Consider the following 57,671-nt stretch of genomic DNA (forward strand, 5'->3'; position numbering starts at 1 on the left):
AACTTATATGTTCATTAGTATTTTTTTTATTTATTATATTAAAATTAAATCTATTTTAAACAGCAACTTTTTATTTAAGTTGTTTATTATATATATAAATTTAATAGTGTTTGTAAACTTATGTTTTATTTAATATTAAATAATTCTATACTTCTATCTAATATACCTGTTAAATAGGAAATTAGTATACCATAGTTGGTAATAGGTACATTTTTTTCTTTGCATAATTTAAGTTTTGAATCCATAGATTTTTTATTTACCATACAAGCACCGCAATGAATTATTAAATCGTATTTATCCACATCCTGTGGAAAATCTCCACCCATTTTAAATTCATAGTTTAATTTTTTATCCACATGTGAATTAATCATGTTTGGTATTTTAATTCTGCCTATATCTTCATGAGAATAATTATGTGTACAGCTTTCTGATATAAGTATTTTAGAATCTTCATTTAAAGCATTTATAGCCTTAGTTCCTTCTACAAAAGTTCTCAAATCACCTTTATAATTAGCAAACAAAATAGAAAAGCTTGTTAGGCCTATACTTTTAGGAACAATCTTATCTACTTTTTTAAAAGCTTGTGAATCTGTTACAACTAAATCTATATTTTTTATATCATCTAATGCAGATTTTAATTCTGTATCCCTAACTACATAGCTTTTTATACCATGATCTAAACAATCTCTTATTAATTGTACCTGTGGTAATATTAGTCTACCCTTTGGAGCTTCAGAATCTATAGGTACTACCATAACTACTTTGCTATTGTAGGGAAGTAAAGTGCCCATGATAGTATCATCTTCTTTAGCCTTGCTTAAATTGTTTATTATTGAATCTTTTAAATTAAGGATACTATTGATATCATTTGAGGAAACAAATATAGGATTTTCTATTATTTTTTTTAGTCCATTTATTGTATTTTTATCCACAGTATCTATTTTGTTTACAACGGTTATATAAGGTATATTTTGCTGTTTAAATCTATTTATACTTTTTTCATATAGATTTATATCAATATCTTCAGCAGACATAACATATACAGCAAAATCTGTTTTTAAAAGAGTATTCAAAGTTTTTTCAATTCTTATTTTACCAAGTCCAGTGTTATCTTCTAATCCAGCAGTATCTGTAAATAAAACTGGACCTAAAGGTATAAGTTCCATAGCCTTACTTACAGGATCAGTAGTGGTTCCTTCTATAGAGGATACAATAGATATATCTTGACCTATTATTGCATTCATTAAAGAAGACTTTCCAGAATTAGTTTTACCTATAAAAGTTATATGAATTCTATTGGCATTAGGTGTAGTATTCATAAATCCTCCTAAAAAAATAAGTCTCGTTCACCATTTTTAATTTTTTCTATATTTTTAATAACTGTATTTTTAATATCTTCTCTTTCTATTTTATTTATTTCTTCTTTTATTAGTTTTTCACCTTTTTCCTTTAGTTCATCATCACCATAATCTAATAGAAATTCCATTAAAGTCATTATAGCATTAGGTTGACATACATATTGAATATTTCCAGATTTAGCAAGGCTCATAAATCTATCGCCAGTTCTACCTTTTCTATAACAACCTGTGCAATAACTTGGAATATGACCGTCATCAATTAATTCTTTTAAAACATCTAAATGACTTCTATGATCTGCAATGATAAATTGGTTAGTATTTTTTCCCTCTTCTCTTTCTTTGTAGCCACCAACTCCAGCACAAGAACCAGCGCTTACTTGAGAAACACCATATTCAATTACTTCTTTTCTCATTTCTGCGCTTTCTCTTGTAGATAATATTATACCAGTGAAAGGCACAGCTATTCTTAGTATAGCTACTATTTGTTTAAAAGTTTCATCGTCTACTAGATGGGGAAACATATTAAGGTCCATTCCTTCAGCTTTTTTTAGTCTAGGGACTGATATAGTGTGGAAGCCTACGCCATATTTTTCTTCTAGATGTTGATTATGAAGCATTAATCCTAAAACTTCAAATTTATAATTAGATAAACCAAAAAGAACTCCAGCACCTACATCATCTATACCACCTTCCATGGCTCTATCAAATGCAGTTAGATGATATTCATAGCTATCTTTTAAGCAATTAGGATGCATTTTTTCATAGGTAGGTTTATGATAAGTTTCTTGAAATAATATATAAGTTCCTATATTAGCAGCTTTTAATTTTTTATAATTTTCAATAGTCGTAGCTGCAATATTAACGTTTATTCTTCTTATATTTCCATTTTCATTTTGAGTATCATATATAGTTTTTATACTTTCTAGTATATAATTTATATCACAGTTTACAGGATCTTCCCCAGCTTCTAAAGCTAATCTTTTATGTCCCATTTTTTCAAGGATCTTAACTTCAGTTCTAATTTCTTCTTGAGTTAATTTTCTTCTTTCAAAGCTATTACAGCTTTTATAACCACAATATACACAATTATTGACGCAGTAGTCACTAATATATAGAGGAGCAAATAAAACAATTCTATTACCATATATAGATTTTTTTATGTTTCCAGCGATTTTAAACATTTTAGATAATAATTTTTTGTCTTTTATTTGGAGAAGTATAGCTATATCTTTATGAGTTAACTTCTCATTACTACAGGCTTTATCTAAAACCTTTTCTATATCTTCATTTGTAGCACTTTCAGCTTCTTTTAATAAATTTTCTATATAATCATGATTTATAAACATTTATATTCGCCTCCATAAAATATTATCTCCTCTAGTTAAATCTAGAGAAAAACCAGCATTATTAATTCTATTTTCTATGCACTTCCTGCACTCTGCAGCCTCATCACCAGTACAAATTTTATTATCATATAGCATATATTTATCTCTAACATTAGTAGGAGAAAGATTTGGCATAACTACATTAGCACCTGCTTTTAAGCCTTCTTCACGGCCCATGGGATTTATTGTACCTAGAGCTGTAGTTGCTGGTAGTAAAACATCAGGTAAGAGTAATCGTATAAGGGCTAATAATGTAGTAGTATCTTCTAATGTACCAGCAGGTTGATCTTTAAGTACGGTATCCTTATGAGGAATAAAGGGACCTATACCAACCATATGAGATTTTAACTTTTTTAAAAACACTAAATCATTTACATAATCTTCATTTGTTTGATTAGGAAGTCCTATCATAAAACCAGCACCAATTTGATAGCCTATTTCTTTCAAATTTTTTAAACATCTACGTCTATTTTCAAAACTCATATCAGGGTGAAGTTCTTCGTATAAACTTTTAGATGCTGTTTCATGTCTTAATAAGTATCTATCAGCTCCTGCCTCATAAAATTTTTTATATGTGCTATAGTCTTTTTCTCCCATAGATAATGTTATAGCACAGTCTGGAAATAAGTTTTTTATAGATTTTATAATGTTGATAATTTTATCATCTGTATAGTAAGGATCCTCTCCACCTTGAAGTACAAAGGTTTTATAACCTAAAGAATATCCTTTCCTGCAACAATTCAAAATTTCTTCTTTAGACAGTCTATATCTTTCAGCATTATTATTTCTACAGGATATACCACAATATAGACAACTGTTTTTACAATAGTTTGTAAATTCTATTAGTCCTCTTAAAAAAACTTTGTTATCATAGTATTTTAATCTAGTTTCATGAGATTTAGATATTAGATATTTTTTACTATCTTTATCAATATTGTTTAGCAAATATAAAAGTTTATCATTTGAGGTATTATTTTTTTCATATAGTTCATCAATAATTTTTTTTAGTAGTTTTTTCATATTTATATCTCTTTCTTTGATATAGATGTTTTTACAGATACATTTTCTATATTCCCTAGTTTACCTGTGAGACTATTAATTTGATCTAGAGTTCCAGTTACAGTAATGGAGATTACAGATACACCTTCTTCTTCAAAGGGTATACCCATTCTTCCTTTTACAATACCTTTAAAATCAGCTATTATTTCATTAAATTTTTGTTGACAGTTTTTCGGATCTTCCAGTATAGCACTAATAACAGCTATTTTTTTCATAATATACCTCCTATTGCAAATAATAAATTTCATAATTATTTTATTGAGAATAGTTAGTAATAAAAGTAGATATTAAATATAAACGTTTATTAGAGATTAGTTTTACAAGATAAAAAAACTTTCCCAAAGGGAAAGTTAAAGTACCAAAATAAAAGGTATTAAATACCTCAATTTAAATTATATAACTTTCCTTTCAGATCAGATCAATCTTCACTGTTAGGTAACGTATATTTTTAAGAACAAATAATTAAAGAAGTAAAAAACCTCTCTAATTATTTGAACTAAATTTGATTTAATTCTACTTTAGCAAAGAATGTTTGTCAATAAATTTATGCTATGTAAGGTTATAATATTATTATATCTTTACAACCATTTTTTAATGCTATGTTTTTAAGATTTTCCATGTATTTATCTGTTGGAGTTTTTGGATCTATTTTTTCTTTTCTAACTCCTATAGGTCTATATTTTATAAGTTTATATCTTATATTAGGGTTTAAAGAAGCTATAATTTTGCTTATTTCAAATACGTTATTTTCATTATCTAGAAGATCAGGAACTATAACAGTTCTTATCTCGTACAGTTTATCTATGCTAGCTAAATATCTAACATTTTTAAGTACTATATCATTATCTCTTTTAGTGAGCATTTTATGCTCTTCATTGTCAAAGGATTTTACATCAACCATAGCCATATCCATTAATTCTGTAAGCTTAGGATTTTTAGAAAAATCTAAAGAGCCATTAGTATCTACAAAAATAGTAAGACCCAAAAGTTTAACTTTTTCGAATAGGTCTATTAAAAAATCTTTTTGGAGAGTACATTCTCCCCCAGATACAGTGATACCGGATATAAAAGGTTTTGTTCTTAATATTTCTTTTATAATTTCTCCAACACTCATATATTTATTTCTAGGGCCACAATTATTTTTACATTTTTCTAGACATAGACCACAGTTTTTACACTTATTTTCATCCCATTTTACAGAATCACCTAAAAATTCTACAGCACCATAAGGACATACAAAGGCACAGGTTCCACAAGCTTTACAGGTATTTATAGTTTCGGGATTATGGCAATATTTACAATCAAAATTACATCCCTGAAAAAATATAGCGGTCCTGTTTCCAGGACCATCTACAGAACTAAAAGGTATTATTTTGTTAACTAATCCTCTAAGCATCATCTCTTACCTTTCTTTCCAGTATTCTAGAATTTTTAACTGCCCCTAAACCTAAAGCTACTGTGTCTTGGAGAACTTGCTCACCTTTATCTAATTTTTTAATATCAGATAATTTAACAAGATAACCTGTTATTCTGATTACATCGCTATCAGAGGCGTAAAGAGAGAAGTATCTCATTCCTTCATTAAAAGCTCCATTTATTATATCTAATATAGATTCAGGATTTTTCTTTGCAGTAGATTCAAATGGGAATATATCACCTATACCAGATGGAAAGTATTTATGAAATTTAGCACTTTGGAGTAGATGAATAGGTAAATCTGGTTCTTCGCCAATAGGTATTCTACAACCTGGACTTGTTCCTTTGTCTGTTTCTATACCTACTTGCGCATGTAATAAAAAGTGCCCATCTGTAGCTGAGCAATGTTTATTTACGTTGCTATTTACTATATTGTACATTTTTTCTATTATTTTTATACCTAGTTCGTTAGCTTTCTCACTATGACCAAATTTATCTTTTAACTCACTAGCTTTTAATAAATGATTAACGCATTCAGCTAATCCAAACATACCAAACATAGCTGTAAATCTATCCTTATATATTAAATTTTCACGTACTAAAAAGCTACTTTCAAAAAAATTACTTTCTTCTACTATAAAATTTACTCTTTTATCTATATAGCTACTCATTTTTGTCATAACATCAGGTAAAACATTATCCAAGAAATCTTCTGCAGATGAAGCTTTTCTAGCAGCACCATAAAGGTTAAGTCTTACAAGAGTAAAGCTACCACCACATATATACAAACCATTATAGCAACTAGCGATTCCATAGTTATAGGAAGGGAAATCCTTTGAAAAGATTTCATGATTTGCAAAACTAGGTTTAGCTGTAACTAAAGCTGTATTTATAGAATCTATAGCAAATTCTTTTGAAGTTTCTTTTCCATATTTTAAAGTTATGTTTGGTATAGCAGTTTGAAGTTCTCTTTGTGCCTTTAATATAAGTCTTCCAGCTTTAGTCTCATTAGGACCTATATTAGCATGGCAAAAAGAATCTGTTATAGTTCTATCTATATGAAGTAAAAATAATTTTATTGCTTTATAAGCTTCTAATTCATCTTCTATAAAAGGGTCTAAAAGAGTATCGATATTTCCTATATAAACAGGCATAGAAGTTATAGAAGGAACATGTTTATATAAAATAAGTAAATTATTTGTAGCTTCCCAAATATCTTTTGGAGGATTTAATTTAAGAAATTCACTTCCTTGTTTCATAAATTTCTCGTAATCAGGACAAATATATCTAGGCCTATAAGGTGCATCACCTTCATTTAAATCACATATAATACCTTCATTTCTTAGATTTTGTATATCTGAAGGAAGGTTAAGTACATCTAATGAATTTTCAGCTTCACGAGCAAGAGATAAAACCTTTTGTTCATAAGTTAAAGTTTTATTTTTTATTATATTTAAAGTGTTATTCAAAACTCTCATCTCCTAATATAAATTTATAATATATTATATTAATCATTTTATATTTAAATAATTTTTTGTGCAAACATTTTCTTTTCAATCCAGATAATAAATGATAAATATTTAACGATAAATGAGAATTGATTTTTAATTTTAAATTAATAAGATAATAAAAAAATTAAAAAATAAGAGTGGAGAAATCTCCTATAACATATAATGATAGCAATAAACTTAGTATATAAGCTAATTTTATGAATAATTAAAATTTTTAAAAAGTTAACAGGTGTGTCAAAAAATGAAATATACTTTGTTAACCATTATACACCAATTGGTACAAAAAAGGATATAAACTATATATTGGTAAAATTGTGTTGGATTTTTAACATATTAATTTTGTCTTTTATTATATATTTGGGTAAAATATAGGAATCTACAGAATTATATATGTTGGCATAAGTATTGCTTATACATATATTGAGCAAAAGATTATATAAATTATTAAATTATAAATATTAAGAGCTAATTATAATCTATAAATATTTAATTAATCTGTAGAAATAAGGGGGTGCATATTTTGCAAAAATTATATTCTATTTTATTAAAACAACATATAGGGAAAATTAATAAACCTGTTGTTAAACTAGGGGATAGAATAGAAAAAGGTACTTTGATAGCTATTCCAGAAGGTATGGGAGCCAATATACATGCTAGTGTAAGTGGAATAATTAAAAATATTGATGAAAATGAAATAATTATAGAAGCAGATGAAGTACAAAAAGATGAGTTTAAACCTTTAGAAAGTAGCAATAATATATTGGATTTAATTCAGGAGGCTGGAATAGTAGGAATGGGGGGAGCAGGATTTTCTACTCACATTAAAATGGATGTTGATTTAAATGGCGGAGTAGTTATTGCTAATGCTGTAGAGTGTGAACCTTTATTGGCTCATAATATAAATCAAATTGTTAATGAACCAGAACTTATTTATAAGGGTTTATGCTATGCTATGGAAGCAGTAAATGCTAGTAAAGGGATTTTTGCAATAAAATCTAAAAATGTTGAAGCTATTTCTTCACTTAAAAATATAATAAAAGATAGCAATATTAAAATAGTGGAACTACCTGATATGTATCCTATGGGTGAGGAAAGAGCAATAATTAGAGAAGTTCTTGGAAAATTACTTGAACCAAGTCAATTACCATTAGAAGCTAATGCTGTTGTTTCTAATGTAGAGACTTTGGCTAAGATTGCTGAAGCAGTAGAATTAAAAAAGCCAGTTATAAGTAAAAATATTACTGTAGTAGGGAAATTAAAAAATGGATTAAAATCTCGAGTATTTATGAATGTACCTATAGGCACAACTGTAAGAGAAATTATAGAAGCCGCAGGTGGTATAGATGGTGAATATGGAGAGATAATTCTTGGAGGACCTTTTACAGGACGTAGTGCTCAAATAGATGAGCCTATTACAAAAACAAGTGGTGGAATAATAGTAACTATACCATTTTTAAAAGAAACTAGAAATATGGGACTATTGGTATGTGCCTGTGGAGGTAATGAAAATAGATTAAGGGAAATAGCTACAAATATGGGGGCTAATGTAGTAGGAGTAGAGAAGTGTAAACAAGCTGTAGAGATTAAAGGAAACTTGAAATGTGAAGATCCTGGGAATTGTCCAGGGCAAGCTGAGAAAATTCTTAAACTAAAAAAGAGTGGTGCAGAGGTTGTTTTAATAAGTAATTGCAGTGATTGTACTAATACAGTTATGTGTGTTGCACCTAAATTAAAGATGCCTGTTTATCATCTTACAGATCATGTAATGCGTACTGTAAATCATCCATTAATTCGCAGATTAAAATAATATAAATTTTTATGAATTATTTAATTGTGGTTTGTTCAAAGTTTAATGCTTTGTTCAATATATAATCTCGATTTGTCGAGAAAAATAGTAGTATAACAGGAGGAGGAAGTATATGTCTATTACAAATGAAACAGTTAACCAACACAAAAAAGATCCAGCAATTGTTTGTTGCCGTACTACAAAGGGAACAATAATTGGTCCAGGAGAACTTGAAGATCCAAATATATTACCAGACCTAGAGGATTCTGGATTAGTAGAAATACCATCAAATGTATTAAAAATTGGACAAGTAATAGGAGCAAAGTTACTTAAAGATATTGATGGTCTTACTCCTCTTACAGCTGACCTTTTAGAGGGAATAGTTGAAGAGGTAAAAGAGGGAAATAATAAGGTTCAAAATGGAGGAGATAAAGTGGAAAACATATCTGCCAATAAGCTAACCCAATGCAGTGGAGGCATTGTTCGTTTAACGGTTGACCAAATGAATGGTGTAAATCTTGAGTTCCCAGTGGGAGCATTTAATGGTGGAAATATAAATTCATCAGAAGGTATAACTGAAAAAATAGAAGATGAAATTGTTAGTACATTAAAGAAAAGAGAATTTGCTGTTAAAAAGGTAGAGCTTGGTAAAGAAACTTCTTTTAAAGATGGTGTATTAACTATAAGAGAAGAACTTTGCAAAGAAGCTCTTAAGGCAGACCCTCTTGTTAAGAAATTGGAAATGGATATAATTACGCCTAACAATAGACATGTGTATTCTAATACAATAATGGATGTCATTCCAGTAGCTACAAAGGTAGAAGGACAGTTAGGTGAAGGAATTACTCATATATTAAATGGCATGGTATTTATACTTACAGGAGTAGATGAGGCAGGAATTCAAGTACATGAATTTGGTTCTTGCGAAGGCTATCTTGATGAAAAAATAATTTATGGAAAACCAGGTTGTCCAGATCAAGATGATATTATAGTAAGAGTTCATGCTATTATTCAAGATAAAACAGGAATGGAAAGAAGAGGACCTTATGCAGCACATAAAGCTTGCGATGTAATAATTCAAGAAATAAGAAAAGTATTAAAAGAAACTCCAGCAGGAGAAGCAGAAAAAGAAGAAACATTTAATCAAGTAAAGAGACATGGAAGACCACGTGTACTTCTTGTTAAAGAAATAATGGGACAAGGAGCAATGCATGATAATGTAATGTTGCCTACAGAGCCAGCAGGAGTACATGGCGGAAGACAAAATGTTGACCTTGGAAATGTACCTGTTGTACTATCTGTAAATGAAGTAAGAGATGGTGGAATACATGCACTTACTTGCATAGGACCAGCATCAAAAGAAGATACAAGACATTATTTTAGAGAGCCAGTTTTAGAAGCACTTGCAGCAGATGAAGAATTAGATATTGTAGGTGTTGCATTTATAGGAAGTCCTCAAGTAAATGATGAAAAAGCATTTGTATCTAAGAGATTAGGTGCGATGACAGATACTATGAAGTTAGATGGAGCCATAGTAACTACAGAAGGATTTGGAAATAATCATATTGATTTTTCATACAATATAGAGGAAATTGGAAAACGTGGAATTAATGTTGTAGGTGTAACTTATGCAGCTTACCAAGGACAACTAGTTGTTGGTAATAAGTATATGGATGCAATGATAGAAGTAAATAAAGACGAGGGTGGATTTGAATCAGAACTTCTAGGTGAAAATACAATAACAATGGATGATGCAAAACGTGCTGTTCTTATGCTTAAAAATAAAATAGCAGGAGTTGAAATAGAGCCAGCAGATCGTAAATGGAGTCAAGAAGTAATAGATGAAAATCAAAAAATAGCAGATGGAGTAATGAAATAATTATGGAAGTAGAGATAACACCTAAATTAGTTACCGGAAGAATTGTACAAATAACAGAGATGAGTGCAAAAATAGAGCTAAAAGGCAAAATGGGTATTATCCATTTACCTTTAAGATCTGTTTTTACAGACAAGAAGTTAGAAATTGATGATCAGGTAGAAATATATATCAGCTATGCTAAGGTACTAAAATAAATATATAAACAGGAGGAGATTATAAGATGAATTTAACAACTGCAAAAGGAATGAAATCTGAAGTTTATGCACCGGTTACACCACCACCAGTTTGGACACCACTTACAAAAGCATTAAAAGATTGTAAGGTTGGATTTGCAACAGCTGGAGGAATTCATATAAAAACACAAGAACCTTTTAAGACAGCTGGAGATTTCACATATAGAATAATACCTAGTGATACACCATCTTCAGAATTAATGGTTACACATGGTGGATTTGATAATAGTGATATCAATAAAGATGTAAATGCAATGCTTCCTATAGATAGATTACATGAATTAGCTAAGGAAGGATTTATAGGAAGCGTATCCCCTGTATTAATTGGATTCATGGGCGGCGGCGGAAATGTTCAAAAATTCAAAGAAGAAACTGGACCAGCTATTGCTAAAATATTTAAAGATGAAGGTGTAGATATAGTTCTTTTAACAGGAGGTTGTGGAACTTGTCATAGATCTGCAACAATAGTTCAAAGAGCAATAGAATTTGTAGGAATATCTACAATTATAGTTGCTGCATTACCACCAATCGCAAAACAACAAGGTGCGCCACGTATAGCAGCAGCTCATGTGCCAATAGGATCTAATGCCGGAGAACCAAATAATATAGAAATGCAAACAGCTATATTAAAAGATTCACTAAATGCAATGACAAAGATGAAAGAATTTGGAGAATTAATCATGTTACCATATGAGTACAGACATAACGTTTAAAATATAAAAAGCAAAATTAATAATTTTAGAAAGCACTAGATTTTTAAGTCTAGTGCTTTTTAAAAAGATAAGTTCTTTATTTGTTACTTAGTATTGTTGTTAATTATAGAAATCTAATAAATGTGAAAGTTATGATTGCTATTTTAAATAAATATAACACTATAAGGAGGAGAGATCATATGGGAATTGGTCCATCTACTGAAGAAACTACTCTTCATCATTTTAGAGATCCTTTATTAAGTGTAGTATCAAAGGATGAAGAAGTAGATCTTTTAGGTATTATAGTGGAAGGAACCCCAGAAGTAGTTTCAGACAAGATATTTGTTGCTGAAAGAGGAGCGGACTTAGCAGAGGCTATGAGAGCTGATGGTGTCATAGTTTCTATAGACAGCTGGGGAAATAGTCATGTAGATTTTGCTACAGTTATTGAAGAAATAGGAAAAAAAGAAATTCCAGTAGTGGGGATGAGTTTTGTAGGGAATCAAGCTTCATTTGTTGTTACAAATAAATATATGGATACTATAATTGATTTTAATAAAACTGCAGAGGGGATAGAAACAGAAGTTGTAGGTGAAAATAGTGTGGTAGAAATTGATGCTATAAAAGCTTTAGCTCTTCTGAAACTACAGATGAAGAGAAATAATAAATAGAAATTAAAGATAGCTAAAAGTATAGAATAATTTTACCTGAAACAAATTTAATATTTAAAGTTGAGGTGAAATATATGAAAGATAAAAAAAGATTAAAAAGTCTCATCATTAAAAGCTTTCATATAAATAAGGTTTTATTTGGGGAAAATACTAAAATAGAGGAGGGAATTTTATATTTAAGAAATAATATAGAACTTAATGATTTAGAAAAAGAAAATATAATTAAGGATTTAAAAATTAATATAATATATCCCAATAATCATAATATGTTTATAAATTCTGTCTTAGATATTTTTCCTATAGCCACTAAGGTAGAAGGGAAGATAGGAGAGGGAATAACTCATGTATTAACAGGTGTAGTTGTTATGATAACAGGAGTAGAGGTTGGTGGATTTCAAGCAGCTAATATTGGATCTTCAGAGGGCATATTAAAAGATCAGATTAAGTTTAATAAAAATGGAACTCCTGCCGAAGCTGATATAATAATACATGTAGATGTAACTTTAAAAAATAGTGGGGCTAGAAGTAGAGAAGGAATTATGGCATCACATAGGGCTTGCGATAAAATAATTCAAGAGATAAGAGAATATTTAAAAAATATAAGCGGTATATTATGTGATGAAACTCATGAATACGTCGATGAGATAAATTCAGGAAGAAAAAAAATTGTAATAATAAAACAAGTATCTGGATTAGGCTGTATGTATGATACAGGAGTATTCCCAAAGGAACCAGCAGGGTTTATAGGATGCAAATCTATAATGGATTTAGGTAATATGCCTATGGTTTTAACCCCTAATCAATATAGAGATGGAGCTATAAGAGCTATGTCCTAATTATTTAAGTTTAATTAGTTTTTAAATTATAAGGTTATTTAGTTATATAAACTATGTTATGTAGCTAAATAGCCTCTTATAGTATTATATTAGTTAAGGAGTATATTAATTTTCACTTATAATTTATAATTATGATTTGAATGTGATTTCTTTAAGATTTGGTAGTACCTCATTCTTATTAATTCAATAGTATATTTTTAGATACTATAATACAAATAAGTGCGTACTTGTAATGGGAATACTCGTATTTTAGAATAAGATTATATGTTAAAACAATATAAACAGAACAAGGAGGTTGATAAAGGTATGCTTGAAGAAATGAGATCAAGAAAAAGTATACGAAAATATATGGATAAGCCAGTTGAAGATGAAAAAATAATTGAGATTATTGAGAGCGCTAGGATTGCTCCATCTGGTTCTAACACACAGCCTGGGCATTTTATTGTAGTAAAATCTGATTTTACTAGAGAAAGGCTAGCTAAAATATCCCATAATCAAGAATGGATGATGGCTGCTCCAGTTTTTATTGTATGTGTTGCAGATATACGTTCTAGGATTAAAGAAGATATAGAGCTATCACTGAATGAAAGTAGCCCACAACAAGAACTTAAACAAATAATAAGAGATACATCCATAGCTATAGAACATTTAGTACTTTCTGCTGAGAACTTAGGATTGGGTACTTGTTGGGTTGCATGGTTTACTCAAGAAGAAATTAGACCAATTTTAAATATACCTTCTGATAAATATGTTGTTAGTATTATTACAATTGGATATCCAAATGAATCACCTAAAGCTAGGCCAAGGAAGAAATTACAAGATATAATACATTATGAACAATGGTAAAGAATATTTTTATATTAAATTTAATGCTGCGATTAAAAACTATAGTGATTTAATTGCAGCATTAAAATTTATATAATGAAGTTAGTATGCCAATATTTCGTAACCGTCATTTGTTACTAATATCATTATTTCCCATTGAGCTGAAGGTTTACCATCAGTTGTATAATAAGTCCATCCATTTTTCTTATCCAAGAATATTTCATCAGTACCCATATTAATCATTGGTTCTATTGTAAATATCATTCCTGGCACCATTAGCATACCTGTATTTTCTTTTGATGTATAACCTACCCAAGGTTCTTCATGAAATTCTAGCCCAATACCATGACCACCAATTTCCTTTACTACAGAGTATCCATTTTTTAAAGCATGATCATGGATTGCTTGCCCTATATCTCCGAGAAATCCCCATGGCTTTACTTGTTTTATTCCTAAATTTACACATTCCTTCACCACATTAACTAAGTTTTTCTTATCTTCATCTACATGGCCAATGCAGAACATTCTAGAAGAATCAGAAAAATATCCTTCATAAATAGTTGAAACGTCAACATTTATTATATCTCCATCATTTAAGACTATGTTTTTTGATGGGATTCCATGACATACCTGGTCATTAATGGAAGTGCATACGCTCTTGGGGAATCCTTCATATCCAAGTTGTGCTGGTACACCACCAAATTCTATTGTTTTTTTATAAATAAGTTGGTTAATATCCTCTGTTGTTATACCAGCTTGGATATGGTCTGCAATATAGTCTAAAACTGCGGTATTAATTTTCCCACTTTTACGTATTCCAACTATCTGTTCTGGTTTTTTTATAATTTCCCTAGGAGGAACTATGTGACCATGTGTTTTATAAAGTTCAATTCTTTTATCAAATGCAGAATGGCATTTTTTATATTTTTTTTGACTACCACACCAACATAAATCATTTCTACCTAATTTATTAATCATTTCACTCTCCTTCTATTATTGAATAATATTATTAATCACTAAGAGTTTCATTTTGGGGTACTGGAAATACATTAGGTTTCATATATAATTGAATATTAGTTAATCTTTTTCTATATTGATTGGGTGTACACCCATAAGTGGCTACAAAAGCTCTCGTAAAGGCTTCTTGAGATGAAAATCCATATTTTAATGCTATATCTAAAAATCTAACTTTAGTATCCTTTACTTTTATCGCAGCAAGACTTAATCTACGTTTTGATATATACTGTTTAAAAGTAACTCCAACGTTTTCATGAAACTTTGATGAACAATAGAATGGAGAGTACCCAACATAATTAGACATTTCAGTTAGTGTTGGATTCCTCATTATATTATCTTCAATCCAGTTAACCATATTTTCTATAGTTTTTACAGACAATTAGATCACCCCTATAAGGTATTATATCATTCTCTACGAATAAAAACTTGATGTGACTTGCAATGATAATCTCACTAATCTACATATTCATTTATTTAAAGATATAAAAATTTATTATACGATTTAAATTATATCTATATTATAAACACAAATTATTGAAAATATTTGAAGTTCTTCTATCCACTCATAAGTAGAATCAATTTTCTTCCTGTTAATATTTTATTAAGTTATCATTAATATTAACTTTTATTTTATACCTTTAAATGCATAATTTATTAGATCCTTTATAAAAGCCTCGTCTACTATATCCCCCGTTATTAATAATCTATAGAATAATGGGCCAAAAATTAAATCTATAACTAACTCTATATCCAAATCTTCCTTTAGTTCTCCTCTTGAAATTCCACGTTCTAAAATATATCGTGAATCAAGTCTGCGAGGTTTAAAATATATTGCGCGGTAGGCTTCAGCTAGCTTTTCATTAAATTGGCCTTCTGCTATTATCTCATTAATTACCTTTCCTTCTCGACTAATTAAAAATTTTGCTAAATTATTTACTTGAATTATCATATCATTAATAGTTGATCCTGTATCAGGTATTGGAAGTCTCACAACAGCAGCATCAAAAAAAGCATCCATAACAACAGCAGCTTTGTTGGGCCACCATTTGTAAATAGTAGCTTTACTAACTCCAGCTCTTTCAGCAATCTTCTCAACTGTAACAGATCCAAAACCATTTTCAAGCAATAACTCATATGCAGCGGAAAGAATGGCCTGCTTAGTTTTTTCGCTACGGGGACGTCCCAATTTTTTCTCCATTATAATTACCTCCATTGTATTTAATTTATAATAATATACTTAATAAACTATACGTATATTATACTATATATTTTTTTGTTTTAAAGATAAAAAACTATTTACAAAACTGAACGTTTAGTATATTATATATTTATAAACTGAACGTTTAGTTTATAAACTTGCTTAATCAATTAGTGAAAAGCTTAAATTACTGAGATACCTAATTGGTGCAAGAACTACCCCCAATTAAATCAATGCCTACTATATTAGTAAAGTGTGTAAATATTATTAAATATATAAGGAGGAAAAATTAATGAAAGTTGTAGTTTTTAACGGAAGTCCCAATAAGGAGGGTAATACTTATCATGGAATAAAAATAGTTGTTGACGAACTAGAAAAGGAAGGAATAGAAACAGAAATAATTCACGTCGGGAATAAATCTATTAGAGGATGTATTGCTTGTGGATATTGTACAAAAAATAAGAATGGAAAATGTGCTATTACTACTGATCCAGTTAATGATTGGATTGAAAAGATGAAAGATGCCGACGGAATAATCTTAGGATCACCAGTACATTATTCAGCAATCGCTGGAACAATGAAATCATTTTTAGATAGAGCTTTTCATGTGGCAGATGCCAATGATAGTATGCTAAGACATAAAGTTGGAGTTGCAGTAGTAGCAGTAAGACGTGCAGGTGGAATTCCAACCTTCAATCAGTTGAATAATTACATTAATCATTCTGAAATGCTCATTCCTACTTCAAACTATTGGAATATTATTAATGGAAGATTACCAGGTGAGGCAATGCAAGACGAAGAAGGAATACAAATAATGAGGATATTAGGTAAGAATATGGCTTGGCTTATGAAACTTGTTGAAAATGAACAAGGAGTTATCAAAAAGCCAGAAAGAGAAGAAAAGATTTTTACTAATTTTATTCGATGAAATGTATTATCATAATCTAAGGAAGTGATTTATAAATGTATCAATCAAATAACAAGGTTATAAAAACAAATTCATCAATAAATAATCTTGAAGCTAAACCCATATTGACTAATTTATTAATTTTAGTTATGTCCATGGCTTGTGGACTTACTGTAGCAAATTTATATTATATCCAGCCCCTCTTAGCTGATATAGCAAAAACCTTTCATGTTAACCAATTAAGCATAGGCTTTGCAGCTATGCTTACACAAATAGGTTATGCAATTGGAATGATATTTATATTGCCTTTGGGAGATATAAAAGAAAAGAGAAAGTTAATAGTAATAATGCTTTTATGCTCAATAATCTCACTTATGAGTATGGTCTTCTCTTCAAACATATATATTCTTACAATTTCTTCCTTTGCTGTTGGATTTACTTCTATTATTCCTCAACTTATTATCCCTTTAGCAGCACAACTATCAACTCCACAGCGAAGAGGGCAAACTATTGGTACAATAATGAGCGGCTTGTTAATTGGAATATTACTTTCTCGTACAATCAGCGGCATCTTAGGCGGCTACTTTGGCTGGAGAGCAGTTTATCTTATTGCAGCGATTATGATGCTTGCTCTCATGCTTATTCTTAGGAAGTTGATACCCTTATGCGAACCTATCTCTGACATTAAATATACTCAACTGTTAAAATCAATGATACACTTAATAAAAACTGAACCAATTTTAAGGGAAGCCTCTATTAATGGTGCTTTAATGTTTTCAGCTTTTAGTGCCTTTTGGACATCACTCATATTTTTACTTGAAAGTTCTCATTACAATATGGGAGCTGAAGCAGCAGGTTTACTTGGATTAGTTGGTATTAGTGGTGCTCTTGCTGCTCCAATAGTTGGAAAAGTAGCTGACAAAAGAGGTTCAAGATTTGCTAGTGGTATATGTATAATCGTAGTTATAATTGCATATTTATTCTTCTTTCTATTTGGCTTTAAAATTTGGGGACTTATTTTAGGAATTATTCTTCTAGATTTAGGAGTACAATCCTGTAATGTTTCTAATCAGGCAAGAGTACATTCCTTAAACGAAAAAACACGTAATAGACTTAATACTATTTATATGGTCAGCTTTTTTCTCGGAGGAGCATTAGGTTCCTTTTTAGGTTCCTATAGCTATTCCCGTTTTGGATGGTATGGAGTTTGCACTTTTGGAATGGCAACTCAAATCATAGCAATTATTCTATACAAGGTTAGGAAAAATGCATAAAATGTATTAATTTTAGGAAAAAATGGCCCTGAAGGAGTTTCGCCCAAAAACTGTATTGTCTATGGTCATTGTATAGTTATCTGCCCAAGAGAAAAATTAATCGACCTTGTTGATATTGCTTACTTCGCTTCTATTGGAAGTAATCTACAAGGAATATCTTATATAATTGTAGATTACAAAAATTTACTGAACAAGGCTATTAAGCTTACTATTGAAGAACTGGTTGGCAATTCCTTCATTATGATAAGATTCCATCACTATATTCAATCTTATCATAATAAAGGAATTGACACTGTTTTACGAGGATCACCTTGTCTTATTTTAGCAACTGCTGATGTAAATTTAATTTATTTCATGAAACCTTTCTTCTGATATTTTCTCTGAAAACTTTTCTTACATAAATTATTTCCCTATCTTCCGCTTTTTGTCCTTTATTTGTGGTACGGTTCTCTGCATAATATTCTAAAAGCTCTATAGACTTGTTCTAGAAGCATTACTCTAAAAAGTTGATGAGGAAAGGTCATCTTTGAGAAAGATAGCTTATAATTAGCTCTAGACAAAACCTGCTCGGATAGTCCTAGGGATCCACCTATGACAAAGGTAATAGCACTATTACCTGTTAATCTACAATTTTCTATAAGATTTGAGAATTCTTCTGAAGTTATAGATTTACCTTTTAAATCTAAAGCTATAACAAAACTATTATCTTTTATATGTTTTAATATTAAATTACCTTCTTTTTCTTTTATTATATTTTCTTCTTTAAGAGAGGCATTATCTGGAGTTTTTTCATCGGTCACTTCTATTATATTTAGCTTACAGTATTTGCTTAATCGTTTAGAGTACTCATCTATTGCGGCTTTTAAAAATTTTTCTTTTATTTTTCCTACTGAAATTATAGATATATTCATTTTATCCTCCTAGTTTAAAGCAATTTAAGATACTTTTATTAATAATTTTAAGTTTTTAGAAAAGCTCTAAAAGGCCTATCATTAAATCAATTTTATTTAATGATAAACCTCTTGATTCTATATTTATTAAACATAGGTATTTATAAATTATCTAGATAATTTTATTAAAAGTTTTTTGTTTTAAGCTTTTTTTGCGCAACAATTTTTATATTTTTTACCGCTTCCACAAGGACAAGGTTCATTTCTACCAATTTTATTAGTTTTAACTATAGTTTTTGAAGAAACCCACTCTTTGTGTATTTCTTTTCTTTTCTCTTTTGAAAGTATAGCTTCCCATTGAGGAAGATTATATAAGTAATCTGCTTTAGCTTCTAACATATTGAAGTATAATTTTTCAAAATCTATCTTAAGAGAAATGTTAGAGCTTTCTTCTATCTTGTCCAAATCTAAAGTATTAGTTAAACTGTCATTTATTCCATCTAAGAATCCCATGAAGAACACTACAGGGGTATTAAATTTTTCTGCCAAATCTTTTACAGTACCCTCTATAATCCTGCTATGCTCACCTAATATTTGGGTATAAACATTCTCTTCGATTGAGCCGTATTCTTTCCAAAATGCAGCTTCTCCTTTAGTTTTTACATAATCGATAACCATGTCTGTCCATTGTTTATACAAACTCATGATACATTCTCCTTTTATTTATTTTTATTATTTTTTTTATTTATCTTTGTTATATCATCTCTTCCTATAGGATCATCAAATTTAAAATTTTTGCTAAGGGAAGACATATCCTTATTTTCAATAAATAACTTAACCTTTTTTATTGAAGGAAGTTCTGTTAAAGACCAAATGATACTTTTTAGATAAGCCTCTTCCTTATCTGCAGTCATAGAGTAATAAGCTTCACTGCTTAAATTAACATAAGCTATATTGTTTTTTATAGAAAAACTTAATAGTCTTGTTTCTTTTGGGAAGATTGGCTTTAATGAATTATTTACAGAAGGACCTTTTATTAATTCTCCAATTATAAATTGACCAAGAAGTTCATCCTTTTTAATAATTCTTTCTTCTTTAGTTATTTCAGCATTATTTGAGCTATTAGTAGAATCAAAATATAAGTTTAAATCTACTAAATTATTTTTTTCATTATGAAGTGTTATATTTTTAATTTTATCTTTATTATTTATACTTATGCTATCTTTTTTTTCACAGGATATAAAAAATACCGAAGAAATTATTAAAGATGAGCAAAAAGCTAATTTAATAGATTTTTTCAAATTTAATCACCTTACCCTAAAATTCTATATAGTTACTTGGAGTATCTCTTTTAGCAACGGATAAAGAAAGTTCTTTACCTACTCTAATATCAGAAGAGTTTAATGCATTTAAAACAGTTTGATAAGCAAGCTCAGGAAAATTATTAGTTTTGCTAAGATGCCCTAATATTATATTTTTATACTTATTGTTAGTAATGTTTATTATAGCTCTACCACAATCTTCATTAGATAAATGGCCTATATTGCTTAAAATTCTTCTTTTTAAAGTATAAGGGTACGGACCAAATTTCAGCATTTCTGTATCGTGATTACTTTCAAGCAATACTACATCACAATCTTCTAAAATGTTTTGTATATCTTTTGAAAAGACACCTAAATCTGTAGCAATACTTGCCTTTTTATTTTTAGAACATATAGTATATCCAAAGGGGGAGGCAGCATCATGAGATATGGGAAAAGGGTTTATTTCCATATCATTTAGAACTACAGATTTCCCATCTAAAATTTCTATATTATGTTCTTTTATTTTACCAATATTTTTTTTCATAGCATGCCAAGTTTTAGCATTAGCGTATATAGGTATATCATATTTTCGAGATAGAACACCTACGCCTTTTATGTGGTCTATATGTTCATGGGTAACAAATATTCCATCTATAGATGAAGGAGATTCTTTTATACGACTTAAAGCTAATTCTATGCTTTTACCAGAAAGCCCAGCATCCACCAGTATTTTTGATTTTTCAGAGGATATAAATATGGAATTACCACTACTACCACTATAAAGAGAACAAAAAATCATAATAAAATTTTAAACCATAACTTAACTATAGTCTAACTATAGTAGCGCCTAAAGATCTAAATTTATTTTCAATATTTGGGTATCCTCTATCTATATGCTCTACACCAAGGATTTCGGTATCACCTTCAGCTAATAATCCAGCAATTACCATAGCAGCCCCAGCTCTCAAGTCTGTAGCTTTTACTATAGCACCTGTAAGTTTAGGGACACCATCTATAATGGCTGTTCTACCTTCTACTTTAATATTTGCTCCCATTTTCTTTAATTCGTCTACATGTTTAAATCTACTTTCCCAAATGCTTTCATTTACAATACTTCTTCCTTTTGCAATAGTTAGAAGTGTGCTCATTGGTTGCTGTACATCTGTTGGAAATCCTGGGTAAGGTTGAGTTTTTATATTAGCACCTTTAAAATTACCTTTAGATTTTACTGTAACAGAATCTCCATTTTCTATAACATCTACGCCCATTTCTATAAGTTTCGCTGTTATAGATTCTAAGTGTTTAGGTATTACGTTATTTATTGTAACTTCTCCACCGCAGGCAGCTGTTGCTATCATATATGTACCAGCTTCAATTTGATCAGGTATTACACTATAAGTACAGCCTTTTAATTCTTTAACACCAGTAACTCTTATAACATCTGTCCCAGCACCTTTAATATTAGCTCCCATACTATTTAAAAAATTAGCTACATCTACTACGTGAGGTTCTTTTGCTACATTTTCTAGCACAGTATTGCCTTCAGCAAGTGTGGCAGCTAACATTACATTTATAGTGGCACCTACACTTACAACGTCAAAAAATATATTAGTCCCTATTAATCTGTCTGCTTTAACAATTACAGCACCATGTTCTATTTCAACATGAGCGCCTAAAGCTTCAAAACCTTTAATGTGTTGATCTATAGGTCTAACACCTATAGGACATCCACCAGGTAATTCTACTCTAGCTTTTTTAAACCTTCCTAATAAAGCTCCGATAAGATAATAAGAAGCTCTCATTTTTCTTACATCTTCAGTATTAGCATCTGTTTTTGTTATATTAGTACTATCTATTTGCAAAATAGAATTGCTTTGCCTTTTAATTTCACAACCTAATCCATTTAAAATTCTTTCAATACAATGTACGTCTTCAATATTTGGAGTGTTCTCTATAGTACAAACTCCTTTGCTAGCCATAATAGTAGCTGGTAATATAGCTACTGCTGCATTTTTTGCTCCACTAATTTCAACTTTTCCAAAGAGGGGGTTACCTCCTGTTATTTTTAATTTACTCATCCCCGCATCCATCCTTACTTTAGAATTTATATATTTAAACTAATCGTTAATTTCAAACCTATGTAACAAAATATATTATATCATAACTATTTATTATTTTAACACCAAATTTTAAAATGTTAAGGGTTATTTTAAGAAAAATATCTTAAAAAAATGGAAATAAATTCAATGTACCCTAAATTTTAATAATATCTATAGAATAATACAATTTTTATTAAATTATAACCTTAAATTTTAAATATATTCCATAGATGAAATAATTATTATTACTTTTCTTAATTATACATGATAATTGTATGATTTTTATTAAATTAGTATAATTTATTGACATTTTAAAACATAATATATTATGGTATAATACTATAAAATAGATGTACGGGGGATTAAAATTAATCATGAAGTATTATTTAGTAGCGTTATTTGATAAAGAAGATTACTATAAAATAGAAAAGATACAGAGGGATATATCTAAAAAGTACAAAATATATAGAAATTTACCCATGTTACATATAACTCTTGAGGTAATAGAAGACCCTAATATTAATAAATTAGAGGAAGTAATAGAAAAGATAATAAAACCATATAAAAAATTTAAGGTAGAAATAAATGGAGCTATCTGTTTTGATCCACCTTATAAATCAGTTAATTTAAAGATAGAAAACAAAGGTTATATAATGAGGCTAGCAAGGATAATGAATGATACTTTAAAATTGCACGGTTTTAAAGTGAGAGAAAATATAGAAAATTGGGATTTACATGTGTCTTTAGCAAATACTAATTTTGCATCTAGAGAATGGTCGGCTAAAGAGTACATATCTGCTTGTAGCAATTTAAAGGGAGTAGGTATGCATGAAATGGCTAAAATTGATAGGATAGAAATTTGGAAGCCTATAAATAACAAGAAGGAAATGGTAATAAGATCTTTCCCATTAAGAGAATTTTAATATTATAATAATGAAAGCACACCTGATACTGGGTGTGCTTTTTGTTTATATATCTAAAAGATTTTTTTTGTAATCAGAATAAAGTTTTCTAAGTAATTTCATTTTTTTATCTATTTCTAATTGTAAATTAGAAATAGTTTTATAATCATTATTTTCTTTAGCTTCTCTTATCTGTCCAAATAAAGATTTATCAGAGTAAGTATCTTTCATTAAACATTGTCTAAGTTCATTGATTTTGGACCAGTTATGGATATCTAAATCAGAGGCTTTGTTTACTTCGTGCAATTGAGAAAAGCTTCTGATTTCTTCTACATAATTTGGAATTATCCTATTTGTTATTTCAACTAACCATCTTTCAAGAGCAGCTAGTTTGTAGCTATTAACAATTTTAGATGTAAATACATCGCCAGATTTCAATACTTCTATTTTGTCTCTATATTTATCTAAGGAACATATATTTTCATATACAGTAGAAGGGGCTGTACCAAAGATTTTACTTCTTTCCTCTTCAGTATAGTATTCAAATACATCTTCTTCACTTCTATATTGTCTTCCTTTCTGAAGATAGCTAGTATCTTCTTCAGCAGTTTTTGAAAGTTCTTTTAAAAGAGCATCTTCACCTTTATTATTTTCTGTAGCATATTTTATTCCATCAATCATAGACATACATAAAGAAGCTACTGTTAGATAAGTATTACTACGAGGGTTTGGTGATCTTAACTCAAATCTTGTAGCTAAAGGATTGTCTAAGTCTCTTATAACTCCAACTAAAACTGTTCTATTTCTTGATGGTAATTGTGCAGTATGACCTAAAGATGTTACTATACATACAGGGGCTTCAAAGCCTGGTTTTAGTCTTCTTAAAGAATCATTAGTTGATGAAACAAAAGGATTTATCACTTCATAATTTTTTAGTATACCCATTATAGATGCATAGCCAAAAGAACTTAAGTAGTGATTCTCATCTGTAGAGAAAAGATTAATTCTTTTTCCATTTTTTAATTTAAGCGCAACCCCTAAATGAACATGTTTTCCGCTACCTGCAACTTCATCTATAGGTTTTGCAAAAAATGTAACATCTAATTTATTATTTCTAAAGGTTTCTTTTATTATACTTTTTACTAATAATTCATTATCTGCTGCTTGGAGTCCAGTTGAATATTTCCAATCAACTTCTAACTGTTCCATTATGTGAGTAAATCCACCGGAACTAGTTAATTTAGCTTTTACTCCACCAACTTCTTTATGACCCATTTCAGGTTCTAATCCGTGATATTCCATAAGTAGTAAAGACTCTTCTAAAGCAGTCCTAACACTTCCTTTAGTTCTATTCCAATACTGCTCATGAAGAACTTGAGAGGTGGATAATTCATCTACTTCTGCATCGTCATTTGGAGTTTTTACCCAAAATTCTAGTTCTGTAGCACAAGTTACATCTACTTTTTCTATATCTTCATATTTTATATTAAAGGAAGATATAGATTCAGGATGAGCCTTTATTAAATTTAATAAAGTTGTTTTAAAATATTCTATTGACTTTTTTAATATATATCTGGAATCGACAGGTTTATTTTCATGATAAAGAAAACAAGGGATTCTAAGAGTACCGATCGGTTTTTTGGTTTTAGAGTCTATAAGTTCATAGTTATAATCTACAAACCAGTTAACATCCATATCCACAATCATATCAACTTTAGCATTATTAAGAGTTGCAATACCTGGAAGGACAACGGAAGATCCGTCTGTTTGAACACAGCCTTTTATAAATTTATTCATGTCCTCTAAAAACAATTTTATAGGAATTTTTTCGTCAGTGTCATTACCGGCCAAATCGATACAAACTAAAGACACAAATTTTATTTCAGGATGGGAAACTAAAAATTCTTTAAGTTGCTCTTCGGAATGCATTTCTTTAGGAATAACATATACTAAATCATCTAACATAATTTACCTCCCCAAATTTTTAAATACAATCAATTTAACATTATATAATTTTATTGTATATAATATATGCAATATATTATAATTAAAATTTTTATATGTCAATAGAAATTTTATTCATACATTTATATAATATATATTATTGATAATATATTATAGAGTGAGAAATGATATTTATATGATGAGGTGATAAAATTGAGTATAAATGATAAGCCTATAGGTTTTTTTGATTCTGGAGTAGGCGGAATAAGTGTGTTAAAAGAAGCATTTAAGTTATTACCAAAGGAGGATTTTTTGTATTATGGAGATTCAAAAAATGCACCCTATGGAACTAAAAAAGTAGAAGAAGTTAAGGCGTTAACCTTTAATGCAACAGACTTTTTGATGAATAAGGGAATAAAAGCTTTAGTAGTGGCCTGTAATACAGCTACTAGCGTAACTATAAATGACTTAAGGGAAAATTATGATATCCCTATTATAGGCATTGAACCTGCTTTAAAACCTGCAGTGGAATTAAAGAAAGGTGGAAAGATAATAATAATGGCAACGCCTATGACCTTAGCTGAAAAGAAATTTGCTAATTTAATGGATTTGTATAAAGAAACAGAGGATATAGAGCCTTTGCCTTGTCCTGGGCTACCAGAACTAATAGAACAGGGAATAGTTTCTGGAGATGTAATTTATAATTATTTGAAGGATAAATTTTCAAAATATGACAATGAAAAAATATCATCTATTGTTCTAGGATGCACTCATTATCCTTTTGTAGAAGAGACTTTAAAAGAGGTTACCCATAATAAAGCTTGTATAATAGATGGTAGTTTGGGTACATCCAAAGAATTAAAAAGACAACTAGAAGATAGGAATATGTTAAGAAAAGAAAGTAGAATAGGAAAAGTTACCATATTTAATTCAAAAGAGGATAAGGATATAATAGATCTAAGCTATAAACTTTTTAATATGAAATAAAATATTTAAGAATAAGTTTATTTTCATAATTATAATTTTTAGTATACATAAAAAACAGAGTATAATAAAGATATTAAAATATGATATAATTTATGCTAATATGAAATATATGGAACAAAATTATTGTTTTGAGAGGGGAAATAGAAATGAATCCTATAGTATCTATAAAAATGAGTAATGGAAAAGAAATGAAAATAGAATTATATCCAGAAATAGCACCTAATACAGTTAACAATTTTATATCATTAGTAAATAAAGGTTTTTATAATGGTGTTATATTCCACAGAGTAATTCCAGGATTTATGATTCAGGGAGGTTGTCCTAACGGAAACGGAATGGGAGGCCCAGGATATTCAATAAAAGGTGAATTTAAATCTAATGGATTTAACAATGAATTAAAACATACAGAAGGTATTATATCAATGGCCAGAACAATGCAACCAAATTCTGCAGGAAGTCAATTCTTTATAATGGTTGCTGATGCACCACATTTAGATAACCAATATGCAGCTTTTGGAAAAGTTATAGAAGGACTAGATGTTGCGAAAGAAATAGTAAGTGTAGATAGAGATTTTAAAGATAAACCTCTTGAAGATCAAGTTATGAAGACTGTAACAGTAGATACTTTTGGAGAAGAATTTGATCAGCCAGAAAAATTAAGTTAAAAAGGAGGCAGTTTGTTTTGATTAATAATAAGTTGATGCTTGTTTATGGATTAAAAGAAGCAGAGTTAAACTTGTTAAAAGATATGTGCGCTAATAATAATTTGCCTAATTATAAAATTGTAAACAAGAGTATGTGTAAAATGAAACTAAGAGATATAATAAAGGGTATGAACTTAGAAGTAGAAGATGTAGATATGCCAGAAGAAAAAGTAGTTATATTCAATAATTTTTCTGATAATGAATTAGAGCTAGGCGTAAAAAAAATAAAAGAAATTTTAAAACCAGTTCCTATAATGGCAGTAGTAACAGAAACTTCCATAGACTGGGAATTTAAATATTTGGTAGATCATTTAATGGAAGAAAGAGAATGGTATAGAAAACAAAATAGGTAAAAGGTGATGAAAAAGTGAGTAGAGTATCTGATAAAATAAAAGAAGCTAGGCTAAAAAAAGGATTAACACAGAAACAATTGGCTAAGAAATTAGGCGTAGCGGAGAGTTTTATAAATGAAGTAGAATCAGGAAGAAAAATAATAAATGAAAGTCTAATGAATAGAATATCAAAAGTATTAGGAAAAGGTATAAATGATATAGGAATTTCTTTTGAAGAAGAAGTGTCTTCAGAGCCTAAAAGAGAAATTCCTATAAATAAAGATAATAAAATAAAGGATGTATGGGATAATGCTTTTAGTTCTATAATAAAAGATGTTCCAGTTTATAATTATAACTTAGATAGAGTTATTGATAAGAAACAATTACCTGTTATAGGTAATAAGGTTGAAGGTATACACCAAGATAAAGTTTTGTTTTTAAAAATAGAGGAAGAGGATATGTCTGGTTTTAGAATAAATAAAGGAGACATAGCCTTTGGATATATCCATTATGAAATGGAAAACAATTGTATATTTCTTATAGAACACAATAATAAAAGATCTGTAAGACAATTGAAAAGATTAGATGGAGATAAAATATTATTAATAAATAATGGAATATCTTTAAGAACTGAAGCTGTCAGACTAAAAGATATAAAAATTATAGCTAAATTGTTAAAAGTAGAAGTAACTCTTTAACAATATATTTAGCTAATTATTATTAAAAGTAAATGTCAAACTAAAAATATAAATAAAGAATCTTTAGAGCACTATCAAATATTATTATAATTCAATAATGTTGATAGTGTTTATTTTTAAAAAACGGTTAATTAATATGTATTTTTAGATAAAAATTATAATTATAGAATAAATATATTTTATAATTAATGATAAAGCTTTGTAAATAATTTGCATACATTATATAATTAATATATAAAAAGAATTTAAATAATTACGATTATTAAATAGAAAATATAAGGTATGAGGAGGAATTCTTATGAAGGGTACAGTAGTAGCAACATGGGTAAAAACCTGCAGGAAGCTCTATGGGGAAGAAGCAGTTGACCAAGCTATGAATGCTGTAGGATGGCAAGGTAAAATATTTTCACCAATGGAGAATGTTGAAGATATAAAAGTTAAAGATATGATAAATAAGATAGCAAATAATGTTAATAGGGATGTAAAGACTTTATGGGGACAAATAGGACAAGATAATTTAAAAGCTTTTAATAATGATTATCCAGCTTTTTTCGAACATGAGAACTTATATTCATTTTTAAAGTCTATGTTTGACGTTCATGTAGTTATGACTAAAAAATTTCCAGGTGCTAAACCACCACTTTTAACTATAGAACCTATATCTGAAAAACAAGCTATATTTAGTTATAGTTCAAAAAGAGGAATGTTTGATTACTTTTTAGGCCTTTTAAAAGGGAGTGCAGAGCATTTTAAAGAAAATATCAAAGTAGATGAAATAGAAAGAAGAGCTGATTTTTTAAAACTTAAGCTTACCTTTGAAAAAAATATTTATTATAATAAAATTTTTAAATTTAATAAAATATTGTCTTTAGGATTTATAAAAAATATAGGTGGAAAAGTTGCTTTATTTACATTTATATTAACTATTTTATCATCTTTTGCTTTATTAGGATTTAATAATTTACTTAAGGTTTTATCGATAGCTTCTATATCTTCTGTTGCAGCTTATATATCAACAGAAATATTGTTAAAACCTAAATATTTAATATTTGAAGAAATAAATAAAATAAATAAAAACCATTATGTAGAAGATGGTGATATTAAAACAGGTGATTTTTTAGAGGAATTATATAAAGAATTAAAGAAACATAAAGATATAATTAAAGCTGATTTTGTAGGTTTTAAGGGTGTTACAGATGAAATGAATACTTTTGTAGGCAATATAAATGTTATATCAGAAACTATGAGTCACACATCTACAGAAATATCAGGGGTAGTTGAACAGGTGGCTAGTTGCGCAGTAAACCAAGCTCAAAATACTGAACAAGTAGTAGCAGTTCTAAATGATAATATACAAAATTTAAAAGATATAGTTAATAGTGAAAATAGTAATAAGTTAGAATTAGAAAAGGCTTTAGAAAAGGTCAATAACAGTTATAATAATGTTAATAATACTAGTAAAAATATTTTAGATTCCCTTGAAAAATTCCAAAAAGTTAAGGATAAAGGATTAGAATTAGAAACCAAGGCAAAAGATATAACAAATATAGTATCCATTGTGTCAGGCATATCAGAACAGACTAATTTATTAGCCTTAAATGCATCTATTGAAGCCGCAAGGGCAGGAGAGCAAGGTAAAGGCTTTGCGGTAGTTGCAGAAGAGGTCAGAAAGCTAGCGGAACAGTCTAAAGAAGCAGTTGAAGAAATTAATAATAATCTTATAGAATTTGCAGGAGATATAAAAAATTTAGTTATTAGAATAGAATCTCAATATAATGTATTAGAGCAAGAAACAGACAGATTAGAAGAGGTTAGAGATATTAGTTATGGGGCAACAACATCTATAGGCACCGTAGCTTCTGCCATGATTAAGACTATAAATGAACTTAATAAAGAAGCGGATTCTATATCAAGTATATATGATAACATAGAATCTTTGGCCGCTATAGCAGAGGAAAATTCAGCTTCATCAGAAGAAGTTAGTGCTAACGTTTCAAGCTATACTAATGAGATTAAAAAATTAGTTAATAATATTCATGAATTTAAACAAATAACAGAAACATTTAAATCAGATTTAAGTAGATATAAAATATAATAGAAGGCTTAAGTGAAATCTCTATTTGAAAAATTTTATAAAATATAAATTTTATTTTAAGAAAGCTATGAAATATACAGGTGATTCCTGAATTTTATAGCTTTCATTTATTTTATTATTCATTTTTAAATTAATATAAAAATATTCTATTTTAAGATATTCTTTTTATATTCCTGTTAAATCGAAATTAGGTATAAATTCTTTAGATGAAGATGAAGTTTCTTGTATAAAGGCATTTTTTATTCCTAGGTCTAAACAATAATCTATTATAGCATCATAATGTTTAGGATTAAGATTTTTATTTAGTTCATTAAAGTTACAGATATTTTTCATAGGAGTGTATTGATTCATTATACTTATATAAACTTTATGATTAAATTCTTTAAATATAAAATCTATTATTTTTTTTGTATCAAATAATAGGCCAGGCAACATAAGATGCCTTATTATAATGCCTTTTTTAATAATTCTATCATTACTAAATACTGGTTCTCCAACTTGATTAAACATTTCTTTTATAGCTTTACATGCAGTATTAAAGTAATTATTACAATTGGAATATTTCTTCCCATATTTATCATCGAAATATTTTAGATCTGGCAAAAACACATCAATATAGCCCTTTAAGGATTTTATAGTTTCAATATTTTCATATCCATTAGAGTTATATAATATAGGTATAGTTAATCCATTAGATTTTGAAATTTTTATAGCCTCTATAATTTGAGGAACATAGTGAGTAGGAGTAACTAAATTTATATTATGAGCTTTTTTACTTTGCAGTTTTAAAAAAATATTAGATAAGTGTTCTATGGAAATTTCTTTCCCTTTACCTAAATGACTAATTTCATAATTTTGGCAAAAAACACATTTCAAATTACAGTTTGAAAAGAATACGGTCCCTGAGCCGTTAACTCCAGATATACAAGGCTCTTCCCAATGATGAAGAGAAGCTCTTGCAACTTTTATTTTAGAATTGGCATTGCAAAAACCCAAAGTTCCCTGTATTCTATTTGCACCACAATTTCTAGGACATACTGTACAATTTTCCAATGTATTCATGTTTACACATCCTGTTCTTCTTTAGAATTATGTTATTTTTCTTTAATATAAAATATAATACATTGGATCATAAAAATAAAGCTTACAACAGCAAAACTAGGATATAATACACTTATTAGGTTAACGAAACCTAGTTGAGATATAGGTATAGCTAAAAGAATAACTATGAAAACTGCTTTATTATAAGATATTCCTAAAGATTCTTCCATGGTTTTTCCTACGCTAAAAATATTAGAAACCTCAGTTGAAAACATTTCAAGCCAAATTATACATAGAAGCATTATTTGAATTATAGTACCAAATCTATTAGCTATATATAAAAGTGGTATTTCATATTTAAAAATGTAAGGAATATTAAGCAAAAGCAATAAATTTATTATAAAAGATAAAATTGTAAGCCCTAAAGATCCAACAACTAAACCAGATTTTAATATGTTTTTATCTTTTATTTCAGTACTAAGAGGTACCAAAACACCACTACAACATAATATATTAAATCCACTATATATAAGTGTAGATACTAACCAATGTTTTCTATAATGAGGAACTGATTTTATTTGAGCTATGCTAACATTTTTTGAAAAGGCTAAATATAATATAAACACAGTTATAATAACTATCATTAAAGAAGGAACAATAAAAGAATTTATTTCAATAAGACCTTTTGTATCCCTTAGTAATATAACAAGAGAAGATATAACCATTATACAAATACCAACCCATTTGGAAATACCAAAGTATTGATTTAATAAAGAACCACTTCCAGCTAAAATTATTGCAGAGCTACTTATAAGAAACAATCCAGTTAATAAATCAATAGCTTTACCTAAAAATCCAGGACTAACTAAAGAAATTAAGCTATTATAAGAAGTTAAATTATTTTTAATGCTAATGTCAATAATTATAGATCCCATAATGACATAGATAAAAAAACATATAGTTAGGCCTATAAAACTTTTGTATCCGTATGTAGTAAAAAATTGTGTCATTTCTTGGCCAGAGGCAAGACCGGCTCCAACAATAGTTCCAATGAAAACTGCACCCATTTGAAAAATTAAAGAAAATTTATTTTTAACCATACATCCTCCTATTTTAATTAATATAATCTCCTTATATAAATATATATAAAAAAATAAAAATAATGATTTTTAATTAAATTTTCTTTTTAAGGAGAAAATAAAAGTAAATGGCGAATTAAATAAGGGAGGGAAGGAAATATTGTATTATAAAAATTTTACAAAAAAAATAATAATATTTTTAATTTTTACTACTACTATTTCATTATTTGGATGTAAAAAAAATAAAGAGGATACTAAGGTAACTAATGATTTTGACATAAAAATAGCAACAAATTTATTGAATTCTTATATGGAATGTTTAATTGAAGAAAATATGGAAGGAGCTCAAAAGCTATACTCTAAGAAATTAAAAAAAGATAAAACAAAAAAAGAAAATAGTGATATAAAAATAAAGGGTTATACTACAGAGGAGATAAACGAGGTTGGTAAGTCAGCGCTATTTGTAACAAAAGTAGCTAGTGTAAGCGTTAAGGAACCATATACTTCTATAGAAGAATACAAAATAAAGGTAATAAAAGAAGAAAACGAATATAAAATAGATGAAGTAAACATAAGTATGGACAAAGAAGCATTTACAAAAAAAAATAGAATAAGATATAGAAATAAAAACAATGTTAAAACGGAACTAATAATAAAACCAACAACTATACCTGATTATGCATATTCTAAGGATGATAAGGCAAATGTGGAAAAGTTAGCTGTACCTAAAAAAAATATAGGACCTATGAGTCTTTCTTATAGTGAAAATTTTATAGCAATATCAACTTATGATAAAGACTCTTATATTGGAATAATAACAATAGATGAATCAAAGGCTGTTCAAGGGGGCCAAGATCAAGGGGATCAAGGAGGCCAAGGAGGTCAAGGAGGAGCTGGAGGTGGTGAAACAGGGCAACAAGGAACAGACATCATGGAGGAAATTGGAGAAAAACCTATAGGAAAAGAAATATCTTCTTTAGATTTATTAAAGGGAAGTAAAATAGATTTCATGGTGTTTTCTCCTGATGAAAAATTTATAGCAGTTCAATATGAAACTAGTGATAAAACAAAAAATACAAGAATATATCAAGCTGATAGTGCAAACATAATACCTTTTAAGATGGAAGATAAATTTCCTTTAAATAAAGTAAATGTAACGTTATCTTCTTTTGCGCCAGATTCTATAATATTTAATGTATCTAGTAAAGAAAAAAATGATAAAAATTCAACAGAATTTATAGGTAAGTGGCAACTAGATTTAAAAGAATTTAAAGTTAAAAAAATGTAGTTATTTTGAAAAAAAAGTATCTGTGTCATATAATATTCACAGATACTTTTTTTGGAGGAATTTATTATGGAAACAAAATGGTACGATAAGTCATATCATAGTTTAAATTATTTTTTAAGAAATAAATTTGGCTGTAAAGTTTTTAAAATATCATTAGATGCTGGATTTTCCTGTCCTAACAGAGATGGGAAAGTAAGTAAAGGGGGGTGTATATATTGTAGTGAAAGAGGATCAGGAGACTTTGCAGGTGATAGGAATTTTAAGATATATAAACAATTTGAAGATATAAAAAAAATAATGAAAGAAAAATGGAGTAGCGGTAAATATATTGCTTACTTTCAAGCTTATACTAATACATATGCTCCTGTAGACATATTAAGAGAAAAGTATGAGGAAGCTATGAATGAGAAAGGTGTAGTTGCTTTAGCTATAGCAACAAGGCCAGATTGTCTAGACGAAGAAGTCTTAAACTTAATAGAAGAATTAAGTAAAAAAATATATATATGGGTAGAATTAGGACTTCAAACTGTAAATGACGAAACGGCTAAAATTATAAATAGAGGATATAAATTAAATGTTTTTGAAAAGGCAGTAAAAAATTTAAAGGAAAGAAATATAGATATAGTTGTACATACCATATTTGGATTACCAGGAGAAACAAAAGAGGATATGATAAGAACAGTTAAGTATATATCTAAGTTAGATATTCAAGGAGTTAAATTTCATTTATTGCATCTTTTAAAGGATACTCCTTTAGTAAAATTATATGAAAGTGGTAATTTGAAATTCTTGGATATGGAGGAGTATGTAGAATTAATATGCAAAGCTATAACTTTATTACCACCTAATATGGTTGTCCATAGGCTTACAGGGGATGCACCTAGAAACCTTTTAATAGGACCTATGTGGAGCCTTAAGAAGTGGGAAGTTTTAAATGCTATAGATAAAAAAATGAAAGAAGATAATTTATATCAAGGTTTAAATTTTAATAATGAATAAGATTTACATATATATGTAAAATATTAAAAGATGGGGGATTTTTATGAATATTGATATAGTAATTTCAGCTGATCATATAGATGAGAAGAGATTGATTAATAAGACTATAGTAGTTATAGATATATTAAGAGCTACATCTGTGATTACTACGGCAATAAATAATGGATGTAAAAAAGTAATACCTGTTTTAACTATAGAAGAAGCTAAAGATATAGCCCAAAATAGTAAAGATAACATTATTTTAGGGGGAGAAAGGAATGCTTTAAAGATAGATGGATTTAATTTTTCTAATTCTCCTTTAGAATACACAAAAAAATATGTAGAGGGAAAAACTGTTGTACTGAGTACTACTAATGGAACTAGGGCCATTAATAATAGTTTTAATGCAAAAACTATATTGATCTCTGCATTAATAAATTCTAAAGCTACAGCTAAAGGAATAGATAAGTTAAATGAGGATTTAGTTATAATTAATTCTGGCACTAATGGACAATTTTCCATAGATGATTTCATATGTAGTGGTTATTTAATAGATTGTTTATATAATATAAGAAAAGATTTAGAGTTATCAGATATAGCTAAGACAGCTTATTATATTTATACTAATAATAAAGACATAGAAAGTTTTGTACAAAAAGCAACTCATTATAATAGATTAAAATCTTTAAATTTAGAAAAGGATCTAGAATATTGCTTTCAAAAGGATATAATAGATGTTGTTCCAGAATATAAAGATGGATATATTATAAAGTCAAATATATAAGAATTAAGTTAAAATTAATTAAATCTCCTAGATTTCATAAAAATATGATGAAATCTAGGAGAAATTTTATAAACAGAGTTCTTGGCTTCACAGGGAATTTTTACTCCCTCTAAAGCTTAGAAATCGTTATCCAGGGACGTAACCGCTCTTTACTACCACTTTGAAGAAGATGGGAGTATTAGAGCGGGTAGTCATCGGATAAATTTAGATTTATAGAATCTTTTTTTACCCAGCCTCTTGTATTTACCATACCTTTAGAAAAGCAAGATACTTCATACCAAGTATTACCATAGTTTTCTGCAGAGCAATGTATCTCTACAATATCCTCCTTATATAGCTTGTAAATATAAGGAGAACTGTTGTCAGGATATAAGTAAATATAAGAATTTTTAATTATGGTTCCATTTCCTATACTAGAATTTATAAATTTTATATCAATATTTTTAAAGTCATTTTTATCTTTGCTTTTAAGCTTATCTATTTGCCTTTTAAATAAAACTATTTGTTTTTGCTGAAGATTAATTTTATTAGAAAAAGTATAGATAAAGTATGAACAGACACCTAACATTAGTATGAATAATAAAAAAACTATCAAAATTATCCTCCTATTAATTTTTATACTATAGTATATTCAATATAGCATAAAGATTGTTAAAGGATTTTTATTAAGAGGCAGTTATAAAATTTTAATAATATGTAAATATATTAATTATGAGCAATAGTTATTAATGTTATAAATTTATATTATTAATTCTTTATAGTCATAAATATAATAATCTGCTATTTCCTTTATTTTATTTTCCTGATCTTTAGATGAATCATCATAAATTCCAATGGTTTTCATTTTAGCCGCTTTAGCACTTTTTATGGCAGGAAGTATATCTTCAAAAACAGCACATTTTTCAGGAGATAAGTTTAGTTTTTTTGCACATAGAATATATATGTCAGGAAAGGTCTTATTTCTATTAACTTCACTAATAGTTGTTATGGAATCAAATAAATCCAATATTCTATTTTTTTCTAGTACTAATTTAGTTAGTTCAGGAGTATTACTTGTAGCAACAGCTAACTTTATTCCTTTATTTTTTAATTTTATAAGAAAATCTTTTACATTATTTTTTAATTTTATGTTATGAGAATATTCCTCAACTACCATGTTATGCCACTCTTTTAAAATTTCCTCTGGAGATTCTTTTAGTTTAAAGTTTTTTTTGAAAAAATTAGCCCCTTCTTCAAAGGTAAGAGTTTCTATTTTATTTTTTAAATCTGAAGGAACCTTTAAGTTTCTTTTACTTAAAAAGTCGTAGTCTATTTTTTCCCATATTGTCATAGAATCTATTAATGTTCCATCTAAATCAAAAATTGCGCCCTGTATACTTTTCAAAGAAATCACCCCATCATAATATTGCTAATAAAATTATAACAGGGTGTTTATAAAAAACAAAATTTATATATTTTATTTTAAAATTTTCTTTCAAATATTTTTATTTTTTCAGGAGTTTTAAAGTCTTCTGCAGAATCTATATTTAGTTTTTTTAATATATTGTCCATGCAAGGACTATCTATGGAAACCTTTATGGGAGAGTTATTTGCAAATTGGTCCACCCTTTCTTTCCCTAATTCTTTAGGAATTATTGATTTTGGGCCACCAACACATCCACCGATGCATCCCATTCCTTCAATAAAATTTGCCTCTAGCTTACCCTCTTGTGCTTTAGAAAGCAATTTTTTACATTCTACAACACCATTACCCTGTATAGCTTTTAAAAACTTTTCTTTTTCAGGAAAGAGTCTTTTTACTACATCTTCAACAGCTATAGAAACACCACCAGTTCTTGCGTATAATCTTCCACCTCGTGAAGCATATTCAGATGAGAAATCTTCTGGCATTTTTGATATATCTATGTTTAAAGAATCAAATATATCCTTAAGTTCTGCAAAGGTAAGAACAAAGTCTATATCACCTTGTAAATCTTTTTCTTTAGCTTCAGCTTTTTTAGCTATACAAGGACCTATAAACACAACTTTACAATTGGGATTAAGAGTTTTTAATACTCTACCGGATGCAATCATTGGAGAGACAGAGGGAGAAACATACTTGACGAGATCTTCATAAACCCTTCTTACCATAGCTACCCACATAGGACAACAACAAGAGGTTATCATTAGATCATCTTTATTTTTAACAAGATGATCAAACTCTATGGCTTCTTTTAAAGTTAGCATATCTGCAAAAAATGCCACTTCTATCATATCAGAAAAGCCTATTTTTTTTAAGGCGCTTCTTAATTGATGTATTGAGACATTCTCACCAAACTGACCAGTTATAGCAGGGGCTACAGTGGCTATTACAGGAACATTACTTTTTAAAATATCAACTAAAGGTATAAATTCTATTCGATCCAGTATACTACCAGTAGGACAAGCCTCTACACAGAAACCACAATCTGTGCATTTTTCAGTATCTATGTAGGTGGAGTTAGTTTCTTTATTTATCAATATAGCATCAAAGGGACAAGAATTTTGACAAAAGGTTTTTCCCCCTTCTTTTTTACAATCCATAGAACAATCTTTAATTTTATTTACTATTTTATGCTGAGAAGAATAAGATTTTATTGCATTAGTTAGGTTTTCTATAAAATTGTTAGAATCACAAATTACTTCTACACCACATAAAGAAGAAATTATTCTACATAAATTTTCCTTATTGTAATTATATTTTGAAAGGATATTTTCTACATCCGATTCTAATGTCCCATTAACATAGGAATTTACTATAGTTTTAAATAATTCACTATGTTCTTTTTTCATATAATCACGCTCCTAAAATATACTTTTATTTCTTTAGGATATCCTTATTTATAAAAAAATATAAAAAAAAGAACTACTTTTAAAGTAGTTCTTGGTCGGGGTGACAGGGCTCGAACCTGCGACCTCATGGTCCCAAACCACGCGCGCTCCCATCTGCGCCACACCCCGAAAAATTTTCCAACAAACAAATTATATAATATAAACCGAAATAAATCAAGGGAGGGCACGTAAAATATTTTATATATTAATATATATTTTCCTCTACACCTTTAGTTGGTACAGTTGAAATTAAAAATCCTATTAAAATTGAAACTAAAGCAGGGGCTATTATATTTAGGTATATTACAAAACGTGTTTTATAAACTATTAACGCAGTTATTCCAGTTATTGCTATAGTAAAAATAAAAGTGTATATTATAAATTTAGCAAAAGAACTGAAAATTTTTTCATATATTTTATGACGAGTGGGACCACTTATAATACTTCTAAATAAGAAGTAAGAGACTAAGATTAATATTAAATTTACTATAGAAGATATTAAAAAATTTTTCATAAAAACACCTCCCGATGGATTTTAAAAATAGTATTTCCCAAAGGAAGATGTTTTAAGCATAGTTTTATAAATTAATATACATTTCTCCTACTTTATATATATCTCCAGCTCCAACAGTTAATATTAAGTCACCAGTTTTAGCATTTTCTATAAGATAATTTTTTATATCATCAAATTTATGAAAGTTAGTACATTTTAATCCGCGCTCTCTTAGTTTATCTCCCAACATATCTGAATTTATAATACCAGTGTCCTTTTCTCTAGCAGCATATATATCAGCTAAAATAATTTCATCTGCATTGTCAAAGCATTTAGTAAAGTCATCAAATAAGGTTAATGTTCTTGAATAAGTATGTGGCTGAAAAACACAGAACATTTTATTGTGAGGATATTTTTTAGCTGCATCTAATGTAGCAGATATTTCTGTAGGATGATGAGCATAATCATCTATTACAGTAATATTATTTTTACAGCCTTTTAGTTCAAATCTTCTATGAGTCCCAAAAAAACTTTCAATACCTTCAATTATATCCTCATTTTTCATATTTGAAGCTAATCCAATACATATACTAGCTAGAGAATTTAGTATATTATGTTTTCCAGGAACATTTAGCTTTACTGAAAATAATTTTTGTTTATTTTTAACTACATCAAAATTCCCACAAGCTTTTTCATCATATTCTATATTATGAGCTTGTATATCTCCTGAGTTTATACCATAGGTTATAACGTTACAGTTAGCTTCTTTTATAATGCTTTGTATATTTTTATCTTCTCCATAAGCTATAAGATAACCATCCTTAGGAATTAATTTAATAAATTTTGAAAAAGCATTTTTTATGTCATCTAAATCTTTATAGTAATCTAAATGATCTGCATCTATGTTTAAAATGACCCCAATATATGGGAAGAATTTAAGGAATGAGGATTTGTACTCACAAGCTTCTGTTATAAAGAAGTCACTTTTACCTACTCTTACATTACCATTTATTATATCTAAATTACCACCTACTAAAATAGTTGGGTCAACATTAGCTTTTAATGCTACATGAGATAACATAGAAGTTGTAGTTGTTTTACCATGAGTTCCAGATATGGCAACATTATATTTGTAGCCTTTCATTAAGTCACCTAAAAAGTCTGCTCTATCCATTAATTTAATATTTTTTTCTTTGGCTTCTATTATTTCAGGGTTATCAGAAGCAATAGCAGCAGTATATACTATTAAATCAGCATTCTTTATATTTTCTTTTTTATGACCAATATATATATTTGCACCTTTTTCTTTTAATTTTTCAGTTATAGGTGATGAATTCATATCTGAACCAGATATAGTAAAATTATGATAAAGTAGTATTTCTGCTAACCCACTCATACTTATTCCACCTATACCTATAAAATGTATATGTTTATTTTTATCTTTTATAAAATCAAATGACACCCAGATCAACTCCTCAAATATTAGTTATATTAGATAATTATATACAAAAACAAAACAAAAAAACACATTAAAGTAGAATGTTTTATTTTAAATTTTAATTTAAGTTGTTGATATTGTTACATATTTATCTTAAAATGAGAATAATAAGAATAATAAATTAAAAATAATTCGTGAAATAACATTTTAGATAGGTGATAATATGGATAAATTTACAAGAAATCAACGAATAGCTATTATTATGAAAATATTAACGGAGAATCCAAATAAAATTATAAATTTAAATAATTTTACGGAACTCTTTAATGCTGCAAAATCTACCATAAGTGAAGATTTATTTGTAGTAAAGGATATATTAAACAAAATGAATATGGGAAAAGTAGAAACCATATCAGGGGCAGCTGGAGGAGTAAAATTTATAAATGGCATATCAGAAGATAAAAGTAAAGACTTTGCTGAGAAACTATGTATAAATTTGAGCAAAAAGGACAGAATAATACCAGGAAACTTTTTATATGTTACAGATATAATGTGCAATCCTCAAATAATAAAACAAGCAGCTAATATACTTTCTTCTTTTTTTTCAGGAAAACATATAGACTATGTTGTTACCGTTGAAACAAAGGGGATACCATTAGCTTATGAAGTAGCTAATTTATTAGGCGTTCAACTTGTGGTTGTTCGTCGTGAAAATAAACTTACAGAAGGTTCAACATTAAGTATAAATTATGTATCAGGATCTAGTGGAAGGGTACAAAATATGTATGTATCAAAAGATGCAATAAAAAGGAATAGTAAATGCATTTTTATTGATGATTTTATGAAAGCTGGAGGAACAGCACTTGGAATAATTAATTTACTTAAAGAGTTTGAAAGTGAATTATTAGGAATTGGCGTATTGATAGATAATACAGATATAACTAAAAAATTAGTAAATGATTATTTTTCTATAATAGATTTTAATGGGTTTGATGATAATGGAAATATAGTAGTTAAGCCATCTAAATTATTCAGATAATGTAATTTTCAAAAAATTTAATATTTTTTTGAAAATACAGAAGGAAAAACATAAAATTTAGAGAATATGTATGTATATACATAGCATCTTGGAGGTGGAATTATGCAAATTACAGATGTACGTGTTAGAAAAATTGCAGCAGAAGGAAAAATGAAAGCTATAGTTTCAGTAACCTTTGATAATGAGTTTGTAGTTCATGATATAAAGGTTATAGAGGGTCAAAATGGACTTTTTATTGCTATGCCTAGTAGAAAAACACCAGATGGTGAATATAAGGATATAGCACACCCAATTAATACTGAAACTAGAGAGAAAATTCAAAAGTCTATAATCGAAGAATACGAGAGAGCAAAAATGGAAGAAGAATCTTCTGAAAAAGTTCAAGAATAAAATATCCAAAAAAGGAGCTTATAAGCTCCTTTTTTATTTTTGAATTATTCTAAAAATATGGTAATAGGTTGAAAATAATTTTTATATAAAATATAATATTATAAGATGTTTTATTAAATAAAATAAAAGTATATCATAATTAAACCATAAAGAGGTGCTATAATGTATAATTGTGCTATAATATTGGCTGCAGGCAAAGGAAAAAGAATGAAATCTTCTATGCCCAAAGTCGTACACAAGGTTTGTGGAAAAGAAATGGTAAATCACGTCATTGATAACGTTAGAAAAGCTAATATAAAAGATGTAAATTTGGTAATAGGAAAAGGATCAGAAACAGTTAAAGAACATACAAAGGATAGAAATGTTACTTATTCTATGCAAGAAGAACAACTAGGAACTGGTCATGCTGTTATTTGTGCAGAAGAATTTTTAACAGATAAAAAAGGTACAGTGGCTATATTTACAGGAGATGCCCCTTTAATTACTAATGAGACTATACAGGAGTTGTTTAAATTTCATAATAATGGGGAATTTGCAGCTACTTTAATTTCTTCTACTGTACAAGATCCAACAGGATATGGACGAATTATAAGAGAAGCATCTGGAGAAGTAAAGAAGATAGTTGAACACAAAGATTGTAATGAAGAGGAACTTAATGTAAATGAAATTAATAGTGGAATGTATTGTTTTGATATAGAAGTCTTATTAACTAGTTTAAAAAGTCTTAACAATGATAATTCTCAAGGAGAATATTATTTAACAGATGTTATAGAAATAATAAAAAAATCTGAAGAGAAAGTTGGTGCTATAGTTGTACCTTATGAAGAAATCATGGGTGTAAATTCAAGAGTACAACTTTCAGAAGCAGAAACAGTTATGAGAAAAAGAATAAATTATAAACATATGGTAAATGGAGTAACATTTATAGACTGTGGAAGTACATATATAGATGTTGATGTAGAAATAGGACATGATACTATAATATATCCAGGATGTGTTATCCAGGGAAACACAACAATAAAAGAAGAATGCACGTTATATTCTAATTCAAGAATATGTAATAGTGTAATAGAATCAGGAGTTACAGTTGAAAAGTCTGTTATATTAGAAAGTCATGTAGGAGAAGGTACTACTGTAGGACCGTTTGCTTATATAAGGCCAGAAACTAAAATAGGTAAATCTGCAAGAATAGGGGATTTTGTAGAAATAAAAAAATCAACTATTGGAGACAACACAAAGGTATCACACCTTACTTATATAGGAGATGCAGAAGTAGGAAGTAAGTGCAATTTTGGATGTGGAACTGTAGTAGTAAATTATGATGGACAAAAGAAACAAAAAACTATTATTGGCAACAATTCTTTTATAGGATGTAACACAAATTTGATTTCTCCAGTTAAAGTTAATGACAATACATATATTGCAGCAGGATCTACAATTACTAGGGAAGTACCAGAAGGAGCTTTAGCAATTGCTAGATCAAAGCAGATCAATAAAGAAGGCTGGTTAGATAAAAAAGGATTATTAAAGAAATAAAATTTAAGGAGGACTATATAATGATAACCCATGGAAAAGGTATTAAAATTTTTTCAGGTAATTCTCACCCAAAATTAGCTCAAGATATCGCTAATATTTTAGGAACTACTGTAGGTGAGTCACAAGTAGGAACATTTAGTGATGGGGAAATATCTGTTAATATTAATGAAACAGTTAGAGGAACAGATCTATTTATTGTACAATCAACTAATGAACCAGTTAATGATAACTTAATGGAACTTTTAATAATGATTGATGCATTTAAGAGGGCTTCAGCAGGAAGAATAACAGCAGTTGTTCCTTACTATGGATATGCAAGACAAGACAGAAAAGCTAAGGCTAGAGATCCAATAACAGCTAAATTAGTTGCAGATCTTTTAACAGCAGCAGGAGCAGATAGAGTACTAACAATGGATTTACATGCTTCTCAAATTCAAGGATATTTTAACATTCCATTAGATCATTTACTAGGCTCACCAATACTTGCAAAGTATTTTGTACAAAAAGGATTTGAAGATAGGGATGATATAGTTGTAGTATCTCCAGATTTAGGAAGTGTAACTAGAGCTAGAAAATTTGCTGATAAGCTACATTGTCCAATAGCTATTATAGATAAGAGAAGACCTAAAGCAAATGTATCAGAAGTAATGAATATAATAGGAGATATAAAAGATAAGACTGTTATATTAGTTGATGATATGATAGATACAGCGGGAACTATAACTAATGGAGCTAATGCTTTAATAGAAATGGGAGCTAAAGAAGTTTATGCTTGTTGCACTCATGCTGTTTTATCTGGACCAGCTATAGAAAGAATAGAAAATTCAGTAATAAAAGAATTAGTTATGTTAAACACTATAGATTTACCAGAAGAAAAAACTTTAGATAAATTTAAAGTTTTATCAGTTGCGCCTGTATTTGCAGAAGCAATTAAGAGAATATATGAAGATACATCTGTAAGTAAAATATTTGAAGATTAATCAATACATATAAATAAAGTACCCATAGAATTTATTTTCTATGGGTACTTTATTTATATAGTTAACTATTTGTAAATTTTGAAGAATTATTTATTTTTATTTTAAATAATATGATAAATTAAATATGTATTATATAGAGATAATATATAATATATAAAGTTAAAAGGAGGATATACCAATGGAAGGGAAAATAGGAAAAGTTCTTGTTGTAGATGATGATGAAAATATAGCCGAAGTAATAAAGATGTATTTGGAGAATTCAGGATATGATACAAGAGTTTGTTATGATGGGAAAGAAGCTCAAGAAGGATTTTTAGAGTATAAACCAGATTTAGTTTTATTAGATATAATGCTTCCACATATAGATGGAGTTGATGTACTTAAATGGATAAGAAAAGACAGTACAATACCTATAATAATGTTAACAGCAAAGGGAGACACTTTTGACAAGGTATTAGCTTTAGAACTAGGGGCAGATGATTATATAGTAAAACCTTTTGAGCCTAAAGAATTATTAGCAAGAGTTAAAGCTGTACTGAGAAGATATAATGTGGATAATGAAAATAAGGAAGCATTAAATTTTGAACAGTTAACAGTAGATGTTAATTCTTATACAGTGGTTTATAAAAATAAGGAAATAAAAATGCCACCAAAAGAATTTGAACTTTTATATTATTTAGCAAAAAATAAAAACAGGGTATTTACTAGGGAGCAATTATTGTGTGAAGTATGGGGATATGATTATCCAGGAGATTCAAGAACAGTAGATGTTCACATAAAAAGGCTAAGAGAAAAACTAGAGGGAGGACCTAATTGGGAAATAGAAACTGTTTGGGGTGTAGGTTACAAATTTGAGGTGAAATAAATGAAAAAAGGCTTATTTGCTAAACTTGTAGCTACATTTACCATAATAATATCTGTAAGTTTTATAATTATAGCAGCGTTTTTATCCTATTGGTTTGAGAGTTACTATTTTGATCAAAGGAAGAATCAGCTTATTACAGAATCTCAGTTTATAGGAAATGCAGCAGTTAGGTATGTAGAAGGAAGTATACCATCTGAAAAAATTAATGAAGTAATAAATTATATTAGTAATTATTTATCTGTAAACATATGGATTACTGATAAGTATGGATATGTTTATGCTGTATCTAACCCCAAGCATAAAAATTTAGTAGGCGTACAGGTTTTAACTGATGAATTAGAAGAGTTAAGGAGAGGAAATAATTTAGAAAATAAAGGCCAGTATAAATCAGCTTTTTCAACCCCTGTACACACTTTTGAAGTGCCTATTTTTTATAAAGGAGTATTTAGTGGAGCTATAATAATGCATACATCTATAGATGAAATAAAAGATCCATTAAAAAAAGTTTATAATATAATCTGGATATCAGCTATTTTTGCCATAATAATATCCTGCATAGTAATATATTATTTTTCTCAAAGGATAATTATAAGACCACTTGCACAGATTAATTATGTAGCTGATAAAATATCTAAAGGAGAAGTAGGAAAAAGGGTAGATATAGAGTCAGATGATGAAATAGGGGATCTAGCCTCTTCCTTTAACTCTATGGCAGAGGCTATAGAACAGGTGGAAATCAATAGAAGATTGTTTATTTCAAATGTTTCTCATGAAATAAGATCACCCATTACATCAATAAAAGGATTTATTGGTGGAATATTAGACGGAATAGTTCCAGCGGAAAAGCAAGATTATTATCTGAAATTAACCTATGAAGAAACTCAAAGGCTTACAAGACTTATAAATGATTTATTAGATCTATCTGCCATTGAAGAAGGGCATTTAAAATTAAATTTAGAAGAAATAGACTTAAATGAGATTATAAGAACTAGTGTAATAAAATTTGAGACAAAAATAAGAGATAAAAAATTAAAAGTCAATGTAAGTTTAGAAGATGACAAAGTATATGTTATTGCTGATAAAGACAGGTTAACACAGGTTGTAATAAATGTATTAGATAATGCAATCAAATATGCTAATGAGGGTGGAAATGTAAAATTAAATACAAAAATCAAGGGAAGCAAAGTTATAGTTTCTATATTTAATGATGGCCCGGTTATATCTGATGAAGATATAAAACATATATGGGACAGATTTTATAAAGCAGATAAAGCTCGATCATCTAAAGTTAGTACTGGACTAGGGTTATCTATTGTAAGAAGTATTTTAACACAACACGGGGAAGATATTTGGGTTAATAATAGTCCAGAAGGAGGGGTAACTTTTAATTTTACCATAAAGAGAGCATAATTGTTAAATTTAAACTAAAGAGCGGAGGTTAAATATGGATAGAGATAATTTAAATAATGTTGGAGAGAATGGTTTAAATGCTGAACCATATGGTGAAATAAATTTTAAAAAAAGTAGAAAAAGAAGAAGGATGAAAAACATACTATTTATTATGCTTATAATTATAGTATCAGCTTTATGTGGTGGAGTAACAGCTTCCTATATTATAGATAAAAAATTAGAAAAGAATCCATACAATCCCACTAATCAGTCCTTATTCGAACAAAAAAGTGAAAAAAATGAAAAAGAAAATAAAAATGAACAATTGCCTAAGAATTCTATAACCAAAGTTGCTGAAAGTGTAGGTCCAGCAGTAGTAGGTATTAGTAATAAAACAGAGGGATATTTTGGTCAAGAAGATCAGGGGTCAGGTTCAGGGATAATATTTGATCCTAATGGATACATTGTAACCAATAATCATGTAATAGATGGAGCACAAAAGATAACAATAAAATTATCTACAGGAAAAGTTTTAAATGCTTCTTTAGTAGGAACAGATCGTAGATCTGATTTAGCTGTTATAAAAGTTGATGCTAAAAATTTACCAGTAGCCAAATTTGGTGATTCATCAAAAGTTAAAGTAGGAGATGTGGCTATAGCAATTGGGAATCCGCTAGGAGAAGAATTTGCAGGAACAGTTACAGCAGGTATAGTTAGCGCTACAAATAGAAAAATTCAATATGCAGGAGCTGTGTATAAATTGATACAAACCGATGCAGCTATAAATCCAGGGAATAGTGGTGGTGCTTTGTGTAATGATGCAGGGGAGATTATAGGAATTAATAGTTTAAAAGAAAAAGCAGAGGGAATAGGATTTGCTATTTCTATAAATGAAGCTAAAGATATAATAAAATCTCTAATGGATTATGGTAAAGTATCAAGGCCTTATTTAGGCGTAGCTGGTAAAACCATATCTTCAGAACAAACTGGAGTATCTGGGGCATATGTAGCAGAGGTAGTTCAAGGTTCTGGAGCAGCTGCAGCAGGGATTAAGCCTACAGACATAATAGTAGAGTTAGATGGTAAAAAAGTTACTAAATTTGAAGATTTAGCAGACATACTAGATACTCATAAAGTTGGAGATACGGTAAAGGCTAAAATATTAAGAAATAGTAAATATAAAGAAATTAATATAATATTATCTGAAATGAAAGAAAGTAATAGGTAAAATGTAATATACAATAAATAATAAAGAGACCTGATAAGTCTCTTTATTATTTATTGTAGTATAATATTCTTTGGTGATATTAATATTATAATTAGGAGTGAAGGTATGTATTTAGTAGTTGGATTAGGAAATATAGGAGAAGAATATAAAAAGACTAGGCATAATATAGGTTTTGATGCAATTGACATTATAGCTGAGGAGTATAATATTGAAATAAATAGGCAAAAATTTAAAGGGAGTTATGGGGAAGGAAGAATAGGCAATGAAAAGGTAATATTATTAAAACCTAGTACATATATGAATTTAAGTGGAGAAAGCGTTATAGAAGCAGCTAATTTTTATAAAATAAATAAAGAAAATATAATAGTAATATATGATGATATGAGTATAGATATAGGAAAATTAAGAATTAGAGGCAAGGGAAGTGCAGGTGGACATAATGGTATAAAAAATATTATACAACATTTAAATTCAGATATTTTTCCAAGGGTTAGAGTAGGCATTGGACAGCCTGATGGAAATGTAGTAAACTATGTTTTGGGAAAATTTTCAAAAGAACAAAGAGAAATTATAGAAAAAACACTAGCTATGTCAGTCAAAGCATGTATAAGTATAGTAGAAGATGGAGTGACAGAGGCTATGAATAAGTACAATGGAGTAAAAATAGAAGTATAAAACAATAATTATAGGGTGGTTGTTAATATGAGGCTAGAAGGTTTAGTATCACCTTTGAGTTCAAATGAAGATTTTAAAAATTTATTAAACAATATAAATTTAAATAAATTTCCTATAGGCACATATGGATTAGCGGATTCTGGCAAAAATTATTTTATTAGTAGTATATTTGCTAATGTAGATAAATCTTTAGTAATTTTTACTCATAGTGATGTGGAAGCTAGGAGAATATATGAAGATTTAAGTTTATATACAACGGAGGTATATTATTTACCTACTAAAGAAGTTGTATTTTATAATATTTATGCCATATCAGGAGATTTAAGATGGGAAAGACTTAAAGTTATAAATGAGGTTCTAAGTACTAAAAAGAAAATAATAGTTACGTGTATAGAATCTTTAGGTGCTACATATATACCTAAAGAGTTATATATAAAGTATACATTCAAAATGTCTGTTGGAGATATTATAGAAACCAAGTCATTGGAAGAAAAATTAGTAAAAAGCGGATATGAAAGAGTAGATATAGTAGAGAATAAAGGAGAGTTCTCTGTAAGAGGAGGGATAATAGATATATATCCTCCTATTTCATCAGAACCCTATAGATTGGAATTTTTTGGTGATGAGGTAGATTCTATAAGAAACTTTAATGTAAACTCTCAAAGAAGTATTGAAAAAGTTAATAGTATAAGTATATTCCCAGCTAAAGAAATTATACTTGAAGAAGAAAATATAAACTTAGGACTAAAAAATATAAAAGCTGATTTAGATAAATTGGTTGGTAATTTAAGTAAAAAGGAGGACAAAGAGAAGATACAAAGTATAATAAACAGTAATTTAGAGCAGTTAAATGAAAGCTGGTCTTTTGAAAATATAGATACTTTTCTTCCTTATTTCTACACAAAAACTAACAGCTTATTAGATTATATAGAAGATTCTTTTATTGTTATAGATGATGTTAAACGATGCTTAGGTAAGTTAGATAGTACTTATTTAGAGTTTAATGAAGATTATGATAAATTTTTAGAAAAAGGATATATATTACCTAAACAGGCTGAAATTGTTTATGATAAGGAAAGAATAATCGAACAGTTAGAATACAAAAAAATAATTACTATAGAAAACATAAAAAAAACTATAGATAAATTAAAGCCTAAGTCTGTTGTAACATTTAATCAAACAACTCTACAAGGTTATAATGGTAAAATTGAATTTTTGATAGAGGATATAAAAGAAAAGAAAAAAGAGAAATATAAAATACTAATTTTATCGGGAACTAGGAGTAGAGGAGAAAGATTAGTAAATCATCTTAGAGACATGGGAGTAGAGAGTTCATATAAGGATATAGTAAGAGAAATTAAACCCGGAGAAGTGGTTATAACTTTTGGAAATCAAACAAACGGATTTCAGTATTATGATATAAAATTAAGTGTTATATCTGACAAGGATATATTCGGACAATTTAAAAAGAAGGGGAAAAAGAAACAGAATAAAAAAGGAACAGGGAAAATTAAAAGTTTTACTGAGCTTAAACCGGGAGATTTTGTAGTTCATGCTAACCATGGTATTGGGGTATTTAAAGGTATAAAGCAATTAGAATTACAAGGGAACAAAAAGGATTATTTAGAGTTAATATATCATTCAGATGATAAGCTTTATGTACCAGTAGAACAGTTGGATATGGTGCAAAGATATATAGGCAGTGAGGGTAAAAAACCTAAAGTAAATAAGCTAGGAAGTTCAGAATGGACTAAAACTAAAAATAAGGTTAAAAAGTCCATAGAAGAAATTGCAGAGGATTTAGTAAAATTATATGCTATAAGAGCTACCCTAAAAGGTTATAAATATTCTGATGATACAGTATGGCAAAAGCAATTTGAAGAAGAATTTCCTTATGAAGAAACACCGGATCAAGTGTTGGCTATAGAGGATATAAAAAGGGATATGGAATCACCAAAACCTATGGATAGACTCTTATGCGGAGACGTAGGTTATGGTAAAACTGAAGTTGCTATAAGGGCGGCCTTTAAGGCAGTTATGGATGGGAAACAGGTAGCATTTTTAGTTCCTACTACCATATTAGCTCAACAACATTATAATAATTTCAAACAAAGATTTTCGGATTTCCCTGTAACAGTTGATGTTATAAGTAGATTTAGAACTTTATCCGAGCAAAAGGCTACTATAAAGTCCATTAAAGAAGGAAATGTAGATATATTAATAGGAACTCATAGAATTCTTCAAAAGGATATAAAATTTAAGGATTTAGGATTATTAATAATAGATGAGGAACAAAGATTTGGAGTAAAGCATAAAGAAAAAATGAAGAATTTAAAGAAAAATGTGGATGTCTTGACTCTAAGTGCTACCCCTATACCTAGGACTTTACATATGTCATTAGTAGGTGTTAGAGATATAAGTGTTATAGAAACTCCTCCAGAGGAAAGATATCCTGTTCAAACTTATGTAGTAGAGTATAATGATCAATTGATAAGAGATTCCATATTAAGGGAAATTAGTAGAGGTGGACAAATTTATTTTGTATATAATAGAGTTGAGAGTATCCATGAGATGGCGTCATATATATCAAAACTAGTACCAGAAGGAAGAGTTCAGATAGCCCATGGACAAATGAAAGAAAAAGAGTTAGAGAACGTAGTATTAGACTTCACAGAAAATAAATTTGATATATTAGTAGCTACAACAATAATAGAAACAGGCATGGATATAAAAAATGTTAACACTATGATTATATATGATGCAGATAAAATGGGACTATCTCAGCTATATCAATTAAGAGGAAGAGTAGGTAGAACAAATAGAATGGCATATTGCTACTTAACTTATAAAAGAGATAAGATACTTACAGAAGTAGCAGAAAAACGATTAAAAGCCATAAAGGATTTCACAGAATTAGGTTCAGGCTTTAAGATAGCCTTAAAGGATTTAGAAATAAGAGGAGCAGGTAATATGATGGGCTCTGCTCAACATGGACATATGGCTTCTATAGGCTATGATCTTTATTGCAGAATGCTTGAGGATACTATAAAGTTAGTTAGAGGTGATATAGATAAAGAGCCAGTAGAAACTTCAGTAGAGTTAAAAATAGATGCTTATATCCCAAATACTTATATAAAAGATGAAACACAAAAGATAGAAGTGTATAAAAAGATTGCATCTATAGATTCTAAAGAAGAGTTTATGGATATAGAAGAGGAATTAGAGGATAGATTTTCAGATATTCCAATATCTGTTTATAATTTAATGAATATATCTTATATAAGAAGCTTAGGTAAAAAACTTGATGTAGAAGAAATAAAAGAAATTTCAAATGAAGTTGTTTTTCAATTTGAAGACAAGAGTAGCTTAAAAGAAAAAATTGTGAAGATTATAATGGATAAGTATTCAAAGCAAGTAGCATTTAAATTAAGTGAAAAGCCTGCTATAGGTTATAGTATAAAGAATATAAAGAAAGAACAGGTCCTTTCAGTTATAAAAGATTTTTTAGAATATATAGTGGAGAACAATGAATAAATGAAGATTTTGTAGTATTGTTATTTATGTGGTAAAATTACTTTAATTGTGCAAAATAAAATGTTAAGAGTGGAGGAATATAGGGTGAAAAATGCAAAAAAATTATTAAGCGTATTGTGTTTAGGAATATTTATTTTAACATTCACAGCTTGTGATATGGTAGAAAAAACACCAGAAGCAAAAGCTAAAAGTACTATAGCTAAAGTAAATGGAGAAAAGATTCAGAGAAAAGATTTAGAGGAAAATCCTAGACTTAAACAAGTAGTTAATCAAATGAAAATGCAGTATGGTGAAGAATTTGAAAAAAGTGAACAAGGAAAAGAGGTTCTAAAGGAACAAAAGTCACAAATCTTGGATGAGCTTATAACAGAAAAAGTTTTATTACAAAAAGGTAAAGAATTAAAAGTTATTCCAAAGGATGAGGAATTAAACAAAGAAGTAGATAAAAAATTTAATGAAATAAAGGCAGTATATAATAATGATGAAAAGAAATTTGAAGAAACTTTAAAATCTACAGGATTTACTAAAGAAACTTTAAAAGAATACTTAAAAAGCCAAATAATAATAGAAAAAGTTATAAATGAAGCTACAAAGGATGTAAAAGTTGAAGATAAAGATGCCAAGAAGTATTATAATGAAAATCAAAGTATGTTCACAGAAAAGCCAAATACCATGAATGTATCACATATATTAGTTAAAACAGAAGATGAAGCTAAAAAAGTTAAAAAGAGATTAGATTCAAAAGAAGATTTTGCAAAGGTAGCAAAGGAAGTATCACAGGATCCAGGTTCTAAAGATAAGGGTGGATTATTAGGAGATATAAATTATAATGATGCTAATTTTGATCCTACATTTATGAAAGCAGCCATAGCACTTAAACAAGGCGCGGTTTCTAATGCAGTTCATACTCAATTTGGATATCATATTATAAAAATTAATAGTAAAAAAGAATATCCAGTTAAAAAATATGATGCTGTAAAAGAAGATATTAAAAAAGAATTAAAAATGGAAAAGCAAAAGGAAGCTTATACTAAAAAAATAGAAGAATGGAAAAAAGCTTCTAAGATAAAAACTTACGAAAAAAATCTATTATAATAAATAAAAATCATGTGTATAAATTACACATGATTTTTATTTGGAATAAAATTCTAAAAAGCTAGTTTATTTTACAGTTAAATGAAAAAATATAAAATGTAAATAACAATTATGCATAAAATTTCATAAATAGAAAGATAATATTACTACATAATAATACTAATATATTTAATTTTTAGTTAGAGGAGGAATAAAATAATGAAGGCAACAGGAATTGTTAGACGAATAGACGATTTGGGCAGAGTTGTTATACCGAAAGAAATAAGAAGAACTTTGAGAATAAGAGAAGGGGATCCTCTTGAAATATTTACTGATAGGGAAGGTGGAGTAATATTAAAAAAATATTCACCAATAGGTGATTTAAGCGAATTTTCAAAAGGGTATACTGATTCCCTTCAGCAAACCATAGGTAATATAGTTATGATTTGTGATAAAGATACTATAATATCAATTAGTGGAGCCCCTAAAAAAGAATATTTAGAGAAAAAAATAAGTTATGATCTAGAAAAAATAATAGAAGAAAGAAAAACTGTTTATTTTGGTGATGATAATAAAGCAGTTTCTATATATGATGATGAAGATATAGATGAAAAGTATTCAGCACAAGTTATATCACCTATAATAGCTGAAGGAGATACTGTTGGAGCTGTAATAATAGTATCAAAAGAAGGTGGAAAGAAATTTAATGAATTAGAGATGAAACTTGCAGAAACTGCTTCATCATTTTTAGGAAAACAAATGGAAGAATAATTTAATATACTTAATATGAACCTGTGCTTAGGCACAGGTTTTATTAATAAACTATAAAATTATAAAAATAAAAGTAATAATAACTCAGTTTTTAAAATACTAATAGGATAGTAGTATTACGGAGGTATTATTATGAAAAAACAATCTTTAATAAAGGGAACTTTTATATTAGGAAGTGCAGGAATAATTGCTAAATTTTTAGGATTATTTTTTAGATGGCCCTTACAAATGCTCATAGGAGATGAAGGTATTGGATACTATCAAATGTCCTATCCACTATATATGTTTTTTATAGCAGCTGCATCTGGAATACCTGTAGCAGTTTCTAAGTTAGTATCAGAAAGAAATGCAGTAAGAGATGAAGGTGGGATAATATCAGTTTTAAAAGAGGCTATGATATTTATGCTTATAATGGGGATGGGATTTACAATTATACTTTTATTATTTTCAAAAGATATAATAAGATTTTTAAAATGGGATACAAGATCCTATTACTCTTTGATAGGAATATCCTTAGCACCTTTTTTTATTTCTATAATGAGTGTGTTTAGAGGATTTTTTCAAGGAATGCAAAATATGAATTATACTGCTATATCACAAGTTATAGAGCAGTTAGGGAGAGTAATATTTGGAGTTGGACTTGCCTATATACTATTACCAATGGGGATAGAATATTCAGCGGGAGGAGCAGCTATAGGTGCAGCTGCAGGAGGTTTTTTAGGCGGAATTTATCTTTTTTTTAGATACTTAAGTGTGAAAAAAGAATTTAGGGTAAAAAAGGTAAAAAGAAATTTTAAAATAATGAATACTATACTTTATATGGCAATTCCTATATCTATAGGATCTGCAGTAGGGACTATCATGAGTTTAATAGATTCTGCATTAGTGCCACAGAAACTATTAGAAGCGGGATTTACATACAAACAATCGACTATATTATATGGCCAATTAACAGGGAAAGCATTTACTTTAGTTAACGTGCCTTTAACATTATCTGTATCTTTGTGTGCAGCGTTGGTACCTATAATTGCAGAAGATTATATATTAAATAGAAAAATGGAAGTTTTAAAAAAAGTAGAATTAGCTATTAAAATTTCTATGGTTATAGCCATACCTTCCTGTTTAGGACTTAACTTTATGGCTAAACCTATATTAAACTTAATATTTCCTGGGCAAGAAGCAGGATATGAAATATTAAAGTATTTAGCACTAAGTATACCATTTATAGTTTTGTGTCAAACTAGTACAGCTATATTACAGGGCGTAGGAAGGTATATAAGACCTATAGTTAACTTATGTATAGGATGTATATTTAAAATAGTAATTACATTGATTTTAGTTCCTATGAGCAATATAAATATATATGGTGCAGTTATAGGTACAATAGCTGGTTATGTAATATCAGCTGTATTAAATATGATGGCTCTAAAAAAGAGCTTAAATATAAGTATCAATTATTATGAAATTATGATAAAACCTCTTATTGCATCTACAATAATGATAATTGCAGTTGTATTTATTTACTTCTATGCCTATAATTATACCATAAGTAGTAAAATAGCTTGTTTAATAGCTGTATTTTTAGGAATGATAATCTATTTTATTATAATAGGATTAATTGGTATACTTGATTATACTTATATAAAGAGAAAAATCATAAAAAGATAAGGGTGAATTATTACATGATAAACATTATAGGATTAGGTCCAGGATCCAAAGAATCAATTACTTTAGGAACTATAGATAGTTTAAAAACTGTTGATAAAGTTTTTTTAAGGACAGAAAAACATCCTACAGTAGAATATATAAATAAATTAGGAATAACTTACGAAACTTTTGATGGAGAATATGAAGTAGGAGAAAGTTTTGATGATGTATATAACTCTATAGCAAAATCACTAATAGAAGCTAGTAAAAATTATTCAGATATAATATATGCAGTACCGGGGCATCCATTAGTTGCAGAAAAGTCTGTGGATATACTTATAAAGCTTTGCAGGCAAAACAATATAAAATTTAAAATATTACCAGCAGTAAGTTTTGTAGACGCCTTAATGGAAAGTTTACTTTTAGATCCAGTGGAAGGATTAAAAATAATAGACGCTTTTGATATAAAAAATCAAGTAATGGATAAGAGAATAGGTACTATAATTACACAAGTATATGATAAATTTATAGCTTCAGAGGTTAAATTAAATCTTATGAACTATTATAAAGATGATACAGAAATATTTTTTGTAAGAGCAGCGGGAATAGAGGGACTTGAGGAGATAAGAAAGATACCTTTATATGAATTAGATAGACAACATAACATAGATCATTTAACATCAGTATATATACCAAAGGTTTCAAATAATAACTATGATTTTATGGATTTATTAGATATAATGGATAAGCTAAGAGGAGAGGATGGATGTCCTTGGGATAAGGAACAAACTCATACTTCATTAAAAAAATACTTAATAGAAGAAAGTTATGAAGTTATAGAGGCTATAGATAATAAAGATGTGGATATGTTAATCGAAGAATTAGGAGATGTGCTCCTACAAGTAGTTTTTCATTCTCAAATTGGAAAAGAAGATGGCTTTTTTGAAATAAAAGATGTAATACAGTCTATATGTGATAAAATGATTAATAGACATCCTCATGTTTTTAGTGACTTAGAGATAAATAATTCAAATGAAGTTTTGGAAAATTGGGATAAGATAAAAAGTATGGAACAGGGAAATAAAACTTACACAGATAGCATAAGACACATTGCTAAAACACTACCAGCTTTAATGAGAGCAGATAAGGTTCAAAAGAAAGCAGCAAAAGTGGGATTTGATTGGGATAATATAGAAGATGCCATGAAAAAAATTACAGAGGAATATAAAGAGATAGAAGATGTATATAAAAGCAAAAATAAGGTAAAAATATTAGAAGAAATAGGTGATTTATTATTTTCAGTGGTAAATGTAGCAAGATTTCTTGACATTGACCCTGAAAATGCTTTAAATTATAGTATAGATAAATTTATAAATCGCTTTCAATACATAGAAGATGAAGCAATCTCTATGGGCAGAAATTTAGATAATATGTCTTTAGAAGAAATGGATGAATTATGGAAGGAAGCGAAAAATAAATAAACTCACTTATTTAAATAAAAACCATATTTAAAGAAGGATTTTTATAATAAGTGAAGAATAAGCTAATATGCGAATAATGTATAAAACTTTAAGTAGTAAACTACTTAATTTTAAGGAGGTAACAAAAGTGAATAAATCAGAATTAATTACAAGCATGGCAGAAAAATCAAAATTAACTAAAAAGGACGCAGAAGCAGCTTTAAAATCATTTATAGAAAGTGTTGAAGAAGCATTAGAAGGTGGCGAAAAAGTTCAATTAGTTGGCTTTGGTACTTTTGAAACTAGGGAAAGAGCTGAAAGAGTAGGTAGAAATCCAAGAACTAAAGAAGAAATAACTATACCTGCATCAATAGCACCTGTTTTCAAAGCAGGAAAAGAACTAAAAGAAAAAGTAAACAAAAAATAAATAATAAATATAAAAAACCTAGGTTTTAATCTGGGTTTTTTGTTTATTTATATAAAGTTAAGGGGGAAAGGATTTGCGTTTAGATAAATTTCTTAAAGTTTCAAGAATAATAAAAAGAAGAACTGTAGCTAAAGAGGCTTGTGAAAACGAAAGGGTTCTTGTTAATTCTAAGATAGCTAAACCTGGTACTGAAGTTAAAGAGGGAGATCTCTTAGAAATACAATATGCTAATAAAACTATGAAGTATGAAATAATATCTGTTTTAGAGCATGTAAAAAAAGAAGATGCTGAAAATATGTATAAAATTATATAAGTTTCAAAATAAAAGGTTCTAAAAGTTTTCAAAATATGATTTTTTAGAACCTTTTATTTTATTGTAATATACAATAATGAATGAGCATATATTATTTATAAGTAGAGGGGGATATTTATGGAAAAGAAAGAGTTTAAGAATGATGATAAAATAAGTAATTTAAATTTAGAGAGCAGAAAAAAGTTAATTTTAAGCGGCATTAATGAAGTTATAAGCTTTAATGAAGAAGAAATTATGTTAAAGACAACCCTAGGAGATTTGGATATAAAAGGATCAAATTTAAAAATGAATAAATTAGATGTACAAAATGGAGATGTTGTAATAGTAGGTACTATAAATTCTTGTGCTTATCTTAATGATCAATCTAAAGCTAACAGGAGCAATATATTT

Annotated in this window: 56 protein-coding genes and 1 tRNA gene (1 of these 57 running past the window's edge); 34 read left to right on the forward strand and 23 right to left on the reverse strand. The window is 28.4% G+C overall.

The window, feature by feature from the left end; translation table 11 throughout:
• Positions 1 to 125: 125 nt before the first annotated feature.
• The 6 genes from hydF to ACYUEW_RS13125 all read right to left on the reverse strand — a co-directional run bounded on the left by hydF (position 126) and on the right by ACYUEW_RS13125 (position 6,687).
• Positions 126 to 1,319, reverse strand: a complete 1,194-nt coding sequence (gene hydF, locus ACYUEW_RS13100) for a [FeFe] hydrogenase H-cluster maturation GTPase HydF (protein WP_257412335.1) — start codon at positions 1,317 to 1,319, stop codon at positions 126 to 128.
• A gap of 8 nt (positions 1,320 to 1,327) precedes the next feature.
• Positions 1,328 to 2,704 carry a [FeFe] hydrogenase H-cluster radical SAM maturase HydG gene (hydG, locus tag ACYUEW_RS13105; RefSeq protein WP_085333894.1) on the reverse strand — a complete coding sequence of 459 codons (1,377 nt, stop codon included), beginning with the start codon at positions 2,702 to 2,704 and terminating at the stop codon, positions 1,328 to 1,330.
• The gene (gene hydE / locus ACYUEW_RS13110; protein WP_460276908.1) at positions 2,705 to 3,763 is read right to left on the reverse strand and encodes a [FeFe] hydrogenase H-cluster radical SAM maturase HydE; all 1,059 of its coding nucleotides are present in this window, start codon (positions 3,761 to 3,763) and stop codon (positions 2,705 to 2,707) included.
• Positions 3,764 to 3,765: 2 nt separating this feature from the next.
• Positions 3,766 to 4,017: a TM1266 family iron-only hydrogenase system putative regulator gene (locus ACYUEW_RS13115; protein ID WP_003488151.1), complete on the reverse strand. Its 252-nt coding sequence runs from the start codon at positions 4,015 to 4,017 to the stop codon at positions 3,766 to 3,768.
• A gap of 344 nt (positions 4,018 to 4,361) precedes the next feature.
• Positions 4,362 to 5,198, reverse strand: a complete 837-nt coding sequence (locus ACYUEW_RS13120) for a YjjW family glycine radical enzyme activase (protein ID WP_460276918.1) — start codon at positions 5,196 to 5,198, stop codon at positions 4,362 to 4,364.
• Positions 5,191 to 6,687, reverse strand: a complete 1,497-nt coding sequence (locus ACYUEW_RS13125) for a YjjI family glycine radical enzyme (protein WP_460276909.1) — start codon at positions 6,685 to 6,687, stop codon at positions 5,191 to 5,193. Before ACYUEW_RS13125 ends, ACYUEW_RS13120 begins: the two co-directional genes overlap by 8 nt.
• 562 nt (positions 6,688 to 7,249) lie before the next feature.
• Between ACYUEW_RS13125 and prdC the strand changes: the two genes are divergently transcribed.
• The 7 genes from prdC (at position 7,250) to ACYUEW_RS13160 (ending at position 13,672) form a co-directional block, all read left to right on the forward strand.
• Entirely contained in the window at positions 7,250 to 8,536 is a 1,287-nt protein-coding gene (gene prdC, locus ACYUEW_RS13130) for a proline reductase-associated electron transfer protein PrdC (RefSeq protein ID WP_460276910.1), read from the forward strand.
• Positions 8,537 to 8,648: 112 nt separating this feature from the next.
• Positions 8,649 to 10,394 carry a D-proline reductase (dithiol) proprotein PrdA gene (gene prdA, locus ACYUEW_RS13135; RefSeq protein ID WP_460276911.1) on the forward strand — a complete coding sequence of 582 codons (1,746 nt, stop codon included), beginning with the start codon at positions 8,649 to 8,651 and terminating at the stop codon, positions 10,392 to 10,394.
• A 2-nt stretch (positions 10,395 to 10,396) separates the two neighbouring features.
• Complete coding sequence (locus tag ACYUEW_RS13140) at positions 10,397 to 10,588, forward strand: CBO2463/CBO2479 domain-containing protein (RefSeq protein ID WP_003488160.1); 192 nt, start codon at positions 10,397 to 10,399, stop codon at positions 10,586 to 10,588.
• Positions 10,589 to 10,614: 26 nt separating this feature from the next.
• Positions 10,615 to 11,340, forward strand: coding sequence for a D-proline reductase (dithiol) protein PrdB (gene prdB, locus ACYUEW_RS13145; protein ID WP_460276912.1), 726 nt, complete (start codon positions 10,615 to 10,617; stop codon positions 11,338 to 11,340).
• Between the two features lie 179 nt (positions 11,341 to 11,519).
• Complete coding sequence (locus ACYUEW_RS13150) at positions 11,520 to 11,990, forward strand: glycine/sarcosine/betaine reductase component B subunit (protein ID WP_043032625.1); 471 nt, start codon at positions 11,520 to 11,522, stop codon at positions 11,988 to 11,990.
• 74 nt (positions 11,991 to 12,064) lie between these two features.
• Positions 12,065 to 12,826: a proline reductase cluster protein PrdD gene (prdD, locus tag ACYUEW_RS13155; RefSeq protein ID WP_085333900.1), complete on the forward strand. Its 762-nt coding sequence runs from the start codon at positions 12,065 to 12,067 to the stop codon at positions 12,824 to 12,826.
• 306 nt (positions 12,827 to 13,132) lie between these two features.
• Positions 13,133 to 13,672, forward strand: a complete 540-nt coding sequence (locus ACYUEW_RS13160; RefSeq protein WP_265203339.1) for a nitroreductase family protein — start codon at positions 13,133 to 13,135, stop codon at positions 13,670 to 13,672.
• 81 nt (positions 13,673 to 13,753) lie between these two features.
• Here ACYUEW_RS13160 and ACYUEW_RS13165 read toward each other — a convergent pair whose 3' ends face one another.
• From ACYUEW_RS13165 to ACYUEW_RS13175, 3 genes are all read right to left on the reverse strand, one after another.
• Entirely contained in the window at positions 13,754 to 14,629 is an 876-nt protein-coding gene (locus ACYUEW_RS13165; RefSeq protein ID WP_265203338.1) for a methionyl aminopeptidase, read from the reverse strand.
• Positions 14,630 to 14,660: 31 nt separating this feature from the next.
• Positions 14,661 to 15,047 carry a helix-turn-helix transcriptional regulator gene (locus tag ACYUEW_RS13170; protein WP_003400980.1) on the reverse strand — a complete coding sequence of 129 codons (387 nt, stop codon included), beginning with the start codon at positions 15,045 to 15,047 and terminating at the stop codon, positions 14,661 to 14,663.
• A 246-nt stretch (positions 15,048 to 15,293) separates the two neighbouring features.
• Positions 15,294 to 15,866: a TetR/AcrR family transcriptional regulator gene (locus tag ACYUEW_RS13175; RefSeq protein ID WP_460276913.1), complete on the reverse strand. Its 573-nt coding sequence runs from the start codon at positions 15,864 to 15,866 to the stop codon at positions 15,294 to 15,296.
• A 292-nt stretch (positions 15,867 to 16,158) separates the two neighbouring features.
• On the opposite strand from ACYUEW_RS13175, the gene ACYUEW_RS13180 reads away from it, so the two are divergent.
• A complete protein-coding gene (locus ACYUEW_RS13180; protein ID WP_085333904.1) occupies positions 16,159 to 16,794 on the forward strand; it encodes a flavodoxin family protein in 636 nt (211 codons plus the stop codon).
• 35 nt (positions 16,795 to 16,829) lie between these two features.
• Positions 16,830 to 18,047, forward strand: a complete 1,218-nt coding sequence (locus ACYUEW_RS13185) for an MFS transporter (protein WP_003488174.1) — start codon at positions 16,830 to 16,832, stop codon at positions 18,045 to 18,047.
• A gap of 431 nt (positions 18,048 to 18,478) precedes the next feature.
• Here ACYUEW_RS13185 and rlmH read toward each other — a convergent pair whose 3' ends face one another.
• The 5 genes from rlmH to ACYUEW_RS13210 all read right to left on the reverse strand — a co-directional run bounded on the left by rlmH (position 18,479) and on the right by ACYUEW_RS13210 (position 22,319).
• Entirely contained in the window at positions 18,479 to 18,958 is a 480-nt protein-coding gene (gene rlmH, locus ACYUEW_RS13190; RefSeq protein WP_003488175.1) for a 23S rRNA (pseudouridine(1915)-N(3))-methyltransferase RlmH, read from the reverse strand.
• A gap of 180 nt (positions 18,959 to 19,138) precedes the next feature.
• Entirely contained in the window at positions 19,139 to 19,642 is a 504-nt protein-coding gene (locus ACYUEW_RS13195; RefSeq protein ID WP_003488176.1) for an SEC-C metal-binding domain-containing protein, read from the reverse strand.
• Between the two features lie 14 nt (positions 19,643 to 19,656).
• Entirely contained in the window at positions 19,657 to 20,238 is a 582-nt protein-coding gene (locus tag ACYUEW_RS13200; protein WP_003488177.1) for a GerMN domain-containing protein, read from the reverse strand.
• Between the two features lie 16 nt (positions 20,239 to 20,254).
• Positions 20,255 to 21,040: an MBL fold metallo-hydrolase gene (locus ACYUEW_RS13205; protein ID WP_085333906.1), complete on the reverse strand. Its 786-nt coding sequence runs from the start codon at positions 21,038 to 21,040 to the stop codon at positions 20,255 to 20,257.
• A gap of 25 nt (positions 21,041 to 21,065) precedes the next feature.
• Positions 21,066 to 22,319, reverse strand: coding sequence for a UDP-N-acetylglucosamine 1-carboxyvinyltransferase (locus tag ACYUEW_RS13210; RefSeq protein ID WP_042386036.1), 1,254 nt, complete (start codon positions 22,317 to 22,319; stop codon positions 21,066 to 21,068).
• Positions 22,320 to 22,714: 395 nt separating this feature from the next.
• Between ACYUEW_RS13210 and ACYUEW_RS13215 the strand changes: the two genes are divergently transcribed.
• Complete coding sequence (locus tag ACYUEW_RS13215) at positions 22,715 to 23,263, forward strand: 2'-5' RNA ligase family protein (RefSeq protein WP_030032564.1); 549 nt, start codon at positions 22,715 to 22,717, stop codon at positions 23,261 to 23,263.
• A 45-nt stretch (positions 23,264 to 23,308) separates the two neighbouring features.
• Here ACYUEW_RS13215 and ACYUEW_RS13220 read toward each other — a convergent pair whose 3' ends face one another.
• Positions 23,309 to 25,207: a type I glutamate--ammonia ligase gene (locus ACYUEW_RS13220; RefSeq protein WP_003488182.1), complete on the reverse strand. Its 1,899-nt coding sequence runs from the start codon at positions 25,205 to 25,207 to the stop codon at positions 23,309 to 23,311.
• Positions 25,208 to 25,399: 192 nt separating this feature from the next.
• Here ACYUEW_RS13220 and murI point away from each other — a divergent pair, with 192 nt between their 5' ends.
• From murI to ACYUEW_RS13245, 5 genes are all read left to right on the forward strand, one after another.
• Complete coding sequence (murI, locus tag ACYUEW_RS13225; protein ID WP_043032619.1) at positions 25,400 to 26,173, forward strand: glutamate racemase; 774 nt, start codon at positions 25,400 to 25,402, stop codon at positions 26,171 to 26,173.
• A 146-nt stretch (positions 26,174 to 26,319) separates the two neighbouring features.
• Positions 26,320 to 26,838, forward strand: a complete 519-nt coding sequence (locus ACYUEW_RS13230) for a peptidylprolyl isomerase (RefSeq protein WP_003488184.1) — start codon at positions 26,320 to 26,322, stop codon at positions 26,836 to 26,838.
• Between the two features lie 17 nt (positions 26,839 to 26,855).
• Complete coding sequence (locus tag ACYUEW_RS13235; protein ID WP_041347884.1) at positions 26,856 to 27,230, forward strand: DUF3783 domain-containing protein; 375 nt, start codon at positions 26,856 to 26,858, stop codon at positions 27,228 to 27,230.
• Between the two features lie 14 nt (positions 27,231 to 27,244).
• Positions 27,245 to 27,907, forward strand: coding sequence for a helix-turn-helix domain-containing protein (locus tag ACYUEW_RS13240; protein ID WP_003488186.1), 663 nt, complete (start codon positions 27,245 to 27,247; stop codon positions 27,905 to 27,907).
• A 298-nt stretch (positions 27,908 to 28,205) separates the two neighbouring features.
• A complete protein-coding gene (locus ACYUEW_RS13245) occupies positions 28,206 to 30,002 on the forward strand; it encodes a heme NO-binding domain-containing protein (protein WP_085333907.1) in 1,797 nt (598 codons plus the stop codon).
• Between the two features lie 165 nt (positions 30,003 to 30,167).
• Here ACYUEW_RS13245 and ACYUEW_RS13250 read toward each other — a convergent pair whose 3' ends face one another.
• Both ACYUEW_RS13250 and ACYUEW_RS13255 read right to left on the reverse strand, forming a co-directional pair.
• Positions 30,168 to 31,064, reverse strand: a complete 897-nt coding sequence (locus ACYUEW_RS13250) for a radical SAM protein (RefSeq protein WP_003488189.1) — start codon at positions 31,062 to 31,064, stop codon at positions 30,168 to 30,170.
• Positions 31,065 to 31,096: 32 nt separating this feature from the next.
• On the reverse strand, positions 31,097 to 32,143 hold the full coding sequence (locus tag ACYUEW_RS13255) for a YkvI family membrane protein (RefSeq protein WP_460276914.1): 1,047 nt from the start codon (positions 32,141 to 32,143) through the stop codon (positions 31,097 to 31,099).
• A gap of 139 nt (positions 32,144 to 32,282) precedes the next feature.
• On the opposite strand from ACYUEW_RS13255, the gene ACYUEW_RS13260 reads away from it, so the two are divergent.
• The 3 genes from ACYUEW_RS13260 to ACYUEW_RS13270 all read left to right on the forward strand — a co-directional run bounded on the left by ACYUEW_RS13260 (position 32,283) and on the right by ACYUEW_RS13270 (position 35,172).
• Positions 32,283 to 33,410, forward strand: a complete 1,128-nt coding sequence (locus ACYUEW_RS13260) for a hypothetical protein (protein WP_003488193.1) — start codon at positions 32,283 to 32,285, stop codon at positions 33,408 to 33,410.
• Between the two features lie 66 nt (positions 33,411 to 33,476).
• Positions 33,477 to 34,409 (forward strand): tRNA modification radical SAM protein MnmL/YtqA, encoded by a 933-nt coding sequence (gene mnmL / locus ACYUEW_RS13265; RefSeq protein WP_003488195.1) that lies wholly within the window; start codon positions 33,477 to 33,479, stop codon positions 34,407 to 34,409.
• Between the two features lie 43 nt (positions 34,410 to 34,452).
• Positions 34,453 to 35,172: a 2-phosphosulfolactate phosphatase family protein gene (locus ACYUEW_RS13270; protein WP_003488197.1), complete on the forward strand. Its 720-nt coding sequence runs from the start codon at positions 34,453 to 34,455 to the stop codon at positions 35,170 to 35,172.
• 178 nt (positions 35,173 to 35,350) lie between these two features.
• Here ACYUEW_RS13270 and ACYUEW_RS13275 read toward each other — a convergent pair whose 3' ends face one another.
• The 6 genes from ACYUEW_RS13275 to murC all read right to left on the reverse strand — a co-directional run bounded on the left by ACYUEW_RS13275 (position 35,351) and on the right by murC (position 39,977).
• Positions 35,351 to 35,767 carry a hypothetical protein gene (locus ACYUEW_RS13275; RefSeq protein ID WP_042386050.1) on the reverse strand — a complete coding sequence of 139 codons (417 nt, stop codon included), beginning with the start codon at positions 35,765 to 35,767 and terminating at the stop codon, positions 35,351 to 35,353.
• A 144-nt stretch (positions 35,768 to 35,911) separates the two neighbouring features.
• Positions 35,912 to 36,556, reverse strand: coding sequence for an HAD family hydrolase (locus ACYUEW_RS13280; protein WP_080333670.1), 645 nt, complete (start codon positions 36,554 to 36,556; stop codon positions 35,912 to 35,914).
• 77 nt (positions 36,557 to 36,633) lie between these two features.
• The gene (locus tag ACYUEW_RS13285; RefSeq protein ID WP_085333911.1) at positions 36,634 to 37,983 is read right to left on the reverse strand and encodes a [Fe-Fe] hydrogenase large subunit C-terminal domain-containing protein; all 1,350 of its coding nucleotides are present in this window, start codon (positions 37,981 to 37,983) and stop codon (positions 36,634 to 36,636) included.
• A gap of 92 nt (positions 37,984 to 38,075) precedes the next feature.
• Positions 38,076 to 38,151, reverse strand: a tRNA-Pro gene (locus ACYUEW_RS13290).
• 76 nt (positions 38,152 to 38,227) lie between these two features.
• Complete coding sequence (locus tag ACYUEW_RS13295) at positions 38,228 to 38,536, reverse strand: hypothetical protein (RefSeq protein ID WP_003488205.1); 309 nt, start codon at positions 38,534 to 38,536, stop codon at positions 38,228 to 38,230.
• A 64-nt stretch (positions 38,537 to 38,600) separates the two neighbouring features.
• The gene (murC, locus tag ACYUEW_RS13300) at positions 38,601 to 39,977 is read right to left on the reverse strand and encodes a UDP-N-acetylmuramate--L-alanine ligase (RefSeq protein WP_085333912.1); all 1,377 of its coding nucleotides are present in this window, start codon (positions 39,975 to 39,977) and stop codon (positions 38,601 to 38,603) included.
• A gap of 199 nt (positions 39,978 to 40,176) precedes the next feature.
• On the opposite strand from murC, the gene purR reads away from it, so the two are divergent.
• The 16 genes from purR to yabP form a co-directional block, all read left to right on the forward strand.
• Positions 40,177 to 40,992, forward strand: a complete 816-nt coding sequence (gene purR, locus ACYUEW_RS13305; protein WP_003488209.1) for a pur operon repressor — start codon at positions 40,177 to 40,179, stop codon at positions 40,990 to 40,992.
• Between the two features lie 102 nt (positions 40,993 to 41,094).
• Positions 41,095 to 41,382, forward strand: a complete 288-nt coding sequence (spoVG, locus tag ACYUEW_RS13310) for a septation regulator SpoVG (RefSeq protein ID WP_003359319.1) — start codon at positions 41,095 to 41,097, stop codon at positions 41,380 to 41,382.
• 162 nt (positions 41,383 to 41,544) lie between these two features.
• On the forward strand, positions 41,545 to 42,918 hold the full coding sequence (gene glmU / locus ACYUEW_RS13315) for a bifunctional UDP-N-acetylglucosamine diphosphorylase/glucosamine-1-phosphate N-acetyltransferase GlmU (protein WP_460276915.1): 1,374 nt from the start codon (positions 41,545 to 41,547) through the stop codon (positions 42,916 to 42,918).
• A 20-nt stretch (positions 42,919 to 42,938) separates the two neighbouring features.
• Complete coding sequence (locus ACYUEW_RS13320; RefSeq protein ID WP_003488213.1) at positions 42,939 to 43,898, forward strand: ribose-phosphate diphosphokinase; 960 nt, start codon at positions 42,939 to 42,941, stop codon at positions 43,896 to 43,898.
• Positions 43,899 to 44,076: 178 nt separating this feature from the next.
• Entirely contained in the window at positions 44,077 to 44,763 is a 687-nt protein-coding gene (locus tag ACYUEW_RS13325; RefSeq protein WP_003488214.1) for a response regulator transcription factor, read from the forward strand.
• Positions 44,764 to 46,173 carry a sensor histidine kinase gene (locus ACYUEW_RS13330; RefSeq protein ID WP_003488216.1) on the forward strand — a complete coding sequence of 470 codons (1,410 nt, stop codon included), beginning with the start codon at positions 44,764 to 44,766 and terminating at the stop codon, positions 46,171 to 46,173. It begins immediately after the preceding gene.
• A 34-nt stretch (positions 46,174 to 46,207) separates the two neighbouring features.
• Positions 46,208 to 47,380 (forward strand): S1C family serine protease, encoded by a 1,173-nt coding sequence (locus ACYUEW_RS13335; RefSeq protein WP_003488218.1) that lies wholly within the window; start codon positions 46,208 to 46,210, stop codon positions 47,378 to 47,380.
• 105 nt (positions 47,381 to 47,485) lie between these two features.
• The gene (gene pth, locus ACYUEW_RS13340; RefSeq protein ID WP_003488220.1) at positions 47,486 to 48,055 is read left to right on the forward strand and encodes an aminoacyl-tRNA hydrolase; all 570 of its coding nucleotides are present in this window, start codon (positions 47,486 to 47,488) and stop codon (positions 48,053 to 48,055) included.
• A gap of 27 nt (positions 48,056 to 48,082) precedes the next feature.
• Positions 48,083 to 51,589 carry a transcription-repair coupling factor gene (gene mfd, locus ACYUEW_RS13345; RefSeq protein ID WP_042386055.1) on the forward strand — a complete coding sequence of 1,169 codons (3,507 nt, stop codon included), beginning with the start codon at positions 48,083 to 48,085 and terminating at the stop codon, positions 51,587 to 51,589.
• Positions 51,590 to 51,673: 84 nt separating this feature from the next.
• Complete coding sequence (locus tag ACYUEW_RS13350; protein ID WP_042386058.1) at positions 51,674 to 52,684, forward strand: peptidylprolyl isomerase; 1,011 nt, start codon at positions 51,674 to 51,676, stop codon at positions 52,682 to 52,684.
• Between the two features lie 198 nt (positions 52,685 to 52,882).
• Positions 52,883 to 53,434, forward strand: a complete 552-nt coding sequence (gene spoVT / locus ACYUEW_RS13355; protein ID WP_003488225.1) for a stage V sporulation protein T — start codon at positions 52,883 to 52,885, stop codon at positions 53,432 to 53,434.
• Positions 53,435 to 53,566: 132 nt separating this feature from the next.
• On the forward strand, positions 53,567 to 55,102 hold the full coding sequence (locus ACYUEW_RS13360) for a putative polysaccharide biosynthesis protein (RefSeq protein ID WP_003488226.1): 1,536 nt from the start codon (positions 53,567 to 53,569) through the stop codon (positions 55,100 to 55,102).
• A 14-nt stretch (positions 55,103 to 55,116) separates the two neighbouring features.
• Entirely contained in the window at positions 55,117 to 56,562 is a 1,446-nt protein-coding gene (gene yabN / locus ACYUEW_RS13365; protein ID WP_003488228.1) for a bifunctional methyltransferase/pyrophosphohydrolase YabN, read from the forward strand.
• Positions 56,563 to 56,689: 127 nt separating this feature from the next.
• Positions 56,690 to 56,968 (forward strand): HU family DNA-binding protein, encoded by a 279-nt coding sequence (locus ACYUEW_RS13370; RefSeq protein ID WP_042386062.1) that lies wholly within the window; start codon positions 56,690 to 56,692, stop codon positions 56,966 to 56,968.
• A 73-nt stretch (positions 56,969 to 57,041) separates the two neighbouring features.
• The gene (locus tag ACYUEW_RS13375; protein ID WP_003361721.1) at positions 57,042 to 57,281 is read left to right on the forward strand and encodes an RNA-binding S4 domain-containing protein; all 240 of its coding nucleotides are present in this window, start codon (positions 57,042 to 57,044) and stop codon (positions 57,279 to 57,281) included.
• A gap of 117 nt (positions 57,282 to 57,398) precedes the next feature.
• Positions 57,399 to 57,671: the 5' portion of a sporulation protein YabP gene (gene yabP, locus ACYUEW_RS13380; RefSeq protein ID WP_003488231.1), read on the forward strand. It continues 18 nt past the right edge of the window; the window shows 273 of its 291 coding nt (coding positions 1-273); it begins with the start codon at positions 57,399 to 57,401; its stop codon lies beyond the right edge, outside the window.

The sequence above is a fragment of the Clostridium sp. CTA-1 genome (assembly GCF_054768215.1).

What these genes read in the sequence shown, in the direction of transcription:
- ACYUEW_RS13255 (WP_460276914.1), bottom strand. Translation starts at nt 32,143, where the DNA reads ATGGTTAAAAATAAATTTTCTTTAATTTTTCAAATGGGTGCAGTTTTC.
- ACYUEW_RS13150 (WP_043032625.1), top strand. Translation starts at nt 11,520, where the DNA reads ATGGGAATTGGTCCATCTACTGAAGAAACTACTCTTCATCATTTTAGA.
- ACYUEW_RS13140 (WP_003488160.1), top strand. Translation starts at nt 10,397, where the DNA reads ATGGAAGTAGAGATAACACCTAAATTAGTTACCGGAAGAATTGTACAA.
- prdD (WP_085333900.1), top strand. Translation starts at nt 12,065, where the DNA reads ATGAAAGATAAAAAAAGATTAAAAAGTCTCATCATTAAAAGCTTTCAT.
- ACYUEW_RS13330 (WP_003488216.1), top strand. Translation starts at nt 44,764, where the DNA reads ATGAAAAAAGGCTTATTTGCTAAACTTGTAGCTACATTTACCATAATA.
- ACYUEW_RS13335 (WP_003488218.1), top strand. Translation starts at nt 46,208, where the DNA reads ATGGATAGAGATAATTTAAATAATGTTGGAGAGAATGGTTTAAATGCT.
- ACYUEW_RS13120 (WP_460276918.1), bottom strand. Translation starts at nt 5,198, where the DNA reads ATGCTTAGAGGATTAGTTAACAAAATAATACCTTTTAGTTCTGTAGAT.
- ACYUEW_RS13185 (WP_003488174.1), top strand. Translation starts at nt 16,830, where the DNA reads ATGTATCAATCAAATAACAAGGTTATAAAAACAAATTCATCAATAAAT.
- ACYUEW_RS13360 (WP_003488226.1), top strand. Translation starts at nt 53,567, where the DNA reads ATGAAAAAACAATCTTTAATAAAGGGAACTTTTATATTAGGAAGTGCA.
- ACYUEW_RS13115 (WP_003488151.1), bottom strand. Translation starts at nt 4,017, where the DNA reads ATGAAAAAAATAGCTGTTATTAGTGCTATACTGGAAGATCCGAAAAAC.
- ACYUEW_RS13285 (WP_085333911.1), bottom strand. Translation starts at nt 37,983, where the DNA reads ATGAAAAAAGAACATAGTGAATTATTTAAAACTATAGTAAATTCCTAT.
- rlmH (WP_003488175.1), bottom strand. Translation starts at nt 18,958, where the DNA reads ATGAATATATCTATAATTTCAGTAGGAAAAATAAAAGAAAAATTTTTA.
- glmU (WP_460276915.1), top strand. Translation starts at nt 41,545, where the DNA reads ATGTATAATTGTGCTATAATATTGGCTGCAGGCAAAGGAAAAAGAATG.
- spoVG (WP_003359319.1), top strand. Translation starts at nt 41,095, where the DNA reads ATGCAAATTACAGATGTACGTGTTAGAAAAATTGCAGCAGAAGGAAAA.
- ACYUEW_RS13230 (WP_003488184.1), top strand. Translation starts at nt 26,320, where the DNA reads ATGAATCCTATAGTATCTATAAAAATGAGTAATGGAAAAGAAATGAAA.
- yabN (WP_003488228.1), top strand. Translation starts at nt 55,117, where the DNA reads ATGATAAACATTATAGGATTAGGTCCAGGATCCAAAGAATCAATTACT.
- hydG (WP_085333894.1), bottom strand. Translation starts at nt 2,704, where the DNA reads ATGTTTATAAATCATGATTATATAGAAAATTTATTAAAAGAAGCTGAA.
- ACYUEW_RS13325 (WP_003488214.1), top strand. Translation starts at nt 44,077, where the DNA reads ATGGAAGGGAAAATAGGAAAAGTTCTTGTTGTAGATGATGATGAAAAT.
- ACYUEW_RS13195 (WP_003488176.1), bottom strand. Translation starts at nt 19,642, where the DNA reads ATGAGTTTGTATAAACAATGGACAGACATGGTTATCGATTATGTAAAA.
- ACYUEW_RS13175 (WP_460276913.1), bottom strand. Translation starts at nt 15,866, where the DNA reads ATGGAGAAAAAATTGGGACGTCCCCGTAGCGAAAAAACTAAGCAGGCC.
- ACYUEW_RS13210 (WP_042386036.1), bottom strand. Translation starts at nt 22,319, where the DNA reads ATGAGTAAATTAAAAATAACAGGAGGTAACCCCCTCTTTGGAAAAGTT.
- spoVT (WP_003488225.1), top strand. Translation starts at nt 52,883, where the DNA reads ATGAAGGCAACAGGAATTGTTAGACGAATAGACGATTTGGGCAGAGTT.
- ACYUEW_RS13180 (WP_085333904.1), top strand. Translation starts at nt 16,159, where the DNA reads ATGAAAGTTGTAGTTTTTAACGGAAGTCCCAATAAGGAGGGTAATACT.
- ACYUEW_RS13220 (WP_003488182.1), bottom strand. Translation starts at nt 25,207, where the DNA reads ATGTTAGATGATTTAGTATATGTTATTCCTAAAGAAATGCATTCCGAA.
- hydF (WP_257412335.1), bottom strand. Translation starts at nt 1,319, where the DNA reads ATGAATACTACACCTAATGCCAATAGAATTCATATAACTTTTATAGGT.
- mnmL (WP_003488195.1), top strand. Translation starts at nt 33,477, where the DNA reads ATGGAAACAAAATGGTACGATAAGTCATATCATAGTTTAAATTATTTT.
- hydE (WP_460276908.1), bottom strand. Translation starts at nt 3,763, where the DNA reads ATGAAAAAACTACTAAAAAAAATTATTGATGAACTATATGAAAAAAAT.
- prdA (WP_460276911.1), top strand. Translation starts at nt 8,649, where the DNA reads ATGTCTATTACAAATGAAACAGTTAACCAACACAAAAAAGATCCAGCA.
- ACYUEW_RS13160 (WP_265203339.1), top strand. Translation starts at nt 13,133, where the DNA reads ATGCTTGAAGAAATGAGATCAAGAAAAAGTATACGAAAATATATGGAT.
- ACYUEW_RS13250 (WP_003488189.1), bottom strand. Translation starts at nt 31,064, where the DNA reads ATGAATACATTGGAAAATTGTACAGTATGTCCTAGAAATTGTGGTGCA.
- ACYUEW_RS13245 (WP_085333907.1), top strand. Translation starts at nt 28,206, where the DNA reads ATGAAGGGTACAGTAGTAGCAACATGGGTAAAAACCTGCAGGAAGCTC.
- ACYUEW_RS13295 (WP_003488205.1), bottom strand. Translation starts at nt 38,536, where the DNA reads ATGAAAAATTTTTTAATATCTTCTATAGTAAATTTAATATTAATCTTA.
- ACYUEW_RS13205 (WP_085333906.1), bottom strand. Translation starts at nt 21,040, where the DNA reads ATGATTTTTTGTTCTCTTTATAGTGGTAGTAGTGGTAATTCCATATTT.
- ACYUEW_RS13320 (WP_003488213.1), top strand. Translation starts at nt 42,939, where the DNA reads ATGATAACCCATGGAAAAGGTATTAAAATTTTTTCAGGTAATTCTCAC.
- prdB (WP_460276912.1), top strand. Translation starts at nt 10,615, where the DNA reads ATGAATTTAACAACTGCAAAAGGAATGAAATCTGAAGTTTATGCACCG.
- ACYUEW_RS13215 (WP_030032564.1), top strand. Translation starts at nt 22,715, where the DNA reads ATGAAGTATTATTTAGTAGCGTTATTTGATAAAGAAGATTACTATAAA.
- purR (WP_003488209.1), top strand. Translation starts at nt 40,177, where the DNA reads ATGGATAAATTTACAAGAAATCAACGAATAGCTATTATTATGAAAATA.
- mfd (WP_042386055.1), top strand. Translation starts at nt 48,083, where the DNA reads ATGAGGCTAGAAGGTTTAGTATCACCTTTGAGTTCAAATGAAGATTTT.
- pth (WP_003488220.1), top strand. Translation starts at nt 47,486, where the DNA reads ATGTATTTAGTAGTTGGATTAGGAAATATAGGAGAAGAATATAAAAAG.
- ACYUEW_RS13165 (WP_265203338.1), bottom strand. Translation starts at nt 14,629, where the DNA reads ATGATTAATAAATTAGGTAGAAATGATTTATGTTGGTGTGGTAGTCAA.
- ACYUEW_RS13270 (WP_003488197.1), top strand. Translation starts at nt 34,453, where the DNA reads ATGAATATTGATATAGTAATTTCAGCTGATCATATAGATGAGAAGAGA.